Source organism: Pseudomonas sp. AC083 (genome assembly GCF_979253165.1).
This window is the reverse complement of sequence record NZ_CEEDDH010000006.1, coordinates 115,344-173,014: the sequence shown is the minus strand read 5'-3', so window position 1 is coordinate 173,014 and position 57,671 is coordinate 115,344. Positions and strand designations below refer to the sequence as shown.

The 57,671-nt window shown below is 60.0% G+C and carries 47 protein-coding genes and 1 pseudogene (2 of these 48 cut by a window edge); 24 read left to right on the top strand and 24 right to left on the bottom strand.

From position 1 onward, the window contains the following. On the top strand, nt 1-743 hold the 3' portion of the coding sequence (locus AC0IXA_RS12230) for an SDR family oxidoreductase (protein WP_471813218.1). 169 nt of this gene lie to the left of the window's left edge; 743 of the gene's 912 nt are visible here — the last part of the coding sequence; its start codon lies beyond the left edge, outside the window; the stop codon is at nt 741-743. Between the two features lie 43 nt (nt 744-786). On the opposite strand, the gene AC0IXA_RS12225 is transcribed toward AC0IXA_RS12230, so the two are convergent. Continuing rightward, entirely contained in the window at nt 787-1,047 is a 261-nt protein-coding gene (locus AC0IXA_RS12225) for a hypothetical protein (RefSeq protein WP_016771644.1), read from the bottom strand. Beyond that, nucleotides 1,044-3,041 carry an S-type pyocin domain-containing protein gene (locus AC0IXA_RS12220; RefSeq protein ID WP_016771643.1) on the bottom strand — a complete coding sequence of 666 codons (1,998 nt, stop codon included), beginning with the start codon at nt 3,039-3,041 and terminating at the stop codon, nt 1,044-1,046. Before AC0IXA_RS12220 ends, AC0IXA_RS12225 begins: the two co-directional genes overlap by 4 nt. A 797-nt stretch (nt 3,042-3,838) precedes the next feature. Between AC0IXA_RS12220 and AC0IXA_RS12215 the strand changes: the two genes are divergently transcribed. The 4 genes from AC0IXA_RS12215 (at nt 3,839) to AC0IXA_RS12200 (ending at nt 13,333) form a co-directional block, all read left to right on the top strand. Continuing rightward, entirely contained in the window at nt 3,839-5,632 is a 1,794-nt protein-coding gene (locus AC0IXA_RS12215; protein ID WP_038860649.1) for a DUF1302 domain-containing protein, read from the top strand. A gap of 23 nt (nt 5,633-5,655) precedes the next feature. Continuing rightward, the gene (locus tag AC0IXA_RS12210; RefSeq protein ID WP_039759308.1) at nt 5,656-7,023 is read left to right on the top strand and encodes a DUF1329 domain-containing protein; all 1,368 of its coding nucleotides are present in this window, start codon (nt 5,656-5,658) and stop codon (nt 7,021-7,023) included. 138 nt (nt 7,024-7,161) lie between these two features. Further along, complete coding sequence (locus tag AC0IXA_RS12205) at nt 7,162-9,717, top strand: LuxR C-terminal-related transcriptional regulator (protein WP_471813215.1); 2,556 nt, start codon at nt 7,162-7,164, stop codon at nt 9,715-9,717. Nucleotides 9,718-9,868: 151 nt separating this feature from the next. After that, a complete protein-coding gene (locus AC0IXA_RS12200; protein ID WP_471813213.1) occupies nt 9,869-13,333 on the top strand; it encodes a dermonecrotic toxin domain-containing protein in 3,465 nt (1,154 codons plus the stop codon). Between the two features lie 27 nt (nt 13,334-13,360). On the opposite strand, the gene AC0IXA_RS12195 is transcribed toward AC0IXA_RS12200, so the two are convergent. Further along, entirely contained in the window at nt 13,361-14,140 is a 780-nt protein-coding gene (locus AC0IXA_RS12195) for an IclR family transcriptional regulator (RefSeq protein WP_471813211.1), read from the bottom strand. A gap of 163 nt (nt 14,141-14,303) precedes the next feature. On the opposite strand from AC0IXA_RS12195, the gene hmgA reads away from it, so the two are divergent. The 3 genes from hmgA to maiA are packed head-to-tail and all read left to right on the top strand — an operon-like array spanning nt 14,304 to nt 17,564. Beyond that, the gene (gene hmgA / locus AC0IXA_RS12190; RefSeq protein WP_471813209.1) at nt 14,304-15,608 is read left to right on the top strand and encodes a homogentisate 1,2-dioxygenase; all 1,305 of its coding nucleotides are present in this window, start codon (nt 14,304-14,306) and stop codon (nt 15,606-15,608) included. Between the two features lie 3 nt (nt 15,609-15,611). Then, entirely contained in the window at nt 15,612-16,916 is a 1,305-nt protein-coding gene (gene fahA, locus AC0IXA_RS12185; protein WP_471813207.1) for a fumarylacetoacetase, read from the top strand. 12 nt (nt 16,917-16,928) lie between these two features. Further along, a complete protein-coding gene (gene maiA / locus AC0IXA_RS12180) occupies nt 16,929-17,564 on the top strand; it encodes a maleylacetoacetate isomerase (protein ID WP_471813205.1) in 636 nt (211 codons plus the stop codon). A gap of 141 nt (nt 17,565-17,705) precedes the next feature. On the opposite strand, the gene AC0IXA_RS12175 is transcribed toward maiA, so the two are convergent. Next, nucleotides 17,706-18,509, bottom strand: a complete 804-nt coding sequence (locus AC0IXA_RS12175) for a SirB1 family protein (RefSeq protein WP_471813203.1) — start codon at nt 18,507-18,509, stop codon at nt 17,706-17,708. Nucleotides 18,510-18,693: 184 nt separating this feature from the next. Here AC0IXA_RS12175 and AC0IXA_RS12170 point away from each other — a divergent pair, with 184 nt between their 5' ends. Beyond that, nucleotides 18,694-19,713 (top strand): Glu/Leu/Phe/Val dehydrogenase family protein, encoded by a 1,020-nt coding sequence (locus AC0IXA_RS12170; protein ID WP_016771635.1) that lies wholly within the window; start codon nt 18,694-18,696, stop codon nt 19,711-19,713. A gap of 171 nt (nt 19,714-19,884) precedes the next feature. On the opposite strand, the pseudogene AC0IXA_RS12165 reads toward AC0IXA_RS12170, so the two are convergent. Further along, a pseudogene (locus tag AC0IXA_RS12165) lies at nt 19,885-20,139 on the bottom strand (YebG family protein); the annotation flags it as partial. Nucleotides 20,140-20,475: 336 nt separating this feature from the next. Here AC0IXA_RS12165 and AC0IXA_RS12160 point away from each other — a divergent pair. Then, complete coding sequence (locus AC0IXA_RS12160) at nt 20,476-20,976, top strand: phosphate-starvation-inducible protein PsiE (RefSeq protein WP_016771633.1); 501 nt, start codon at nt 20,476-20,478, stop codon at nt 20,974-20,976. On the opposite strand, the gene AC0IXA_RS12155 is transcribed toward AC0IXA_RS12160, so the two are convergent. Then, nucleotides 20,973-21,290: a DUF3509 domain-containing protein gene (locus AC0IXA_RS12155; RefSeq protein WP_341639115.1), complete on the bottom strand. Its 318-nt coding sequence runs from the start codon at nt 21,288-21,290 to the stop codon at nt 20,973-20,975. The genes AC0IXA_RS12160 and AC0IXA_RS12155 overlap by 4 nt on opposite strands. 263 nt (nt 21,291-21,553) lie before the next feature. After that, nucleotides 21,554-22,930 (bottom strand): L-serine ammonia-lyase, encoded by a 1,377-nt coding sequence (locus tag AC0IXA_RS12150; protein WP_471813201.1) that lies wholly within the window; start codon nt 22,928-22,930, stop codon nt 21,554-21,556. Between the two features lie 135 nt (nt 22,931-23,065). On the opposite strand from AC0IXA_RS12150, the gene AC0IXA_RS12145 reads away from it, so the two are divergent. Both AC0IXA_RS12145 and AC0IXA_RS12140 read left to right on the top strand, forming a co-directional pair. Beyond that, nucleotides 23,066-24,013 (top strand): LysR substrate-binding domain-containing protein, encoded by a 948-nt coding sequence (locus AC0IXA_RS12145; RefSeq protein ID WP_123443455.1) that lies wholly within the window; start codon nt 23,066-23,068, stop codon nt 24,011-24,013. Between the two features lie 200 nt (nt 24,014-24,213). Further along, nucleotides 24,214-24,621 carry an HPF/RaiA family ribosome-associated protein gene (locus tag AC0IXA_RS12140; RefSeq protein ID WP_016771629.1) on the top strand — a complete coding sequence of 136 codons (408 nt, stop codon included), beginning with the start codon at nt 24,214-24,216 and terminating at the stop codon, nt 24,619-24,621. A gap of 313 nt (nt 24,622-24,934) precedes the next feature. Here the strand turns inward: AC0IXA_RS12140 and fecA are convergent, their stop codons facing one another. The 3 genes from fecA to AC0IXA_RS12125 form a co-directional block, all read right to left on the bottom strand. Then, nucleotides 24,935-27,268, bottom strand: a complete 2,334-nt coding sequence (fecA, locus tag AC0IXA_RS12135) for a TonB-dependent Fe(3+) dicitrate receptor FecA (protein ID WP_471813199.1) — start codon at nt 27,266-27,268, stop codon at nt 24,935-24,937. Nucleotides 27,269-27,357: 89 nt separating this feature from the next. Continuing rightward, nucleotides 27,358-28,290 carry a DUF4880 domain-containing protein gene (locus AC0IXA_RS12130; protein WP_471813197.1) on the bottom strand — a complete coding sequence of 311 codons (933 nt, stop codon included), beginning with the start codon at nt 28,288-28,290 and terminating at the stop codon, nt 27,358-27,360. Continuing rightward, complete coding sequence (locus tag AC0IXA_RS12125; RefSeq protein ID WP_471813195.1) at nt 28,287-28,817, bottom strand: sigma-70 family RNA polymerase sigma factor; 531 nt, start codon at nt 28,815-28,817, stop codon at nt 28,287-28,289. Before AC0IXA_RS12125 ends, AC0IXA_RS12130 begins: the two co-directional genes overlap by 4 nt. A gap of 146 nt (nt 28,818-28,963) precedes the next feature. On the opposite strand from AC0IXA_RS12125, the gene AC0IXA_RS12120 reads away from it, so the two are divergent. The 6 genes from AC0IXA_RS12120 to AC0IXA_RS12095 all read left to right on the top strand — a co-directional run bounded on the left by AC0IXA_RS12120 (nt 28,964) and on the right by AC0IXA_RS12095 (nt 35,371). Then, nucleotides 28,964-29,269 carry a DUF3649 domain-containing protein gene (locus AC0IXA_RS12120; RefSeq protein ID WP_041479671.1) on the top strand — a complete coding sequence of 102 codons (306 nt, stop codon included), beginning with the start codon at nt 28,964-28,966 and terminating at the stop codon, nt 29,267-29,269. After that, on the top strand, nt 29,266-30,849 hold the full coding sequence (locus AC0IXA_RS12115) for a PepSY-associated TM helix domain-containing protein (protein ID WP_471813193.1): 1,584 nt from the start codon (nt 29,266-29,268) through the stop codon (nt 30,847-30,849). Before AC0IXA_RS12120 ends, AC0IXA_RS12115 begins: the two co-directional genes overlap by 4 nt. Further along, on the top strand, nt 30,849-31,175 hold the full coding sequence (locus tag AC0IXA_RS12110; RefSeq protein WP_122610800.1) for a DUF3325 domain-containing protein: 327 nt from the start codon (nt 30,849-30,851) through the stop codon (nt 31,173-31,175). The genes AC0IXA_RS12115 and AC0IXA_RS12110 overlap by 1 nt, the downstream gene beginning before the upstream one ends. A 1-nt stretch (nt 31,176) precedes the next feature. Then, complete coding sequence (locus AC0IXA_RS12105) at nt 31,177-31,743, top strand: RNA polymerase sigma factor (RefSeq protein ID WP_071174434.1); 567 nt, start codon at nt 31,177-31,179, stop codon at nt 31,741-31,743. Beyond that, entirely contained in the window at nt 31,740-32,729 is a 990-nt protein-coding gene (locus AC0IXA_RS12100) for a FecR family protein (protein WP_471813191.1), read from the top strand. Before AC0IXA_RS12105 ends, AC0IXA_RS12100 begins: the two co-directional genes overlap by 4 nt. A gap of 212 nt (nt 32,730-32,941) precedes the next feature. Next, entirely contained in the window at nt 32,942-35,371 is a 2,430-nt protein-coding gene (locus tag AC0IXA_RS12095) for a TonB-dependent siderophore receptor (RefSeq protein ID WP_471813189.1), read from the top strand. 93 nt (nt 35,372-35,464) lie between these two features. On the opposite strand, the gene AC0IXA_RS12090 is transcribed toward AC0IXA_RS12095, so the two are convergent. Next, nucleotides 35,465-36,340 carry a helix-turn-helix domain-containing protein gene (locus AC0IXA_RS12090; protein ID WP_471813187.1) on the bottom strand — a complete coding sequence of 292 codons (876 nt, stop codon included), beginning with the start codon at nt 36,338-36,340 and terminating at the stop codon, nt 35,465-35,467. Nucleotides 36,341-36,480: 140 nt separating this feature from the next. Here AC0IXA_RS12090 and AC0IXA_RS12085 point away from each other — a divergent pair, with 140 nt between their 5' ends. Further along, complete coding sequence (locus AC0IXA_RS12085; RefSeq protein ID WP_471813185.1) at nt 36,481-37,383, top strand: DMT family transporter; 903 nt, start codon at nt 36,481-36,483, stop codon at nt 37,381-37,383. An 18-nt stretch (nt 37,384-37,401) separates the two neighbouring features. On the opposite strand, the gene AC0IXA_RS12080 is transcribed toward AC0IXA_RS12085, so the two are convergent. From AC0IXA_RS12080 to AC0IXA_RS12065, 4 genes are all read right to left on the bottom strand, one after another. Then, nucleotides 37,402-37,911: a DUF2165 family protein gene (locus tag AC0IXA_RS12080; RefSeq protein WP_471813183.1), complete on the bottom strand. Its 510-nt coding sequence runs from the start codon at nt 37,909-37,911 to the stop codon at nt 37,402-37,404. 140 nt (nt 37,912-38,051) lie between these two features. After that, complete coding sequence (locus tag AC0IXA_RS12075; RefSeq protein WP_471813181.1) at nt 38,052-39,026, bottom strand: 2-hydroxyacid dehydrogenase; 975 nt, start codon at nt 39,024-39,026, stop codon at nt 38,052-38,054. Nucleotides 39,027-40,214: 1,188 nt separating this feature from the next. Further along, nucleotides 40,215-40,589: a DUF6124 family protein gene (locus tag AC0IXA_RS12070; protein WP_471813179.1), complete on the bottom strand. Its 375-nt coding sequence runs from the start codon at nt 40,587-40,589 to the stop codon at nt 40,215-40,217. Nucleotides 40,590-40,978: 389 nt separating this feature from the next. Next, nucleotides 40,979-41,947 carry a LysR family transcriptional regulator gene (locus AC0IXA_RS12065; RefSeq protein ID WP_024011667.1) on the bottom strand — a complete coding sequence of 323 codons (969 nt, stop codon included), beginning with the start codon at nt 41,945-41,947 and terminating at the stop codon, nt 40,979-40,981. Between the two features lie 275 nt (nt 41,948-42,222). On the opposite strand from AC0IXA_RS12065, the gene AC0IXA_RS12060 reads away from it, so the two are divergent. The 5 genes from AC0IXA_RS12060 to AC0IXA_RS12040 all read left to right on the top strand — a co-directional run bounded on the left by AC0IXA_RS12060 (nt 42,223) and on the right by AC0IXA_RS12040 (nt 48,194). Next, nucleotides 42,223-43,722, top strand: a complete 1,500-nt coding sequence (locus AC0IXA_RS12060; RefSeq protein WP_471813177.1) for an efflux transporter outer membrane subunit — start codon at nt 42,223-42,225, stop codon at nt 43,720-43,722. A 238-nt stretch (nt 43,723-43,960) separates the two neighbouring features. Further along, complete coding sequence (locus tag AC0IXA_RS12055) at nt 43,961-46,153, top strand: FUSC family protein (RefSeq protein WP_471813175.1); 2,193 nt, start codon at nt 43,961-43,963, stop codon at nt 46,151-46,153. After that, nucleotides 46,143-46,343, top strand: coding sequence for a DUF1656 domain-containing protein (locus AC0IXA_RS12050; protein ID WP_016771611.1), 201 nt, complete (start codon nt 46,143-46,145; stop codon nt 46,341-46,343). The genes AC0IXA_RS12055 and AC0IXA_RS12050 overlap by 11 nt, the downstream gene beginning before the upstream one ends. Before the next feature lie 10 nt (nt 46,344-46,353). After that, complete coding sequence (locus tag AC0IXA_RS12045) at nt 46,354-47,211, top strand: efflux RND transporter periplasmic adaptor subunit (protein WP_016771610.1); 858 nt, start codon at nt 46,354-46,356, stop codon at nt 47,209-47,211. Nucleotides 47,212-47,456: 245 nt separating this feature from the next. Continuing rightward, a complete protein-coding gene (locus AC0IXA_RS12040) occupies nt 47,457-48,194 on the top strand; it encodes a hypothetical protein (RefSeq protein WP_016771609.1) in 738 nt (245 codons plus the stop codon). A 62-nt stretch (nt 48,195-48,256) separates the two neighbouring features. Here the strand turns inward: AC0IXA_RS12040 and AC0IXA_RS12035 are convergent, their stop codons facing one another. The 9 genes from AC0IXA_RS12035 to algG all read right to left on the bottom strand — a co-directional run. Further along, the gene (locus AC0IXA_RS12035) at nt 48,257-49,081 is read right to left on the bottom strand and encodes an SDR family oxidoreductase (RefSeq protein ID WP_341639131.1); all 825 of its coding nucleotides are present in this window, start codon (nt 49,079-49,081) and stop codon (nt 48,257-48,259) included. Nucleotides 49,082-49,117: 36 nt separating this feature from the next. Continuing rightward, nucleotides 49,118-49,582, bottom strand: a complete 465-nt coding sequence (locus AC0IXA_RS12030; protein ID WP_471813173.1) for a multidrug transporter — start codon at nt 49,580-49,582, stop codon at nt 49,118-49,120. A gap of 263 nt (nt 49,583-49,845) precedes the next feature. Then, nucleotides 49,846-51,297, bottom strand: a complete 1,452-nt coding sequence (locus AC0IXA_RS12025; RefSeq protein ID WP_341639132.1) for a mannose-1-phosphate guanylyltransferase/mannose-6-phosphate isomerase — start codon at nt 51,295-51,297, stop codon at nt 49,846-49,848. Between the two features lie 102 nt (nt 51,298-51,399). Continuing rightward, nucleotides 51,400-52,056: an alginate O-acetyltransferase AlgF gene (locus tag AC0IXA_RS12020; protein WP_016771605.1), complete on the bottom strand. Its 657-nt coding sequence runs from the start codon at nt 52,054-52,056 to the stop codon at nt 51,400-51,402. 14 nt (nt 52,057-52,070) lie between these two features. Next, nucleotides 52,071-53,243, bottom strand: coding sequence for an alginate O-acetyltransferase (locus AC0IXA_RS12015; RefSeq protein ID WP_016771604.1), 1,173 nt, complete (start codon nt 53,241-53,243; stop codon nt 52,071-52,073). 10 nt (nt 53,244-53,253) lie between these two features. Next, nucleotides 53,254-54,819, bottom strand: coding sequence for an MBOAT family O-acyltransferase (locus AC0IXA_RS12010; RefSeq protein ID WP_024011674.1), 1,566 nt, complete (start codon nt 54,817-54,819; stop codon nt 53,254-53,256). Nucleotides 54,820-55,030: 211 nt separating this feature from the next. Then, entirely contained in the window at nt 55,031-56,155 is a 1,125-nt protein-coding gene (locus tag AC0IXA_RS12005) for a mannuronate-specific alginate lyase (RefSeq protein WP_122601884.1), read from the bottom strand. An 8-nt stretch (nt 56,156-56,163) separates the two neighbouring features. Next, complete coding sequence (locus tag AC0IXA_RS12000; RefSeq protein ID WP_471813170.1) at nt 56,164-57,630, bottom strand: alginate O-acetyltransferase; 1,467 nt, start codon at nt 57,628-57,630, stop codon at nt 56,164-56,166. An 11-nt stretch (nt 57,631-57,641) separates the two neighbouring features. Beyond that, nucleotides 57,642-57,671: the final stretch of a mannuronan 5-epimerase AlgG gene (gene algG, locus AC0IXA_RS11995; protein ID WP_471813168.1), read on the bottom strand. 1,542 nt of this gene lie beyond the right edge of the window; the window shows 30 of its 1,572 coding nt (coding positions 1,543-1,572); the start codon falls outside the window, past its right edge; its stop codon occupies nt 57,642-57,644.

Sequence of the window (57,671 nt, the reverse complement as noted above, 5' to 3'; positions counted from 1 at the left end):
GCGTAGTGGCGGAAATCCGTGAGGCCGGCGGTATTGCCGAAGCCAACCACGACTCGGTGACTGACGGCGACAAACTGGTACACAACGCCCTCGATGCCTTCGGCCGCGTCGACGTCGTGGTGAACAACGCCGGGATCCTGCGCGACAAGTCATTTCACAAGATGGACGACGCCGATTGGGATCTGGTCTATCGCGTCCATGTTGAAGGCGCCTACAAAGTTACCCGTGCTGCCTGGCCGCATTTGCGCGAGCAAAACTACGGTCGCGTGATTTTCACTGCGTCGACTTCTGGCATTTACGGCAATTTCGGTCAGTCCAACTACGGCATGGCCAAACTCGGGCTTTACGGGTTGACCCGAACGCTGGCGATCGAAGGGCGCAAGAACAACATTCTGGTCAACGCCATCGCCCCGACCGGCGGCACGCGCATGACCGAGGGCCTGATCCCGCCGCAAGTATTCGAGCAATTGAAGCCGGAACTGGTCAGCCCGCTGGTGGTGTATCTGGCCAGCGAGCAATGTCAGGAAACGTCCGGCCTGTTCGAAGTCGGCGGCGGCTGGATGGGCAAGGTGCGCTGGGAACGCAGCCTCGGTGCCGGCTTCGATCCGCGCGAGGGGTTCTCGCCGGAAGACGTCGCGGCGCACTGGCAGCAGATTTGTGATTTCGAAGGGGCGGCGCACCCGAAGGACAATATTGAAGCGTTGAAGGAAATGATGGCGAATTTGCAGAAGTATTCGATTTGAAGTTAACGGAGCCACCAACCCTCGCGGCGGGTGGCTCCAGTTTTCAAATGTATCTTTTTTCTGTCATGAACTTGGGCGGCTTCCAGTTAGGTCCTTTGATAGCTAGGCCCTTTTCTCCCTCCAGTAAAATCCCGGCAGCGAAGAGCCGAGCGTACGATGCTTCCAGGGTCCCATACTCGTCGATCAGGTCTCGATTGTGGCGTCTGATCATCATGTCCAGATGTGGCGTTGCCTGAAGTAACGCGAACACCGTAACTATGTCATCCAGAGGTTCATTTTTAACGATCATCTCAACGGTGCTCATTGCCACATCTCCTTCAGCAATTTCTGGTAATCACGTTCTTCCTGCTCCGTTGCAGCAGCCAGTGCTTCGGGCGTGTAGAGAAGTGCGGGATCGTCTTTCAACTGGAAATCTTCCAACGTTGCCGTATGCACGTTATTCCAGATCGGTGACCCGATCTCTGGCATCTCGGTATCACCAAAGCCTAAAGCTCTGAATCTTTCGAACTCCCTTATCTCGTGAGTGTAGAAACGTTTGTCAGTGTCGGAAGCTTCGAGTTCTCCACGAGCGATTCGCTCCAGGCGATCAAGCATTACGTCATTGGCAGCTGATTGCGGAAACTTTGAAATGTGTAACTTCACGATGTCCGTTCCTTCCGATGAAACAGCGGCTGTTGCCCACTGCAAATCTGATATTTCATCTCCAATCTCGTCAGGGTTGAAACTACGCCCGCTGTGCTTCCCCTCTTCGGTCGCCCCTTCATAAGGATTACTGAACACCACATAAAGCGGCTCAATCCCCGAATCAGCCGGAAACACGATGATGAATCGATCCCAGCCTTCAATCAGGATCGGGTTCAGATCCAGCCGCCCTTCAACCGCAACAACGGAAGCGCCGGAATAGGCGGGCGAACCGGTATCCACTATTGGCAAAGCGGTCGATTGGTCGCTCGGCGAGATTGCCGGCGTCCAGGTCAGGAAGTCGGTAGGCGAGTCCGATAGTGCGACCTCGTATACGTCGTTGAGCAAATCGTATGCGGCATTGAGGACCAGCACACTTGAGCGAATATGGAAGTCATCACTCGTAGCGATGAACACTTGCGTGCCAGCCCCGAGTCGCCTGACGCCTAGCCCGACCTGCATCTCCAAAGTGCCCTGCCGGTATGCGATTTCACGCAGCGTCTCGGCCGGCTCGGACGACAACTCGGCCAGTGGAACGCTCATCGCAAAGCGTTCGCCGTTGCCCAGAGGTGACGGCATCAATAGCGCTGCGAACCCCATCAGTACTGGACTGCCGAACAGCGCCGTGCCCGTCGCTGTCAGGGTCGCTTTTGCCGTACGTAGTGCATTGAGTATTCCCACCGAGATAGCCGGGCTGAGCGGGACGGCTGTCGAAACGAAAGAAACGGCCGGGCCGTTGCTGGCCATTGCTCCAGAGGACGGAAAGACATGCTTCCGTTCCTCCTGTAACCGAGCCTGTTCTGCCGCATTGGCCAGCGCCGTTGCTTCAGCTTTGGCTTGTGCCTCGGCCTGGGCGATTTTCAACTTAGCCAGCCGCTCTTTCTCCCGAGCTTCAGCCTCAGCATTCAGGCGCGCGGTCTCAGCCGCCAATCGAGCCTGTTCGGCATCCCGACGCTGTTGCTCCGCCAACGCGGCCAGACGCGCCTGTTCGCGTGCGCGAATTTCTTCCTGCTCCCGGCGCATCGCTTCGGCAATGTCACGCTGGCGCTGTTGCTCAGCGGCAATGCGGGCACGTTCTGCAGCTTGGCGTTGCGCCTCTGCCGCTGCCGCCTGGGCCTGATCCTGGGCTTGTACGGTGGCCAGCCAATTGAGTACGCCAGCCTGTTGCTGGTTGAGCAGCGCCAATGTCTGGCCCAGCAGCCGCGCTTCGTGGGCGGCCCGAAAGGACTCGCTCCACAACGCTCTGCTGCGGACCGCTGCGCCCTGCGCGCGCCGATTGGCCGATGCCTGATTCAGGTAATCCTTGAAGGTTTTTCCCAGTGGATCGCTGCCATAAAAGCGGTTGGCGATGGCAGTCTGCCGTTGAAACTCGGCGCTCTTGCGTTGAATCAAGGTGTTCCTGACGCCCACTTCGCGGGCCAGTGCTGCGGCCGGTGGCAGAGGATTGGTCGGTCCTTCCAGCCTGGTTGCCGCCAGTTCGACCTCAATGGTTTGGGGAATCGAGGCGGTTCTTGCGTTGAATTCCTGTTCCACGGCGACTTGCGTTTCATGCATCAATTCACGCGTCTGCGGATTGGCGCCGGCAGGGCCGAACATGCCGCTGTAGGAGTAATTCATGTCGCGTTCTTTGAATGGTTCGAAGTCATCAGGACCGAATTCCCTGATATGTACTGGATCCAGTTCTAAAGGTGGAGGCTTTGGCATATTCATGTCCTTTTGAATGTGCGTTTTCACTCGCTCGAAAAGTGCGCACGGGTGGCGATGACGTCCGTGTCACCAGCGAATGGTTGAGGTGTTTCAAGTTACCTCAGAGTGGCGGTAATCAAATCCGAGAAGCCCGTCAGTAACAGGGCGTTATGTCGAAAGGGTTTTCACGGGTTTTTATCGATGCAGAGGGTATTCATCCGAGCTTCGAAGAAATGTCTGACGCGCTGATCGGAAGCGTTACCGAACCGCTATCCAGCCTTTTTAAACGCCCATAAAAAAGGCCGCTGCAAACGCAGCGGCCAAGGTAAGACGTTGGATCAAGGAGCTACAAATCAACGTCAGTGAACAGCGGGGCGGTAAACCGAAAACATCGATTTATCCAGAATCTGTAGCCAGTCGCTCGCGATTCAGCGTGGCGAGCTTGGCGCTTTGCGGCATGTGCCGGGGAAGCGCGCTCAGAATAAGGTCTCAAGCCTGTAGGAAAAATACCGATTCCAGACATGCACTGTTACGGGGCGCGCAACAGTGGCGTGCGCATGGATGGCGCTGATGACGCGCTATCCAGCCAGTCCATGAACCGCCCCAGGCCCCGCCGTGCAAGGTCATTCATCCTTTCGAGCGACAACGCAAATACCTCCTTGGTGCGCTTATCGACCGCAGCGACCGGCAGTAGGGTGGGGCCTTCTGTCACTCACCGGGGAAGACGCATGACAAAAACAACAATGCGCGCCATCTTCACACCGCAGGCGCTGGCCGCTGCGGTGGCTCTGGGTTGCGGCGCCCAGGCGCACGCGGTCGCCTTCAATATCGGCGAAATCGAAGGCACCTTCGACTCGTCACTTTCGGTCGGCGCGAGCTGGGGCCTGCGCGATGCCGACAGTTCGCTGGTCGGCACGGTCAATGGCGGCAGCGGACAATCGTCCACCGGTGATGACGGGCGCCTGAATTTCAAGAAGGGCGAAACCTTCTCGAAAATCTTCAAGGGCATCCATGACCTCGAACTGAAGTACGGCGATACCGGCGTGTTCGTGCGGGGCAAATACTGGTACGACTTCGAACTCAAGGACGAAGACCGCGAGTTCAAACAGATCAGCGACAGCGGCCGCAAGGAAGGCGCCAAGTCTTCCGGCGCGCAGATCCTCGATGCCTTCGTTTATCACAACTACGCCATCGCTGATTTGCCCGGCACTGTGCGGGCCGGCAAGCAGGTGGTGAGCTGGGGCGAAAGTACCTTCATCGGCAACTCGATCAACAGCATCAACCCGGTCGACGTCTCGGCATTCCGCCGTCCCGGTGCCGAGATCAAGGAAGGCCTGATTCCGGTGAACATGCTGTTTGGTTCGCAGAGCCTGACCGACAAACTTTCGGTCGAAGGCTTCTACCAACTGGAGTGGGACCAGACCGTTCTCGACAACTGCGGCACGTTCTTTGGCGTCGACGTCGCGGCGGACGGTTGCAACAACGGCTACACCGTCGGCAGCCCAGCGGTGGCGCCACTGGTGCCGCTGACCACCGCGTTCGGCCAAGGCATCCAGGTGACCCGCGAGGGCGTGGTGATCCCCCGTGGCGGCGATCGTGATGCGCGCGATTCCGGGCAGTGGGGCACGGCGCTGCGCTGGCTCGGCGAAGACACCGAATACGGCCTCTACTTCATGAACTACCACAGTCGTACGCCGACGGTCGGCACCACCACGGCGGGGTTGTCGACACTGGCGGCGTTGCCAGGCATGGTCGGTATCGCCAACGGTCTCGCGCCTGGCAGCGGTGCGGGGCTGGCGCAGAGCGTGATGCTCGGGCGCGGTCAGTACTACCTCGAATACCCGGAAGACATTCGCCTGTACGGCGCCAGTTTCTCCACCACGCTGCCCACCGGCACCGCGTGGACCGGCGAGGTCAGCTACCGGCCGAATGCGCCGGTGCAAGTCAACACCAACGATCTCACCCTGGCGCTGGTCAATCCGATTGCCGGCGGCACCGCATCGCCACTCGCGACTTCGCCGGGTGCGGACAACAAAGGCTACCGGCGCAAGGAAGTTACGCAGATCCAGAGCACCCTCACGCACTTCTTCGATCAGGTGCTCGGCGCCGAACGTTTGACTGTGGTCGGCGAAGCGGCGGTGGTGCATGTCGGTGGTCTGGAGTCACGCAGTGAGCTGCGTTACGGCCGTGATTCGGTCTACGGCCAATACGGTTTCGGCGGCGATACCGACGGCTTCGTCACTTCGACATCGTGGGGCTATCGCGCCCGGGCGATTCTCGATTACGCCAACGTCATCGGCGGGATCAACCTCAAGCCCAACCTGTCGTGGTCCCATGACGTCGCCGGTTACGGCCCCAACGGTCTGTTCAACGAAGGTGCGAAAGCCATCAGCTTCGGCGTCGATGCCGACTACCGCAACACCTACACCGCAAGCCTGAGTTACACCGACTTTTTCGGTGGCGATTACAACGTCCTCGAAGACCGTGACTTCGTGGCCCTGAGCTTCGGCGTGAACTTCTGATCTGCCCGAGAAGGATGACTGCAATGCGCAAAACGATTCTGCAATGTGGCGTGCTGGCCTTGAGTCTGCTGGCCGCCAACGTGATGGCGGCGGTGTCGCCGGATGAGGCGAACAAACTCGGCACCAGCCTGACCCCGCTCGGCGCCGAGAAGGCCGGCAATGCGGACGGTTCGATTCCGGCCTGGACCGGCGGCATCCCGAAAAACGCCGGCGCGGTGGACAGCAAGGGCTTCCTCGCCGACCCGTTTGCCAACGAAAAACCGCTGTTCACCATCACCGCCGCCAACGTCGAGCAGTACAAAAGCAAGCTCTCCGATGGCCAGGTGGCGATGTTCAAACGCTACCCGGAAACCTACAAGATCCCGGTCTACCCGACCCACCGCACCGTGGGGGCGCCAGCGGAAATCTATGAGTCGGCCAAGCGCAGCGCGCTGAACGTCAACGCGATCAACGACGGCAACGGCCTGGCCAATTTCACCGGCAACCGCTACTACGCCTTCCCGATCCCGAAGAACGGCGTCGAGGTGCTGTGGAACCACATCACCCGTTATCACGGTGGCAATCTGCGGCGGATCATTACCCAGGTCACGCCGCAGACCAACGGCAGCTACACGCCGATCCGCTTCGAAGAAGAGATCGCCGTGCCGCAACTGATGAAAGACATCGACCCGGAAAAAGCCGCCAACGTGCTGACCTTCTTCAAGCAATCGGTGACCGCCCCGGCGCGGTTGGCCGGTAACGTGCTGCTGGTGCACGAAACCCTCGATCAGGTGAAGGAGCCGCGTCTGGCGTGGATCTACAACGCCGGTCAACGCCGGGTCCGGCGCGCACCGCAAGTGGCCTATGACGGCCCGGGTACAGCGGCCGATGGCCTGAGGACTTCGGACAACTTCGACATGTTCTCCGGCGCGCCGGATCGCTATGACTGGAAACTGGTCGGCAAGAAGGAAATGTATATTCCCTACAACAGCTACAAACTCGACTCGCCGAAGCTCAAGTACGACGACATCGTCAAGGCCGGGCACATCAATCAGGACCTGACCCGTTACGAACTGCACCGCGTCTGGGAAGTGATCGGCACGGTGAAACCGAACGAGCGGCACATCTACGCCAAGCGCCACATGTACATCGACGAGGACAGCTGGCAAGTGGCACTGGCCGATCACTACGACGGTCGCGGGCAACTGTGGCGCGTCGCCGAAGGTCACGCGCAGTACTACTACGATCATCAGGCCCAGGCTTACACGCTGGAAGCGCTCTACGACATCATTGCCGGCCGCTACATTGCGTTGGGCATGAAGAACGAAGAAAAGCACAGCTTCGAATTCGGCTTTGAAGCCAAGGCCGCCGATTACACCCCGTCGGCTCTGCGCGCCGAGGGCGTACGCTAACGGCTCCGCTATACCGCTGGACAAAAGGCGACCGCACGGTCGCCTTTTTTATGGCCATCAATCAGCGTGCTGAATACTCGTCAACAAGGGCGCGGGAGAGGGCTAGGGTGAGCGCACAACGATAAGAAGGTTCACCCGATGACCGCCATGACCCCGTGCCTGGATCGACCCGGATTTTTGCCCAGGCTTTCTTCGCATCATCAACCTCGCAGCCGTTTGAGCGCACCTTTGCTGGCATCCAGCGCGCGGGTGAAGCTGTTGTGCGCGCCCGCGGGCAGTGGCAAAACCGCACTGCTCACCGAATGTCTTCTTCAGGTGCGTGCAGAATGCAAGGCCATCTGGCTGCCGCTGGCGGGAGCGGCGCTCAGCACCGAAGAATTGTGCCTGCGTCTGACGCGGGCGCTCGGGCTGGTCGAAGGCCTTGACGATACGCAACTGATGGCGGAGCTGGCCCATTGGTCGAGGCCGACTTCGCTGTTCATCGATGATTACAGTCGTCTGCCGGATCCGGCTGTGGATGCGCTGCTGGATCGCCTGCTGGCGGTCAGCAGCCCGGCGCTCACCTGGTGGATCAGCACTCGGCGCCGGCCGCAGTGCAACTGGCCGCGCCTGTTGCTTGATGACGAACTCTACGAATTCGAGAGCGCCAGCCTGGCGCTGACTCACGATGAAGTGGTATCGGTGTTGCACCATTTGCCGTCAGACCAGGCCGAGCGTGTCGCTGACCGTATCATCCAGCGTACCGGCGGTTGGTGCGCGGGGGCGCGCATGGCGCTCCTGCAAAAGTGCGACTGGTCGCAAAACCTGCAACCGCAGCAGCGTGTCGACGCTCTGCTCGATTATCTGCAGCATGAACTGTTCAGCAACCTGACGCCGGAACAGGACGAGGCATGGCGTGTGCTGGCTCACCTGCCACGGTTCAACGCGCCGTTATGCGAGCATTTGTTCGGCCCTGGCGAAGGCGCTCAGCTGCTGCGTGATCTGCAAGTGCTGGGCTGCTTCATCGAGCCTTGGCAAGCGTCCGCTGACTGGCTCCAGGTGTTCCGCCCGCTGTCGCGAATCATCCAGGAGTCGCACTGGCCGTGTGCGCGTTCCTGGCACCGGCGCGCCTGTCAGTGGTTCAGCGCGACGCAGGATTGGCGAGCGGCGTTCGAGCAAGCGTTGTTGGCCGAGGAATACGAAACTGCCGTCAGCCTGTTGCAGCATTTGAGCTTCGAGGATCTGTTCGAAGACCAGACCGTCGTCCTGCTGTTGCGTTTGCACGAGCAGCAAAGCCAGCAGCTGACCCTGATGACACCGCAGCTGATCGGGCTGGTTACCGGAGCCTTGCTGTTTGCCGGTCGGTTCGAACAGGCCGGGCAATGTCTGGCTCATCTCGGCCGCTTCATGCCGCAACCGAGAGCGCAGCTGGAGCAGCAACTGCTGGCCCGCTGGCAGGCGCAACAGGGGTGGCTTTTTCACCTGCAAGGGCAAATGGAGCCGGCACGCGCCTGCTTTCAGGAGGCGTTGTCCGCACTGGCTGACGATGCCTGGCAGGCCCGTGTGATGTGCCTGTCGGGACTGACCCAGCAGGCGTTGCTGTGCGGTGAGCTCGATCAGGCCCATGCCCTCAACCGCGAGGCGCTGTGCCTGGCGCGGGCTCACGGCTCCTTGCTGTTCGAAGGCTTGCTTGAGCTTGACCATGCGCAATCGCTCGAGCAGCGAGGCGCGCCTTTGCGTGCGGAAAGCCTGCTGGTGGAGATCGAGCACTTGCTGCGTCAGCGCAGCATGGTGCCCACGCCGCTGCTCGGCCGTATCGCCCTGCGACGCGGACGACTGGCGCTGTGCATGGGCCTTGAAGAGCAGGCTGCGCAGTTGTTCAGCCAGGGCCTTGAAGATTGCCTGCGCAGTGCAGACAAACGAGTCTTGTACGGCTACCTCGGGCAGGCGCAACTGGCCGGCAATCGCGGTGATTATGCCTGCGCTTTCGAGCGCCTGCGCGAGGCCGAAAGGGTCATGCAGCAGCGACAGATTCCCGATACGGTCTATCGCGGTGTTGTGTTGCAGGTCAGCAGCCAGTTCTGGTTGCAGCAGGGTCGACCGCATCTTGTGCAAGAAGCGTTGAGCCGACTGTTACGGCATTACCGGGGACCTTCTGCGTTGCAGGCGCCACCCGCGACGTTCGAACTGATTATTCGCATCGAATACCTGCTGGCCTGCGCGAATGCGCAATCGGTCCCTGACGAAACCGCTCTGTCCACCATTGAACGATTGCTGAAACGCGCTCAGGCCAAAGGCATGTTGGCGGCGGAAACGGAGTTGCTGCTGGCCTTCGCCCAGTTGGCCGAATCGAATGGTGATGCGGTGGCGGCGCAGCAAGCTTTCCAGCGAGCCGCAATGCTGGCGGAGCGCTGCCGGTTGCAGCAAGCCATGCGCGAGTGGGAACTACGCCGAGGCAGCGTCGGCACGGCGTCTGGCAAGCAGATTCCTGTCTGGCTGAGCGAAAACGCTGATCATGCCCCGGGCCTCAGTCGACGCGAGCGCGAAGTGCTGACATTGATTGCTCAGGGTGCTTCGAATCAGCAGGTTGCCGAACAACTGTTTATTTCATTGCATACAGTAAAAACCCATGCGCGACGTATTAACGGAAAGTTGGGTGTGGAGCGCAGAACTCAAGCGGTGGCAAAAGCAAAGTTGATGGGGATACTGATTTAGGTTTTGAAGTTTTGCAGTACAAAAGATTGCATGTGTTTGTTGGCATGTTTTGTAAATTGTTCGCCCTTCAAGTTGGCTGGAAAAGAAACTACCTTGCAACTATCTACAGCGGCTGTGTTCGCAGCTCTGGATAGTCAAGTAAGGAAAAAATGTGGTCAAGTTATATAAAAGTCTGATGCGTGGTTCTTTGGGTGAGCAAGTTGCCTGGTCTGAAGAGTGGGAAAAGGCAATCCAGGCAAAAGAAGATCTTTTCAAGATCGTCGATGCCATGCCGAGCGTGCTGGGTATTCTTCGTAGCATGCTTGGTAGTGAATTGAAGCGTTTGGGCAAGACAATCGATATTGACAAGGTTTATATCAATACAGACTCGGCTTTTCCCGATAATGGAAGTCGTCCTTCTGGCACTCTTTGGGAAGTGACTGTTCATTGTCTTGATAATAATGTCAGCCCCGCTTACATAATGGGCGGTGATGGGGTTTATTCTCTGCCGGACACCCGGGATGAGCAGTTCAAAGTCAGTGCTCTCAATGTCCTTATTGTCGAGGATCTGATTGCTGCGATGATCACCGGGTTGCAAAAGACATTGCAAGCCGAGATCGCAAAATTCTGGGCGGCACCAGCCAGGTCCATGCGACCGGACACGGCACCGTTGTCCAATAAGCAGGCTCTCATCGAAGCCTGCGCCGTGGTCACCAGTGCAGAGCTTTCGCTGTCGGTCATGGCCAACAATTTTGACGCCTGGTTGGGCGAGCGATTCGCTCATCTACTTGACGCAGATGGCGGTCGCGCAGCGTTTGAAGTCAGGCTGCAACCTGAACAGGATTACCTGCTGTCGCTTCAGCCTTGTTTCGTTCTGGACAACGCCGAGCGTGCGGATGCAGAAATGCCGCTGGTGAATGAGTCAACCTCTTATCTCCTGCATACGCCGGAAAACGGCTTTGAATTTTTTGAAAAAAATATCGATCTGCATAGCAAACTTCAGCAGCGACTGTCCCTGGGTGGAGACCAGATCAAGTATCTGAAAGCTGCGCAAAGTCCTCATGCGTTTTGTGTCGAGGCTCACCTCAAAGGTCAGCTTGAAAGTGTTTCACTCTTGATCGGTGGCCAGGAACAACTGGCAAAACCGCTGACTTCCATGCTGCAGGACAATCAAGGCCTGCATGTGCTGCGTTACGGCATCGAAACCCGCTTTTATCTGCTTTGGGCTGCATTGAAACGCACCGATTGGCCGCTATGGCTGCATGCCGCGGGTAGCGATATGCAACAGCGCTATAGCGAGCTTGAAGAGTCGCGGGATCAATACCAAGCTGTCTATTCAAACACCTTCGATGCATGTTTTTCATTCAAGGATTATGTAGTGCGCACATTCGCCGAATGGGCGAATAGGGTACTTGGTGAACAACTGGATCCGGAATCGATAAATGTCCATAGTTCGTACAGTCTGCAAATTGCCGGGCGTACTATCGAACAGGAAGAAACCCGGACGCTGACGGAGTTTATTGTTTTCGGGCTGCACGACACTGGTTATAAAGCGGCTCTGACTATCATCGGCGCTCCCGCCGGAAGTCGGCTGACGGCAGTAGCGCTTGAGCAGTGGCTGGAAAATCGTAACCTGCGACTGGAATTTACCGGCAGTCTTGCATACTCGCCCTCGGTGGCTTACCAAGAGGCTTATTGCAACTATCTCTTCAGTCAGATGGAGTTCGCGGCTTTTGTTGCTCGCCACTCCGGGAAACTGGATTCCACTGATGCCAATATCATCGCACGGGCCATGGCCAATGATCCCGCGGTGACGGTTCAGGGAATGCGAATCCGATCCCAGGTGCCGGCGTTGAAAGAGGTCCTGATCATTTCGGCCCGAGAATATGTACCGTCGCTGATGTTGATCAAAACGCCTGCCGGTGAATTCGAACTGCATAAATTTGCCGATATCTACGCGGCAAACCGCTGGCTCGAGTCGGCGTTGTCCGCCGATCGTGAATACGCTGCATTGCTGATCCATCCGGACTATCTGCACGAAGCGGGTGAGTTGCTCGGCAGCGCTCGCACACAACTGAGCTATCGCTATACGCTCGATAGCCGACCGGTTGATCTCGGCCTCAATCCCAAAGCACAGCTGGCTGATTACGCAAATGCCGCTTACCGCGCCGAAGTTGCCCTGCACAAGGCCATTGCACCGGCCGGTTATCGGGCGCTTGGCTTCGAGGGCCGCAAGCGCTATTCGCGTCTGAGCACCGAATTCAAGGCACTGTCCATGGTTGATGCGCGAGACAATGGTTTTCCGACATTCGAGCAATTCACTTATGACTCGGTGAAAGCTCAGATCGAAGACATTTTGCGTTCGCGTGGCAGTTACGTTTCGGTCAATCCCGACCAGATCATTGTGCAAACCGAAGAATTTCGTAAGAGCGTTACCGACGTTTTGCTTGAAGGACTCGCTTTTGAAGCGGCGCATCCGGCCTACGAAACGAAATTCAGCCCGAAATACTATTTGGTCAACGGCCATCCCGTCGTTGAAAAACTGGATATCCGCGACCTTTCCTCGCTGTCGAAAACATTCCGACCCGGCGACAGATATACCGCGATGCTGAAAGAGCAATATCAGAACAAGGCGCATCCTGAGTACTCATTCAAACGTGCTGTACACGCCCGGAAAATCCGCTGTGAGATGTGCCGCAATGCATTTGCCGACTTTACTAACGGCAGATTAACCACTGAGTCTTTCTCTGCTATCCAACGGGTTATCGATAATCTGAAAGAAAGCGGCGGCTATCAATCAATCGTCAATAGCGTCTCCGAAGGGGATGTCGGGCTGTATAAATTCAACATCGGCACGCTGGGTCTGACAGCTGCCACGGACCGTACAGTGGGTGGCGTTTATATTTTTCGACTGAAGTTATCGTCAGGTTTCTTCGACTTGCTCTATACGCCTGACGCGCCGGATCAAGTCAGCTTCCGGCCGATCGCTGAGTTCATTCCTTCGATTCGTTTTCGGAAAGGCCCGTTCAGGACCTACTACAGCGAGCGGATACTGCTGGTTGACCAGAAAGTGATCAATGACTACTTCGATAATCTGGTCGCAACGGTTGATGCCCGACCGGTCATTCGCACGCAGCAGCGTTCGCTACTGCCTGATCTGTTCACTTTCCATGACGAGCGAGTGCGCCGTGTATTGAGTGACATCGACGAACGGACCACCAGTCTCAATGAAATAATCGCCGGTGTGGTTTATGAAAACCTGTTGAAGGCGGCAAACATTGTCAGCCTGCTGGTGCCCCCCGTAGGCACTGTGGTGGTGGCTGTGCAGGTGATGAAAAGCATCTACGACGCGTCGCAGTCGCACCGACGGGGTGATTATTCCGCCGCGCTGGGGCATGTGCAGGATGTATTGAGCGGACTGCTGACATTGGGCCAGGCTGCAGCGGCGGGGGCGCCGGTCAAAGAACTTACCCGTGCGCAACGCTCGTTTCTAAGTCTGTTTGAAGACGCCCGCACGGTCGCGGAACTCGTAACGTATTACACCGGCCATGAAGACCCCGCCGATGAGCTGATCGGGTTCTTCAAGTCACTGATGCAAGAGGGTGACAGCGCATTGAGCAAGACCACGGTGCGTTGAGTCGGTTCGAGCGCACATAAGCATTACCTAACTTTCGTAACCCATGCGCCAACTCACGGCCCGCGTCGCAGCCAACAACCGCTGCGCCGCCGGGCCGTTTTCGTCGGCGTGGAACAGCGAGGTCGGGCCGACGATGGTCAGCACCGCAGCGATCTGCCCGACCGCGTTGAACACTGGCGCAGAAAGCGCATCCACACCGGGCATCAACAAACCATGCACGTGATGCAGACCGCGTTCGCGGATCTGTTCACACAGCGCTGCATAGGCTGTTTCATCCTTGAGCGGATGCTCCGCGACAGCGATTTCCTGCTCGCGCAATTCATCGGTTTCCCGGTGCGGCAGGTAAGCGCTGAACACCAGCCCGGTGGACGAGCTGAGCAGCGGCAGCACCGAACCCAATTGCGTCACCACCGTCACCGCGCGCACCGCCGGTTCGATATGCACCACGGTTGCGCCCTGATTGCCCCACACCGCGAGGAAGCAGGTTTCGTTGAGTTCATCGCGCAACTCGGACAGCGGCAGGGCAGTGACCTTAAGCACGTCCATGCTGTTGAGTGCGGCCAGGCCCACCCGCAGCGCTTCGCGACCGAGGCCGTAATGGTTGGTGGCGGCGTTCTGTTCGGCAAATCCCGAAGCAATCAACGCCTGCAGATAGCGATGTACCTTGCTCGCCGGCATCTGCACGTGTTCGGCCAGACGCGACAGCGAAGTCGACGGTGACAACTCGGCCAAAGCCTTGAGGATGTCGGTGCCGACCTCGGCGGAGCGGACTTTCTGTTTGCCGTTGCTGTCGCTGGTTTTTTCCATGGGGCTGGCGGTTCCGGTTCGAATGGGCGTCTTTATAGCTTGACGCTGGATAGCGAGCAAATTACGTTATGCGTAATCAGATTACGATAATAACAACCCCGGCGTGCCGAGACCTCTGAGCCAGAGCGATGGGCCATTGCCGACTCCCTGTTCAGGAGGCTCCATGAACCTCGATTCAACCGCGCAGGACCTGGTTTACCAGTCCGGCTTCGGCAACGAATTCAGCACTGAAGCGTTGCCCGGCGCGCTGCCCGTTGGCCAGAATTCCCCGCAAAAAGCCCCGTACGGCCTGTATACCGAATTGTTCTCCGGCACCGCCTTCACCATGCCGCGCAGCGAAGCGCGCCGCACCTGGATGTACCGGATTCAGCCATCGGCCAACCACCCGGCGTTCGTCAAACTGGAACGGCAACTGGCCGGCGGACCGTTGGGTGAAGTGACGCCCAATCGCCTGCGCTGGAATCCACTGGAGCTGCCGACCGAACCGACGGATTTCATCGATGGCCTGATCAGCATGGCGGCCAACGCCGGCGCCGAGAAACCGTCCGGCATCAGCATTTATAACTACACCGCCAACCGTTCGATGGAGCGGGTGTTCTTCAACGCTGACGGTGAAATGCTGCTGGTGCCGCAACTCGGTCGCCTGCGTATCGCCACCGAACTGGGCGTACTCGAAGTGGCGCCGCTGGAAATCGTCGTGCTGCCGCGTGGCCTGAAATTCCGCGTCGAATTGCTCGACCCGCAGGCACGCGGCTACCTCGCCGAGAACCATGGCGCGCCGCTGCGCTTGCCGGATCTAGGACCGATCGGCAGCAACGGTCTGGCCAATCCACGGGATTTCCTCACCCCGGTCGCCGCCTACGAAAACCTCCAGCAACCGACCACCCTGGTGCAGAAATTCCTTGGCCAGTTGTGGGCCACCGAACTCAATCACTCACCGCTGAATGTGGTCGCCTGGCACGGCAATAACGTGCCGTACAAATACGACCTGCGCCGTTTCAACACCATCGGCACAGTGAGTTTCGATCATCCCGATCCTTCGATTTTCACCGTACTGACCTCGCCAACCAGCGTGCACGGTCTGGCCAACCTCGATTTCGTGATCTTCCCGCCGCGCTGGATGGTCGCCGAAAAGACCTTCCGGCCGCCGTGGTTCCATCGCAACCTGATGAACGAATTCATGGGCCTGATCCAGGGCGAATACGACGCCAAGGCTGAAGGCTTCGTGCCCGGCGGCGCGTCGCTGCACAGCTGCATGAGCGCCCACGGCCCCGACGGCGAGACCTGCACCAGGGCGATCAACGCCGAGCTTGCACCTGCAAAAATCGATAACACCATGGCCTTCATGTTCGAGACCAGCCAGGTGCTGCGCCCAAGCCGTTTCGCCCTCGACTGCCCTCAATTGCAATCCAGTTATGACGCTTGCTGGGCCTCGCTGCCCGCCACGTTCGACCCGACCCGGAGATAACCCATGACACAGAATCCCATCCCCCGCAGTTGGGTCGCTTCGGCCAACGGTCACAGCGATTTCCCCTTGCAGAATCTGCCGCTGGGCGTGTTCAGCCTCGAGGGTTCTGCGCCGCGCGCAGGCGTGGCGATCGGCGAGCACATCTTCGATTTGCAGGTGGCGCTTGAGGCTGGTCTGTTCGACGGCGTCGCACGCAGTGCGGTGGAAGCCATGCACGGCGGGCAGTTGAACGCGTTCTTTGAAATTGGCCGTGAGGCGCGGGTTGCCCTGCGCGAACGCCTGATCGAACTGTTCAGTGAAGGCAGCACCCTGCGCGGCAGCATCGAAGCGCAAGGCGCGAAAGTCTTGCCACTGGCTGCCGATTGCCAGATGCACCTGCCGGCGCGGATCAGCGATTACACCGACTTCTACGTCGGCATCGAGCACGCGCAGAACGTCGGCAAACTGTTCCGTCCGGATAACCCGCTGTTGCCGAACTACAAGCACGTGCCGATCGGTTACCACGGTCGCGCTTCCACAGTGCGAGCGTCCGGCACCGACGTGCGCCGGCCGAAAGGCCAGACGCTGCCGGCCGGGCAGACCGATCCGGTATTCGGTCCATGCGCGCGTCTGGATTACGAACTTGAACTGGGCATCTGGATCGGCCAGGGCAATGAGATGGGCGAGCCGATTGCCATCGGTGACGCTGCCGAGCACATCGCCGGTTTCTGCCTGCTCAACGACTGGTCGGCGCGGGATATCCAGGCTTGGGAATACCAGCCACTCGGGCCGTTTCTGTCGAAGAGTTTCATCACCAGTGTTTCGCCCTGGGTGGTGACGGCCGAAGCGCTTGAGCCGTTCCGCACGGCACAACCGGCGCGCCCCGACGGTGATCCGCAGCCGCTGCCGTATCTGCTCGACAAGCGTGATCAGGACGGCGGCGCCTTCGACATCGAACTGGAAGTGCTGCTGCGTACCGAAGCCATGCGCGAGCAGAACCTGCCGGCCCATCGCCTGACCCTGAGCAACACCCGCTACATGTACTGGACCGTCGCGCAAATGGTCGCGCACCACAGCGTCAACGGCTGCCAGTTGCAGGCCGGTGACCTGTTTGGTTCGGGCACTTTGTCCGGCCCGGAAAACGGCCAGTTTGGGAGCTTGCTGGAGATCACTGAGGGCGGTAAGAAACCGATCGAACTGGCTTCCGGCGAAGTGCGCAAGTTCCTTGAGGACGGTGACGAAATCATCCTGCGCGCCCGCTGTGCCCGCGAAGGTTTTGCCTCGATCGGCTTCGGCGAATGTCGCGGCACCGTGATCGCTGCGCGCTGACAGGAGCGGCTTATGGATCTCTATGGCTATTACCGTTCCACTTCGTCGTACCGGGTGCGCATTGCGCTGGCGTTGAAGGGCCTCGATTACCAGGCGCTGCCGGTCAACCTGATCGCACCGTCGGGTGGTGAACATCGGCAAGCGGCGTATCTGGCGCTCAATCCCCAGGGCCGGGTGCCGGCCTTGCGCACTGATGACGGCGCGCTGCTGATTCAGTCGCCGGCGATCATCGAGTATCTGGAGGAGCGTTATCCACAGGTGCCGTTGCTGCCGGATGATCTGCTGGCGCGCGCGCAGGTGCGCGGCGTTGCGGCGGTAATCGGCTGCGACGTGCACCCGCTGCACAACGTCAGCGTGCTCAATCGCCTGCGCCAGGCGGGGCAGGATGAAACGCAGGTGGTGGAGTGGATCAGCCATTGGATCAGCCAAGGGCTGGCAACGGTGGAGCAGTTGATCGGCGACAGCGGTTTCTGTTTTGGCGAATGGCCGTGCGTGGCAGATGTGTATTTGATTCCGCAGTTGTATGCGGCAGAACGCTTCAATGTTTCGCTGGAGGCTTACCCGAAAATCCGCCGCGTTGCTGCGCTCGCTTTGGAACATCCAGCGTTCATCAAGGCCCATCCCGCCAATCAACCAGATACCCCTTAATGATCGTTCCCACGCTTTGCGTGGGAATGCATCTCGTGACGCTCTGCGTCACATTGGACGCAGAGCGTCCGGGGCGGCATTCCCACGCGGAGCGTGGGAACGATCAACAATCGCGAGCAGGCTCACTCCTACAAAATCTGGTCAATGCACGACGGAGTTGGGCGGCAGATGGCCGAGGCGTTCGGTCAGGCGCAGGCGCTGGATCGGGTCTTCACTGAGCATCAGCGCGTGCTCAAGGTCGAAGCGCTCGGCGTTCGGGCAGTCCAGCCGTTGATACAGACTGGCCCGGGCCATGTAATCGGAGGCCTTCGCATCGCCCAGTTCGAGCACTCGTTCTGCGTCGATCAGCGCGGCGATGTGATCGTCGTGGGTCAGGTGCAATTGGCGCAGGTTGCGTGACAGACGTTGCAGCATCTGCACCGGCGTTGCGCTCAGCAGATGCTCGGCGCTGAGCTGCATGTTCGGCCCGTATTGGCGTTGCAACAGTTCGCGACAGTCGTTGGGATACAAGCGTCGCCCGCCGCAAGGGTCGAGCAAGTGGTCGGCGCCGGGTACCCGCAACAGGAAATGCCCGGGGAAGTTGACCCCGACCAAAGGAATTTCGAGGCCATGCGCCAGTTCCAGTGCAATCAACGCCAACGCCAGCGGCTGACCGCGCTGGGTGTGCAACACACGATGCAGCAGCGCCGCCTGCGGGCGCAGCGGCAGGAAATCATCCTGCGCGAAACCGAGATCGACCATGCGCCGCAACAGCGGTTGCGCCAGTTCGCTGACCGGCAGCATCGGCAGGCCATAGCTGACGCGTAGTTGCAGATCCTTGAAGGTGCGCAACCATGCCTCGGGCTCGAGGGTTTTGTCGTGCTCGGCACTTATCCACAGCGCAGCTTCCAGCAGGGCCGGCGGTGAACGATGCAGGCATTCGAAAAAGCGTTGGCGCGCACTCATCTGAATCTCCCTCCAATGCCTCGTTTTAGCCCCGTCCGGGTTGTTCGTCCAGTGCCGGGCGCGTTGAGCGCGAGTTATAGCGGCGCAACATTGTCCGCTCGGCGGCTCATGCCGGTGCGCGCCAGCAATTTTCAGGGGCAAGCCTATACTGGCGTTCTACAAGAAGTGATTCGGGAGCCTGTCGATGTTCGCTCTCATGCAAAGCACTCGCCTGGAATCGCTGCACTTGAGCGTGGACCCGGTCACCGGGTTGAAGGCGGTCATTGCCATTCATGACAGTCGCCTGGGGCCAGCCCTGGGCGGCTGCCGTTACCTTGCCTATCCCAACGACGAATCTGCGGTCGAGGACGCCATTCGCCTGGCGCAAAACATGAGCTACAAAGCGGCGCTCGCCGGCCTCGCGCAGGGCGGCGGGGTGGCGGTGATCGTGCGCCCGGCCCATGTCGAGAATCGCGCCGCGTTGTTCGAGGCTTTCGGCCGTTGCATCGAGCAGCTCGACGGCCGCTACATCACCGCCATCGACAGCGGTACTTCAGTGGCGGACATGGACTGCATTGCCCAACAGACGCGGCATGTCACCAGCACCACCTCGGCAGGCGACCCGGCACCGCATGCGGCCATGGGCGTGTTCACCGGCATTCGCGCCACGGCGATGGCGCGTCTGGGCAGCGACAACCTCGAAGGCCTGCGCATCGCGATTCAGGGGCTTGGCAACGTCGGTTATGCACTGGCCGAGCAACTGCACGCAGCCGGCGCCGAGTTGCTGGTCAGTGACATCGACCACGGCAAGGTGCAACTGGCGATGGAGCAGCTCAATGCTCACCCGATCGCCAACGACGCATTGCTCAGCACGCCGTGCGACATTCTCGCGCCTTGTGGGTTGGGCGGTGTGCTCAACAGCCACTCGGTGTCGCAACTGCGCTGTTCCGCTGTGGCCGGTTCGGCGAACAATCAACTTTCCCATCTGGATGTGGCGGACCAACTGGAACGGCGCGGGATTCTTTACGCGCCGGATTATGTGATCAACGCTGGCGGGCTTATTTACGTTTCGCTGAAACATCGCGGGGAGGAGTTGCCGACGATTACGGCGCATCTGTCGAAGATCAGTTCGCGGCTCACGGAGGTCTTCGCCCATGCTCAGGCGGAAAAACGTTCGCCGGCGCGGGTGGCGGATGAGTTGGCCGAAAAGGTTTTGTATCGCTGAAACAGCAAAAGATCGCAGCCTTCGGCAGCTCCTGCACTCGGAATGCAGGAGCTGCCGAAGGCTCGGGCCGCGATCGGACGATCTTTCTGATTACTTCGGCGCTTTCGCTGCTTTGGCTGGCTTCGCCGGCGCCTCGTCAGGTTCTGCCGCTTCAGCTTTTTCGACAGGCTCGGCCGGCGCATTGATCAGCTCCGACAGCGCATCGGGCTGGCTCTTGAATGCCCGGGCGAACACATCACGATTCTTCGCCATGTAGATCCCGGCTTCTTCCACTTGCTGTTCGGTCAGGGACGGAACGGCTTTTTGCAGCACATCGGCCAGATATTCGGCCAGTTCGAGCATTTTGTCATGACGATCAGCTTCGGCTTTATCCATGAACAAGCGCTCCAGATCTCGGCTGCTGCGGTATACCACTTCGACGGCCATTCACCACCTCACATGCCTTCACGTTAAGTTGTCTTGACGACTACTGTATCCATATACAGCGAAAAGGATAAGCGAATCCCTGCGTCATGGGTAGTGGCTTTTCAATGTAGACCGGATTTGGCGTTTGTCAGGGGACGGGGTGGCTGCTATTCGCGAGCAGGCTCGCTCCCACAGAAACTCCAGCGGTGCGACCAAACGCCACGGCGCGGGATTTGCGGCGGATCGCCATGATGCGTGGCCCTGAACCTGCATGAAAACCGTTGCAACAAGGCGCGCGCGCAAAACCGTCACGTGCGATACGCATCATCCGCCCGAAACGGGCTAAGGAAACTCATCGTGAAAATAAACTGGGCCGAGAAATTGCGGCGTAACGTGCATCAACTGGCCGAGTCCCTGGGCAACCTGTTTGTCGAAACCTTCCACTATCTGGCGCTGTTCGCCATCGGTGCGGTGACGGCGTGGGCGGCGGTGATGGAGTTTCTCGGCATGCTCGAAGTCGGGCACATCAAGATCGATGACATTCTGTTGCTGTTCATCTATCTGGAACTGGGCGCGATGGTCGGGATTTATTTCAAGACCAACCACATGCCGGTGCGCTTTCTGATTTACGTTGCGATCACTGCACTGACGCGCTTGCTGATTTCCAACGTCTCGCACCACAACCCGCCGGACATGGGCATCATCTACCTGTGCGGCGGCATTCTGCTGCTGGCGTTTGCGATCCTGGTGGTGCGTTACGCCTCGTCGCAATTCCCTTCGGTGAAGATCGAGAACCCGCAGCGCAAGATCGGCACGGGTTCCAGCGAACATCCTGAAGTGGAGAAGGGCGAGCTCTAAAGGCCCGCCGCCTGGCCCGGCTGGCCTTCGACCCGTGGCGGTGGCGGGGTCAGCCCGGCGCCGCTAGTCATGGCCTCGAGAATCGACATGGCGCTGTGGCCCTGTTCGATGGCGATGCCAAACTGGATGCTTTGTACCAGCCGTTTCAAACGCTCGGGATCGTTGCGCTGTTCGGCGCTGATCATGCGCTTGGCCACGATGCGGCCGGCATTGGACAGGGTCAGCATGATGCTGCCGTCCAGGCCCTGAATGCTCAGATTGATCTGATAGTCCGGCGCGAAAGCATCGGTAATGATTTGAAATGGGTTGTCCATGATGCGTCACCGCCTGATTGAACGTGCAGTTGTTGACCGGCCATGATCCGATTTGGTTCGCAACACCAGACCACTGGCATCTCGTTCGCTGAGGTTTGCAATGTCCGTTTGCCTCAAGGGTGATATAGCAAGGGGCATGCCGGAAAAATTGTCGAACAATAAACACGGCGAAAAAAACGGCGAACCTCGGGGCTCGCCGTTTTTTGTGGCGCGTTTTCAGGGCAGGAATGAGCCGATGATCGCTGACAGTGCAGTCAGGCCGATCAGCACTCCACCCAGTTCACCGCCAGCCCGCCCCGCGAGGTTTCCTTGTATTTGTCGTGCATGTCGGCGCCAGTGTCGCGCATGGTGCGAATCACCCGGTCGAGGGAAATAAAGTGATTGCCGTCGCCGCGCAGAGCCATCTGCGTGGCGTTGATCGCCTTCACCGCCGCGATGGCATTGCGCTCGATGCACGGCACTTGCACCAGGCCACCGACCGGATCGCAGGTCAGGCCGAGGTTGTGTTCCAGGCCGATTTCGGCAGCGTTCTCCAGTTGCTCCGGTGTCGCGCCGAGGACGTCGGCCAGGCCGGCGGCGGCCATTGCGCAAGCCGAGCCGACTTCGCCCTGACAGCCGACCTCGGCGCCGGAGATGGAGGCGTTTTTCTTGCACAGAATGCCGACGGCGGCTGCAGCGAGAAAGAACGCGATGACATCATTGTCAGACGCATCCGGATTGAATTTCATGTAGTAGTGCAGAACCGCAGGAATGATCCCGGCGGCACCATTGGTCGGCGCGGTGACCATGCGCCCACCGGCCGCGTTTTCTTCGTTGACGGCGAGGGCGAACAGGTTGACCCATTCCATCGCCGACAGGGTCGAACTGATCACATTCGGTTTGCCGATTTCCAACAGGCTGCGGTGCAGTTTCGCTGCGCGGCGCGGTACTTTCAGACCGCCGGGCAGGATGCCTTCGTGGCGCAAACCTTGTTCGACGCACTCGCGCATTACTGACCAGATGTGCAACAGGCCCTGACGGATTTCGGTATCGCTGCGCCAGGCGCGCTCGTTGGCCATCATCAGTTCGGACACGCGCAGATTGTGTTGTTTGCACAGGGCGAGCAGTTCAGCGGCGCTGGAAAAATCATAGGGCAACACCACGTCGCTGGTTGGCGCCACGCCAGATTCGGCTTCAGCCGCTTCGACGATGAAGCCGCCGCCGACCGAGTAATAGGTTTGCGCGAACAGCTCGGCGCTTTCGCCAAAGGCGCTCAGCGACATGGCGTTGGGGTGGTAGGGCAGGCTCTCGTCGAGCAGCAGCAGATCGCTCTGCCAGTCAAAAGCAATCGAACGTTGACCGGCGAGGGACAGTTGCCCGGTTTCGCGCAGTTGCTGGATGCGTGGATCGATGGTCGAAGGATCGATGCTGTCCGGCCATTCGCCCATCAGGCCCATGACCGTTGCGCGGTCAGTGGCGTGGCCGACGCCGGTGGCCGAGAGCGAACCGTACAGGCGGATCTGCACGCGTCGCGCATCATTGAGCAGATGCTGATCGACCAGAGCCTGGGCAAAGGTCGCCGCTGCACGCATCGGACCGACGGTATGAGAGCTGGACGGGCCGATGCCCACTTTGAATAGATCGAAAACACTGATAGCCATGCTAAACCCTTACAAGCAATGGAGTAGGAATCGCTGCCATTTTTTGTCGGACAAGCGCAATGTCGGCGATACTGCCTGCCTCGGTTCGAGGTGACCAACGAAACCTCCTAAGACAGCCTTTAGCAGGACTAAACAATGAGTCGTCAATTGCATGCTCAGACCTATGTCTGGCTGCAGGTGTTTGCCTGTGCCGCGCGGCACCTGTCGTTCACCCGATGTGCCGAAGAGCTGCACATCACCCCGGGCGCGGTCAGCCAGCAGATTCGTCAATTGGAAGAGCGCCTGGGCTTTCGCCTGTTTCATCGGCGCGCGCGCGGCGTTGAGTTGAGTGCACAGGGGCAGCGGCTGGCGATTACCGTCAATGAAGCCTATGGCAGCATCGATGCGGAATTGCGCCGGCTGGACGCGGGGATGATCAGCGGGACTCTGCGGTTGCGCTCGATCCCGTCGTTTCTTGGCAAGTGGCTGACTCCGCGCCTGCCGCGCTTGCAGCAACGCTTTCCGGATATCCAGTTGCGCCTGGTGGCCGAGGACAGCAGCGTGCCACTGCATGAGGGCGATTTCGATCTGGCCATCGACCTCAACGATGGCAGCTACCCCGGATTGTTATCCACAGCCTTGCTCGACGAGCAGATATTTCCGGTGTGCGCGCCGAGCCTGCTGCGTGGGCGACCGCCGTTGCACGGGCCGGCCGATCTGATGCATTTCCCGTTGCTGCACGACATCACCGCCTGGCGTGGCAGTTACGAATATGCGGAATGGGAGTTCTACCTGAACGCGATCGGCTTCGAAGGCGCCGATGTGCGACGCGGCCACACGTTCAATCGCAATCACCTGACCATCGAAGCGGCGATCGCTGGCATGGGCGTGGCGATTGCCCGGCGCACGTTGCTCAACGATGAGCTGGAGCGCGGCACGTTGATCGTGCCGTTCGGCTTGTCGGTGCCTAACCATAAACGCTATGTGCTGCTGTATGCGCCGGGGGCGTTGAGCCATCCGGGCGTGCGCGCTGTGCATGACTGGCTGGTGGAGGAGGCGGGGATTTTTCGCAGTCTGCACCCGCTGAATGAGCAGCAGATGTGAGCAGATTTTTCTGCGGAGCGGGTCGACCCAACTCCCGACATTAACAGCGCCTCGCTCGGTTGTCCGGCTTTTTTTGCGAATGAATATTTTTCTTTTTTCAGGGGTTGAAATGTTCGGCAGTCGGGCCGATTGTTGTAACCAGGAGGTCAGGAAATTCACTTCAAGGCCTCCAGCGAGCTAGCTGAAATAAGGGATGAACTATGCAAATCCAAGTCAACAGCGATAACCATATTCAAAGCAGTAAGCGACTGGAGGAGTGGGTACGTACAACTATTGAGAGCACGCTCGACCGTTATGAAGAAGACCTGACCCGTGTCGAAGTCCACCTGAGCGACGAGAACGGCGAGAAACCAGGTCCCCATGACTTGCGCTGCCAACTGGAAGCGCGGCCAAAAGGCCACCAACCGATTTCCGTGACCCATAAAGCCGATTCGCTGGAACAGGCGATCGACGGTGCCGCCGAGAAACTCGAGCACAAACTGGATCATCTGTTCGGCAAACTGCGAGGTAAACCACGCGCCGCTGTAGTGCCATTTACCGGCAAGGCCAACGACAAGCTGTTGGCGGAAGAATTTGACGAGAATGAACAGGCAGCGATCAACAGTTGATGCGCTGATTTCACAAGTGGCTAAGGAGAACGGGCCTGCTGTTGCAGGCCCGTTTTTTTATTTGTGGTGTTGGTGATTGCTCGCAGGGTTTAAGACCGTAGCCCCTCATCGGAACGCCGCCCGCCCAGCCCTCTCCCGAGGGAGAGGGAGCCGACCGTGTCTGCAGAAGTACGTCGACCTGCAAGTCCGAGTCGATTATGGATTCCGTACGGCACTTTCCGGTCGGCGTATTTATCGAGCATCCCCCAATCAGTCCCCTCTCCCCCTGGGAGAGGGTTAGGGTGAGGGGCTTTTGATCTTCAATGGGCTGCGGTCAGAACGCCACCGACGTCTGCACATAAACCGTCCGCGGCTCTCCCACGTACTTGCCCTTGTTGTTGTCATCGAACGAGCGTGTGAAGTACTGCGTGTTGAAGATGTTCTTCACCCCCACCGCCACATTCAAATCCGACAGTTGCGGTCCGAAGTCATACCCGGCGCGGCTGCTGAACAGCATGTAGCCGGGGATCTTGCCGGTGCTGCCATCGGCGCTTTCCCTCGAAGTGTTGGCGTTGTCGGCGAACTGGTCGCTCTGGAAGCTGCTGTCCAGATTCAGCTTCCATGGCCCTTCGGTATAACCGACGCCAATCGTGCCTTTGTGCTTGGAGGAAAACGGCACGCGGTTGCCTTTGTTCGGCCCGTCCTCGCGGATGGTGGCGTCGACATAGGCGTAACTGGCGTAGACATCGAAACCGGCCAGCGCCGGGCTCAAGTCGTCGAGCGCGTAATTGACGCTGGTCTCGATGCCCTGATGGCGGGTTTCGCCGCGAGCGATCACCGAGTCGTTGGTCTGGTTGCTTTCGTACTGGTTGTCGAAGTTGATCAGGAATGCGCCGATCTCCGCGCGCAGGGCACCGTTGTCATAGCGCGTGCCGAGTTCCCAAGTGCGGGCCTTTTCCGGTTTCACTTCGCCGCTGCTCACGCGGTTGGGCATCTGGCTGTATTGCACGCTGCCGAACGAGCCTTCGGTGTTGGCATACAGGTTCCAGCTGTCGGTGAGGTGATAAAGCACGTTCAGCGCCGGCAGCGCAGTGTTGTAGTCGCCCTTGTATTTGACGTTGGTCAGGTTGTTGGTCTGTTGCGACTCGATCATCTCGTAGCGCACGCCCGGAGTGATGGTCCATTTGCCGATGTCGATGCGGTCATCGACGAAGAACGCATTGGCCTCGGTACCACCGCGAGTGTCGCGGTCGTTGCGGCTGCTGGTGGTCGGGTATTCGTTGGCGCTGATCGGCGTGCGATAACGCAGTTCGTGGCCGGCCTCGTTGATGTAGCGGTAGCCGACGCCGACTTCATGGCTGCTCGGGCCGAGGTCGAAACCTTGGGCGAAACGGGTTTCCAGACCACGTACCCAATACTCGCGCGGCGACAGCGAAAGGAATGTGCCCTGATCGAGATAACCGCTGCGCAGGGTTTTGGTGAAGAAGGTGTTGGCGGTGAATTCGCGACGATCTTCCTGATAGCGATAGCCGAAGTTGAACATCGTCCGGCGCCCCCAGAACTGGTCTTTCGGCCGCGTCGATTGATACGGATCGGCATCGTAATCGGCGACGTTGAGACCGCCGGGCATGTCGGCCTTGCCTTCGTAATACTGGGCCATGGCGTTGAAGCTGTTGGCCTCGTCGAGCTGATATTTGCCCTTGAGGATCAGGTCGTCGATCTCGGTATTGCTGTGTTCGCGCCAGTCACCGCCACGGGTGCCGGAGTACAACAGCGCACCACCGAGGCCGTTGGCGTTGGTGCCGCCGGCCAGCAGATTGGCGCTGGTCTTGAAACCGTCGTGGCTCGACGATGGGCTGGTTTCAGTCTGGAACCCACCCTTGACCGTTGGCTCGTCAGGAATCGCCCGGGTCACGAAGTTGACCACGCCGCCGACGTTCTGCGGGCCGTAACGTACCGCACCGCCGCCACGCACCACGTCCACCGCATCCATGTTGCCCATGCTGATCGGCGCGAACGACAACTGCGGCTGACCATACGGCGCGAACGGTACCGGGATGCCGTCCATCAATACTGTCGAGCGTGCGGCCAGGCGTGGATTCAAACCACGAATGCCGAAGTTCAGCGCCATGTCGTGGCTGCCGGTGCCGTTGTTCTCCGGCGCATTCACACCGGGGATGCGGTTGAGCACATCGCGGGCCTGGGTCGCGCCCTGGCGTTCGAATTCTTCGCGGCGGATCACATCACGCGCCCCGGGGTGTTCGAAGACATTGATCTGCGCCGCGTCGCCGAGCCAGTCGCCGACCACGGTCGAGGTGCCCAGCTCCAACGCCGCGTCAGCCAGCGGTTGCAGGCTGAAGGCATTGTCGCCTTCGGCGCGGGCTTGCAGGCCGGTGCCTTCGAGCAAGGCTTCGAGGCCTTGTTGCGTCGTGTAATTGCCCTCCAGACCCCGGCTCTGCACACCGCTGGTGACTTGCGAGCCAAAGGAAATCAGCACGCCGGCTTCACGGCCAAACTGGTTCAGCGCGGTTTCCAGCGACGCCGGGGCGATGTGATAAACCTTGGTCTCGGCGCCCAGCGCAGCGGGCAGGGCGGTGAAACTCAGGCTGGCGCCGAGCAGCAGATTGCGCAGGCTGCGGGCCAGTGGGGTAAGGCGGGTGGGCTGCATGTGGATGATCCTGAGAAGGTGGAATCAAGGGGGCTTTCCTTCTCTGTCACGCCAGATCTGAAAAACGGCTCATGGTTTTGGCGTTTTTTTTACACCCGCGCTTCGACGCTCACCCAATAACGGGTAAACCGCTTCACTTTGACCGGCAGACTGATCTGCAACAGGTCGAGAATCCGCTCGCTGTCATCCAGTGGATACGTCCCGGAAATCAGCAGATCGGCAACCTGGCTGTCGCACCGCAGCTGCCCGCGCCGGTAACGGCCAAGCTCTTCGAGGAAATCGCCGAGGCGCATATGGGCGGCGACCAGCATGCCGTCAGTCCACGCAATGCTGTTGGCGTCCAGGGGTTTGGGTTCGCTGACGGAGCTGGCAGTAAAACTCAACTGCCGCGCGACCGGCAGCAGCAGGGGTGCGCGCTGGCTGGCGATGAGTTCGACTCGTCCTTCGAACAGGGCGATCTGCGTGCGATCAACAAACTGCCGCACATTGAGGCGCGCACCTTGGCTTTTCAACACGCCGTGTGCCGTGCGTATCTCGAACGGATTTGCAGCGCTCAACAGCATTTCGCCCTCGAGCAGACGAATCCACCGCTGCGCACCGTCAACATCAACCGAGCTGGCGGTATTGAGCTGTAACGAATCGGCATCGCCCAAGGCAATCTTGCGCCGCTGGCCGACCGGCGTGCGGTAATCGGCGAGCAGCGACGGCAACGGCGTGTGCTCGCGCATGCCCCAGGTCGCCGCTGAGCCGGCACCGAGAATCAGCAACATTTTCAGCGCCTGACGGCGGCTGCCGGACTTCGGTCCGTTCAACGCGGCGTGGGCCAACGGCGACGACACGCCGCGTAGGCGCTGGTTGACCCGTTGCATGTGTTCCCACGCCCGGCGGTGTTCGCTGTGTGCATCCAGCCATTGTTGCCAGGCCTGTTGCTGGCGCGGGGTCGGCTTGCCCTGCTGCATTTCCAGCAGCCAGTGCACCGCCTGTTCGGCGACTTGCGCGGAGAAATCCGGCACCCGATTCACAGGGCGAAATAGCAGCGCATGGCCGCTTTGTTCAAATGGCGTTTGACCGTGGCCACCGAAATACCCAGTTCTGCGGCGATCTGTGGATAAGTCAGACCATCGACCTGAGCGAGCAGGAATGCGCGTTTGACCTGGCGCGGCAAACCGTCGAGCAGTTCATCGAGTTCGACCAGTGTCTGCAGGATGATCGCTTTGTGCTCTTCCGACGGCGCGACCATTTCCGGCATTTGCGCCAGCGTCTCGAAGTAGGCGCGTTCCACATCCTGGCGCCGGTAATGATTGAACAGCACGCGCTTGGCCAGGGTGGTGAGAAAGGCGCGCGGTTCGATGATCACCGGTGGCTCGCGAGCGGTCAGCACCTTGATGAACGTGTCCTGAGCCAGATCCGCCGCGCTGTCGGGGCAGCCGAGCTTGCGCCGCAACCAGCCGGTGAGCCAGCTGTGATGAGCGTGGTAGAGCGATTCGACGGGATGGGCGGGCGGCAACGAAATGACTCCGGACGCAAAACTAGCGTAGAGAACTTGCATTAGAGAACAAGAACGTTTCGCATTGTAGAGGCTGACGACAGTGTCCGGCAATCAGATGCTTTTGCGTATGAGAATATTTATCATTAATATTGCTCGCCTGTAGATTCGGCTTGTCGGCCGAACGTTTTTCGTTTCAGGGTCGAAACATGAAAGGCAAACTCGCCACTCTTCCCATGTCCTATCGTCTGGCCGTCACTTCGCGAGTGCTGGCGGCGATTTTCGGCGGCTATCTGGTGGCGGCGCTGGCCAGTGTCACCCTGACGTTGTGGCTGCCGCTGAACCGCGCCGAAGCGGTGGTCACTGGCATGACCGTGTCCTTTCTGGTCTATCTGGTCGCAGTGCTCTGGTGCTTTGCCTGCCGCAGCGCGTGGTCGGCGTGGGTCGGCCTGTTGGTGCCGAGCGTGATTCTCGCCACCGTTTCCGGTGCCGCGCGCGGTCTGGGGCTGGCATGAAAGAGGGCTTCCGGCAGGCGATGGCATGGCTGCACACCTGGACCGGGCTGGTGTTCGGCTGGTTGCTGTTCGCGATTTTTCTCACCGGCACGCTCGCTTATTTCAAAGATGAAATCAGCCACTGGATGCAGCCGGAAATCGCTGCACATTCGCTTGATAGCGAAGCGAGCCTGGCGCTGGCGCAAGATTATCTGCAACAACACGCCGCCGGCGCCTCGCGCTGGCTGATCGATTTGCCCGATGCCCGCGACCCCGGCCTGACGGTGCGCTGGCAACAGGCGCCGGGCAAACCCGGCGAGCGCGGCCGCTTCGAATCCCGAACTCTCGACGCTCAGACCGGGACCGAGGTGCAGGGCCGCGAAAGCATGGGCGGCGAGTTCTTTTACCGCTTTCACTTCCAGTTGCAGTTGCCTTATCCGTGGGGCCGCTGGCTGGCGACCCTCGCCGCAATGGTGATGTTCGTTGCGCTGATCAGCGGCATCATCACCCACAAGAAAATCTTCAAGGACTTCTTCACCTTCCGCCCGCGCAAGGGCCAGCGTTCCTGGCTCGACGGGCATAACGCCGTGGGCGTGCTGGTGCTGCCGTTTCACTTGATGATCACTTACAGCAGCCTGGTGATTTTCATGTCGATGGTCATGCCGGCCAGCATCGTTGCCTCTTACGGCAGCGACGTGCGCAAGTTCTACGACGAAGTCTTTCCCGCCTCGAAGACGCCCGAGCGCGCCGATGTCGCCGCACCGCTGACCGCCATGGCGCCGCTACTGGCCAAGGCCAGCGAGCAGTGGTCGGGCGGCCACACCGCGCGCCTGTCGGTGAGCAATCCGGGCGATGCCAGCGCTACGGTGGTGCTGTCCCGCGCGGGCGATCGGGTGGTGCATGATTTCGGCCGGGCGGTGACGTTCAACGGCGTCACCGGACAGCTTCTGAGCAGTACCCCCGATCAACCGATGGCGATGGCGGTGGGTGGCGCGTTTTATGGTTTGCACATGGGCCATTTCGCCGGGCCGCTGTTGCGCTGGCTGTATTTCATTTGCGGACTGGCTGGCACGGCGATGATTGGCACCGGGCTGGTGATCTGGCTCGGCAAGCGGCAGCTCAAGCACGTGAAAAGCGCGGCGCTGCCGTTCGAATTGCGCCTGGTCGAGGTGCTGAATATCGCCAGCATGGCCGGCTTGGTATCGGCGGTGGCGGTGTTCTTTTTGGCCAATCGACTGCTGCCGGTGAGTCTGGCAGGGCGGGCCGATTGGGAAGTGAATGCGTTCTTCATAGCCTGGAGTCTGAGCGTGGTGCACGCGGTGTTGCGTCCGGGGCGCAAGGCGTGGATCGAACAGCTGACGCTCGGCGCCGCGCTGTTTATCGCGGTGCCGCTGATCAATGCGCTGACCACGCCGTGGAATCTTGGCGCCAGCCTGATGCAACGCGACTGGGCACTGGCCGGATTTGATCTGACATGTCTGGCGACGGGGCTTTTTCTCGGCTGGGCTGCGCGCAAGATGCAGCGTACGGGCGACTCCGTCAGCGTTCGCAAAGCAAGTCCTTCGCCTCGCTCGATCACAGTCGAACAGGGGGCCAACTGATGCTGCTGGCCCTGTTGCTTACTTACGCCGGCTTCACCGCGTTGTGCCTGTCGATGCCACGTCATCACGCCGAATTGCTCGGCGCCAAACCGTCGACGCGCCGCCGTCAGGGTCTGGCGTTGGCGGGATGGCTGTTGCTGGCGCTTTCGCTGTGGGCAGCGGTCGCGGCCAGTGGCTGGAGTTTCGGTCTGGTCGACTGGTTCGCGGTGCTGATGCTCAGCGCTTTGGCATTGGTGCTGTTGCTGCCGTATCGCCCGCGTCTGGCCATGGCACTGGCCGGGTTGAGCCTGCTGGCGAGCCCGGTCGCCGCATGGGCGCAGTGCTGAAGTGCTGATCGGTCTGCCACCGGAATCGCGTGACGATGAAGCGCGTGGCGCGCGTGCGCATTTTCTTCAGGTGTTTCTGTCCCAGCGTGCGCAAATGGAGGCGCTGGTGAATCGGCGAGTCGGTTGTCGGGCGACGGCGGCGGATCTGGTCCAGGATCTGTTTTTGCGCTTCTGGCGGCGGCCGCTGGTCCAGGTCGAAGAACTCAGCACTTATCTGCTGCGCTGCGCCGGCAACATCGCCATCGATCATTTGCGCAGCGAAGGCACGCGCACGCGGGTCAACGAAGGCTGGCAGCCGGACGAACCCGACAGCCATGGCAGTGAGCCCCAGGCTGCACTCGAAGCCGGCAATGATCTGCGCCACGTCGAAGCAGCGTTGCGCGCCTTGCCGGAGCGTACGCGGCAGATCTTTCTGCTCAATCGCATTCACGGGCGCAAGTACGCCGACATCGCTAAGGCCATGGGGCTTTCCCAAAGCGCCGTGGAAAAACATATGATGCGCGCCCTCGAGGCCTGCAAGGCCAGCCTACGCGACCCCGCGCCACGCCTGCCAGGGAAAGCACCGTGAAGCCATCCGATCCGATCACACCGACGCCGGCCCAGGAGCAGGCCGCGCTGGCCTGGCTGAGCCTGTTGCATGACCGCCCGAGCACTGGCGATCAACTCACCTTCAGCCAATGGCTGCGCGCCGACCCGGCCCATGCCCAAGCGTATGCGCAGGCGCAGGTGGTCTGGGAACTCAGTGAGGGCCCGGCGCGCACATTGGCCGATGAAGATGCGCTCGCGCTGCAAGGTTATCTGCAGGCGATGGACGCCCCGCGTCGTTCGCCGTTGTTGCGTTGGTCAGGCGCGCTGGCGCTGGCCGCGTGTCTACTGTTGATGGTCAGCCTCGGCACGGGGTGGCAGGCGCAGCGCTGGCTCGACGATCTGCGCGCTGATCATGTCTCGGCACCTGGGGAAATTCGCACGGTGACACTGGCCGATCAGTCGCAAGTGACGCTGGATGCCGACAGTGCGATTGCCGTGGATTTCAGTCACGGTCAGCGACGCGTGAAATTGATCAGAGGTGCTGCTTTCTTCAGCGTCACTCACACTGGCGATCCGTTTGTGGTGGCGGCGGAGCAGGGCGAAGCGCGGGTGCTCGGCACGCAGTTCGAAGTGCGCCGGCAACTCCACGGCGCGCAAGTGACGGTGTTGTCCGGACGTGTCGCGGTGACGGCGGACGAGCACGGTCAACAACAGATTCTCACTGCTGGTCAGCAAGTTGCTTATGCCGACGGCACTGCGGAAAAACTGCATGCCGTGGACAGTGAAGCGCAACTGGCCTGGCGTCAGGGTTGGCTGACTTACTACAAGACCACGCTGGCCGAAGTCGTCGAGGATCTGCGCCGCTATTACCCGGGGCGGATTGTGCTGCTCAACGATAAGCTGGCGGCGCGCAAGGTCAGCGGCAGCTTTCCGAGCAAGGACCCGCAGGCGGTGCTCAATTCGCTGCAGGGGGTATTGGGATTTGAGCAGCATCGGGTGATGGGGCAGCTGATTATTCTGCGCTGAGGCTGTCGGCCTCTTCGCGAGCAGGCTCGCTCCCACAGGGAACGCATTCCAAAGGTGGGAGCGAGCCTGCTCGCGAAGGCGTCAGCCCAGGCAACAAATTCCCCGAAAAATATTTTCAAATTAAAGGTGAGGTAACCCCGAGCCCCATCCGTGTAGTGACTGAAACTGCGAGCCATTCGCATCCGTTGCGGTTCTACACAGGTCATTGAGCAATGAAGTCCAGGGCAAAATCCGGTTCGGTCAAACAGTGGTTGGGCATGTCGGCGTTGAGTTTTTCCGCGTTGGCGTTGCTGCCGATGAATATCGCGCTGGCGGCAGAAGCGGTGAGCAATCAGGCGCAACAGCAATTCAATTTTGCCCTCGCCGCCAAACCGTTGCCGCAGGCCCTGAGCGACTTCAGCCGTGTGACCGGACAAAGCGTGGTCTATACCGACGAAGCGCCGTACGGCCTCAATGCTCCGGCAGTCAACGGCCAGATGAGCGCCGAGCAGGCCCTGCAACGCCTGCTCGGCAACTCCGGCCTGAGCTTTCGCCGCACCGACAGTCACACGTTGGCGCTGGAGCCGATGCCGACCGCAGGCGCACTCAATCTCGGCGCCACCACCATCACGTCCACGCGCGACGAATCGATGAGTTATCAGCCACCGGAAACCAGTTCGGTGATGCGCTCATCGGCGTCGCTGCAAGAAACTCCGCAGACGGTCAATGTCATCCCGGCGCAGGTCATTCGCGATCAGGCGCCGCGCAATCTCGACGACGCGCTGGCCAATGTCAGCGGCATCACCCAGGGCAACACCTTGGGCAGTACCCAGGACTCGGTGATGACGCGCGGCTTCGGCGACAACCGCAACGGCTCGATCATGCGCGACGGCATGCCGCTGGTGCAGGGCCGTGGCATGAACGCGACCGTGGATCGCGTCGAAGTGCTCAAGGGCCCGGCCTCGTTGCTCTACGGGATTCAGGATCCGGGTGGTGTGGTCAACCTGGTCAGCAAGAAGCCGGAACTGACCCAGTACAACGCCGTGACCGTGCGCGGTTCGAGCTACGGTGACGGCAAGAACGGCAGCGGCGGCGCCTTCGACAGCACCGGGGCGCTGGGCGACTCCGGCTTCGCCTATCGCATGGTCGTCGATCATGAAGACGAAGATTACTGGCGCAACTTCGGCACCCATCGCGAGATGCTGATCGCACCGTCGCTGGCTTGGTACGGCGAGCGCACCAAGCTGCTGTTCGCCTACGAGCACCGCGAGTTTCTCACCCCCTTCGACCGTGGCACGCTGATCGATCCGCGCACCAACCATCCGCTGGATATCTCGCGCAAGCAGCGTCTCGATGAGCCGTTCAACGACATGGAAGGGCGCTCGGATCTGTACCATTTCGAAGCCGACCACGAACTGAACGACGACTGGAAAGCCCACTTCGGCTACAGCTGGAACCGTGAAACCTACGACGCCAGCCAGGTGCGCGTGACGGCGATCGACACCAACAAAGGCACACTGACCCGCAGCATGGACGGCACCCAGAATGCGATCAGCACCGATCGTTTCACCACCGCCAGCCTCGAAGGCAAGGTGAATGTACTGGGCATGCAGCATGATCTGGTGTTCGGCGTCGACGACGAATATCGCAAGATCTACCGCGAGGATCTGATCCGGCAGAAAAGCCTGACCACGTTCAGCTATCTCAACCCTGTGTATGGCCGCGAAGTGATGGGCACTACGGTGAGTGCGCCCGACAGCGCGCAGACCGACAAACTGCGCAGCGATTCGCTGTTCCTGCAGGATTCGATTCACCTCAACGAGCAGTGGATTCTGGTCGCTGGCGGACGTTTTCAGGAGTACGACCAGTACGCCGGCAAAGGCGTGCCGTTCAAGGCCAACACCGACAGTAATGGGCAGAAGTGGGTCCCGCGCGCCGGTCTTGTGTATCGCTACACCGACGCGCTGTCGTTCTACGGCAGCTACACCGAATCGTTCAAACCCAACTCGACCATCGCCCCGCTGAGCGGCAGCAGTACCGTGCTCGACGGTAGCATCGCGCCGGAGGAAGCCAAGTCGTGGGAGCTGGGTGCGCGGCTGGATATGCCCGGCAGCATCACCGGCAATATCGCGTTGTTCGACATCAAGAAACGCAACGTACTGGTGGCCAATTCCGAAGGCCCGACAACGATTTACAGTGCGGCAGGCGAGGTGCGTTCACGCGGGCTGGAAGTTGACCTGAGCGGGCAGCTCAGCGAGCACTGGAACCTGATCGGCAGCTATGCCTACACCGATGCCGAAGTCACCGAAGACCCGGCATACAAAGGCAAGCGCCTGCAGAACGTAGCGAAGAATTCCGGCTCGCTGTCGGCGGTGTATGACTTCGGCAATGTGTTTGGCGGCGATCAGTTGCGTGTCGGGGCAGGGGCGCGGTACGTCGGCGAACGCGCAGGCAATGCGGTGAATGATTTCGATCTGCCGAGCTACACCGTGGCGGATGCGTTTGCCACTTACGACACCATGGTTGAAGGGCAGAAGGTCAAGTTTCAGTTGAACGTGAAGAACCTGTTTGATCGCACTTATTACACCTCTTCGGCGAGCCGCTTCTTTGTGTCGATGGGGGATTCGCGGCAGGTTTCGCTTTCCAGCACGCTGGAGTTTTGAGTCAACGTCAAAAGATCGCAGCCTTCGGCAGCTCCTACATTTGGAATGCGTTTCCCCTGTAGGAGCTGCCGAAGGCTGCGATCTTTTGACCTTCTAACGCAAAAAAGCCTGCCGATACTCGCCCGGCGTCCCACCCAAAACCTGCCTGAACCGATTAGTGAAATGGCTGGCACTGGCAAACCCGCACGCCAGTGCAATCTCCCCCAAGGGCAGCGCCGTGCCGCGCAACAATTCCCGCGCCCGGCTCAAGCGCCGCGCCAGCACATATTGATGCGGCGGCAGGCCGAAGCTCAGGCGAAACATCCGCGCAAAGTGATACTCCGACAGCGCACACAGCCCGGCCAGTTGCCCGAGGCTGATGGCTTCGCTCAACTGGTTGTCGATGAACTCCACCAGTTGTCGGCGCTGATGCGGTGCCAGCCCGCCCTTGAGGCGCAAGCCCTGACGCGCACCGACATGGCTGAGCAGCGTGTGGCTGATCAATTCGTGGGCGAGGCTGCTGGTCAGCAAGCGCTCGGCCGGCTCTTGCCAGTTCAGATTCAGCAATTGCCGGAAGCGTTGCGCCTGCTGCGGATCTTCGAAAAAGGTCTGCTCGCGCAACTGCATCTCGCGCGGCTCGCGATCGAGCAAAGTCACGCAACCGAGGGCGAATTGTTCGGCGCTGAAATACAGGTGCGCCAGACGAATATCGCCATTGATTACCCAGCCCGATTCATGATCGGCCGGCAGGATGCACAGTTTGTCCGGCCCGCCCTTGCGGCCCGGCTGGCCACGACGGAATGTGCCGGTGCCGCCGGCGACGTAGCACGACAGCGTGTGATGACTTGGCGCTTCGTATTCCTGGGCATCGTGGTGGTTGGTCCACAAGGCCGCAGACATGCCGTCACCGAGCTCGGCGCTGTGCACAAGGCGTGCATTCGGCGAGCGGTTGAGGGCTTGAAAGACTTGCAGGGTATCGATAGCGGCCATGTTCGGTTCTCTCCAACGCCTTGCATCCTACTCCGTAGACGCCGCCCTGCCAGCCTGCCGCCAGACAAAAGCGCAAGATTGTGCAAGCGTCGAAGGCTGCCCGAGGCAGACACTCAAGGCCTGTTTAAGGAGTGTCTGCCATGAACCTGTCGTTGTACCTGCTGACTGTGCTGATCTGGGGCACCACCTGGATTGCCTTGAAATGGCAATTGGGCGTGGTCGAAATCCCGGTGTCGATTGTCTATCGCTTCGGCCTCGCCGCGCTGGTGTTGTTTGCGTTATTGCTGCTCAGCCGGCGCCTGCAACCGATGAACCGCCGTGGGCATTTGATTTGTGTGGCTCAAGGGTTATGTCTGTTCTGCGTGAACTTCATGTGTTTTCTGACCGCCAGTCAGTGGATTCCAAGCGGTCTGGTGGCGGTGGTGTTTTCTACGGCAACGTTGTGGAACGCGCTGAATGCGCGGGTGTTTTTCGGCCAGCGCATTGCACGCAATGTGCTGATGGGCGGTGCGCTGGGGCTGTCAGGTCTGGGGCTGTTGTTCTGGCCGGAGCTGGCCGGGCATCAGGCCAGCCCGCAAACCCTGCTCGGCCTTGGATTGGCGTTATGCGGCACCTTGTGTTTTTCAGCCGGCAATATGCTCTCGAGTCTGCAACAGAAAGCGGGATTGCGACCGCTGACCACCAACGCCTGGGGCATGGCTTACGGCGCAGCGATGCTGACGGTGTGGTGTCTGATCAAGGGCATACCCTTCGACATGGATTGGTCGCCGCGTTATGTCGGTGCGCTGTTGTATCTGGTGATTCCCGGCTCGGTGATCGGCTTCACTGCGTACCTGACGCTGGTCGGGCGCATGGGCCCGGAGCGAGCGGCTTATTGCACGGTGCTGTTCCCGGTGGTGGCGTTGAACGTGTCGGCGTTTGCCGAAGGATATCAATGGACAACACCGGCGTTGGTCGGGCTGGTGTTGGTGATGCTGGGCAACGTGCTGGTGTTTCGTAAACCGAAAGTGCTGTTGTCTACGGCTGAGGGTAAATTGGCTTGATAAAACGAGCGCTGGGTTTCAGCGCTCGACTTTCAGGGTGATATAGATCATCACCGGGAAGATGATGTCGACAATATGCCTTGCCCAGTCCTTGGCATTCCAGGATTGCGAAGTGTCCATGTCGAACCATTCGACACCTACAGTTTGCAGACACACGTAATAAATGAAGATGGCAACCAATATGCCCATGATCGAAAATTTCTTGGCTTCATGGAATGCCGCTGGCGATGCATCGATGTAGCGATACAACTGACAAGTGCCGATCAGGCAAAGCACGGTATAGGTGACTTCCATGGTGATGATGAACCAGTAGATCCGGTGATGGATCATCGGCGAATCGATCGCGCGGTACATGATGTTTTCACTGGCGTTGGTAGTGTCCATGCTCAGGATATGTGCAACGTAAGTGTAGTTGGACTCATAGTCAGTGAAGTTATGAATCATCACCAGCAGGCCAAAGAAACTTATATAAGCCATCAGGATGACTTTGCTGTAACGAATCAGTTTGTCGGTGGTCAGGGTGTTCACGGGATCAGCTCTCCATAGCAAATAATCAATAAGTTGATAAGTTGCGAGAGCTTATATGGCAGTTACTGGGTCTGGCGTTCTTGTTCGGTTGCAAGTTATGTAAGGTGAGGGCCAGCGCAATGTTGCGCTGGCCCTTATTTTCAACCGCGCCAGACTTGCGGGTTGACCAGATCCTGCGGCCGTTCGCCGAGGAGGGCGCTGCGCAGGTTGGCCAGGGCGCGGTTGGCCATGGCTTCGCGGGTCTCGGTGGTGGCCGAGCCGATGTGCGGCAGGGTCACGGCGTTCTTCAATTGGAACAGCGGCGATTCGGCCAGCGGTTCTTTTTCATAGACGTCCAGCCCGGCGCCACGGATGCGGTTGTTTTGCAGGGCTTCGATCAGTGCCGGTTCGTCGACCACCGGGCCGCGCGAGATGTTGACCAGGATCGCGCTCGGCTTCATCAGCGCCAGTTCGCGATGGCTGATCAGGTGACGGGTCTTGTCGCTCAACGGCACCACCAGGCAGACAAAATCGGCTTCGGCCAGCAGCTCATCGAGGCTGCGGAACTGCGCGCCGAGTTCCGCTTCCAGTTCGGTCTTGCGGCTGTTGCCGCTGTAGATGATCGGCATGTTGAAGCCGAAGCGACCACGGCGGGCAACGGCGGCGCCGATGTTGCCCATGCCGACGATGCCGAGGGTCTTGCCGTGCACATCAGTGCCGAACAGCGGGGCGCCGACGCTGGCCTGCCATTGCCCGGCCTTGGTCCAGGCGTCGAGTTCGGCGACGCGGCGGGCGCTGCTCATGATCAGGGCGAAGGCGAGGTCGGCGGTGCTTTCGGTGAGCACGTCGGGGGTGTTGGTGAGCATGATCCCGCGTTCGTTGAAGTAGTCGAGGTCGTAGTTGTCGTAGCCGACCGAGACGCTCGAAACCACTTCGAGTTTTGTCGCGGTTTGCAGTTGTGCGCGGCCGAGTTTGCGGCCGACGCCGATGAGGCCGTGGGCGTGGGGCAGGGCTTCGTTGAACTGGGCGTTGATGTCACCGGTCTTGGGGTTGGGGACGATGACGTCGAATTCTTCTTGCAGGCGTTCGATCATGGGCGGGGTGATGCGGCTGAAGGCCAGGACTGTTTTTTTCATTGGGGTTGGGCTCGTCGGGGCTTGATTGCAAGCACGCTAACATTTTCTTGCTCGGGTTGTCTTGGCGGCCTCTGGGCCGACCAGGTTCTTGGGGTTTTGGGTGAATATCCGTTTCTTCGGGTGTTGCTGATTACGGTTCCGCCCTTACGGCGGGTCACCTTTTTCAAACGCCAAAAAGGTAACCCAAAAGGCTTGCTCCTACGTTCGGCCCTCGCAGGCTCGGGTTCCTTCGCTGCGGGACTGATCCGGGCGCAGCGGCTCCGGTTTGCTTCGCTGCACCTCCTTCCGCTGTGTTCGACTTCGTCGAACGGTCGCTGCGCTCCCACCCCCGGATCAATCCCTCCACTCAGCCTTCCGACGTCGCCGGTGGATCAAGATCAAAAGCACTCGAGCTTGCGCTCATTGTTGAGTGGGGCGGCTTCGCCGCGGGCAGCTGCGCTGCTTTGCCTTTGCTTTTGTAGGAGTGAGCCTGCTCGCGATGGCGGCCTGACAGCCGACCTATTTCTCGCTGATGTACACGATCCAGAATTGTGGGAGCGAGCCTGCTCGCGAAAGTGTCTCCACTGCCAACCTCTGTCTGCCAGATTCACCCCGTCCCTGTGGGAGCTGGCTTGCCAGCGAAGGCGGCCTGACAGCCAACTCACATCTTGCTGATGCACACGATCCAGAATTGTGGGAGCGAGCCTGCTCGCGAAAGCGTCTCCACTGCCAACCTCTCTCTGCCAGATTCACCCCGTCCCTGTGGGAGCTGGCTTGCCAGCGAAGGCGGCCTGACAGCCGACCTGTTTCTCGCTGACGTACTCGATTCAAACTGTGGGAGCGAGCCTGCTTGCGAAAGCGTCTCCACTGCCAACCCTCTCTGCCAGATTCACCCCGTCCCTGTGGGAGCTGGCTTGCCAGCGAAGGCGGCCTGACAGCCGACTCATATCTCGCTGATGTACGCGATCCAGAATTGTGGGAGCGAGCCTGCTCGCGAAAGCGTCTCCACTGCCAACCTCTCTCTGCCAGATTCACCCCGTCCCTGTGGGAGCTGGCTTGCCAGCGAAGGCGGCCTGACAGCCGACTCATATCTCGCTGATGTACACGATCCAGAATTGTGGGAGCGAGCCTGCTCGCGAAGGCGGTTTATCTGACACCTCGAATGTTGAATGTGCCGAAGCCCTCGCGGTCGGGCTCGCTCCGGGAAGATCAGCTGCGTGACGGGGGCTGGTGGATTTCGTAATTATCCAGCACGCGGTTCACCGCCAGTTCCGCCAGCATGATCACCTGCTGGATGGCCAGTATGGTGTGCCGCTGTGGGCTGTCGACGTGGGCGGCGATGTCGCTGCTCATGATGCTCGCCGAGGCGAGGGATTCGCAGGCGTGGGCCAGCAGGCTTTCGTTGTCCTGGTCCGGGGCGACCTGGAACATGGTGCTGGGTTTGTGGCTTTGCTGTGCGGTGGTGGGCGGTTTGAGGTAGTGATCCAGCGCACGCTCGGCGGCGTCGTGGAGTTTCGTTGAGTCGGGGGATTGGTAGGGTGAGGTGCTTTCGGATTCGGGGGGATTGGGTGTGGGTTTGAACATGGTGAAACTCCATTCTGGAAGTGGAGTTCGCCACTGACTGCGACCAAGCAATCGGGTGGCGAACCGTACGCGGGTTGGTCGACCAGGGAATGGAAACCCGGCAGGGCCGAGGCCCTCCCACGCACAGCTCGCCATTAAGCATGCTTGAAAATGTGCGCCATTCTAAACCCGGACGACCAAGTCCGGTCGCTGATTCGTCAGCAACCACCAGATCCTAGCCAGCGTACGTCCGACGGACAACCTGCAAAACCTGTCGGAAACTTCCTTGAAAACACCGCGATGTAGGAGCTGCCGTAGGCTGCGATCCGTTGATTTTTAAACAGCAAGATCAAAAGATCGCAGCCTCGTTGCACTCGTCAGCTCCTACACGAAGTCAGCGGTGTTTAAAGTCAGGTGGCGACGCGCGCGCCAGCCAGACTCCCGCTCAACTCATACGCAACCAGTTCCGCCTGATGCGCCGCCAATATTTCCGGCAACGATCCACGCAAATACTCCACCCAGGTTTTGATCTTGGCATCCAGGTACTGCCGCGACGGATAGATCGCGTAGAGGTTGAGTTCCTGCGAGCGGTAGTTCGGCATCACGCGCACCAGGGTGCCGTTGCGCAGGCCTTCGATGGCGGCGTAGACCGGCAGCACGCCGACGCCCATGCCGCTGGTGATGGCGGTTTTCATGGCGTCGGCGGAGTTCACCAGAAATGGCGAGCTGTTGATGGTCACTGTTTCCTGGCCGTCCGGGCCGTCGAAGGCCCATTTTTCCAAGGGGATCACCGGGCTGACCAGGCGCAGGCAGGCGTGGTTGAGCAGGTCGCTGGGTTTCTGCGCGGCGCCGTTGGCTTTCACGTACGCCGGCGAGGCGCAGACGATGCTGTAGGTGATGCCCAGGCGTTGCGAGACGAAGCCGGAATCGGGCAGTTCGCTGGCCAGCACGATGGACACGTCGTAGCCCTCGTCGAGCAGGTCCGGCACGCGGTTGGCCAGGGTCAGGTCGAAGGTCACGTCGGGGTGGGTCTTGCGGTAGCGGGCGATGGCGTCGATGACGAAGTGCTGACCGATGCCGGTCATGGTGTGCACTTTCAGTTGTCCGGCCGGGCGTGCATGGGCGTCGCTGGCTTCCGCTTCGGCCTCTTCGACATAGGCGAGGATCTGTTCGCAGCGCAGCAGGTAGCGTTTTCCGGCCTCGGTCAGGGCGATGCGCCGGGTCGTGCGATTGAGCAGGCGGGTTTGCAGGTGGGCTTCCAGGTTGGAGACCGCGCGCGAGACGTTGGCGGTGGTGGTGTCCAGTTGCACGGCGGCGGCGGTGAAGCTGCCCGCTTCGGCAACACAACTGAAGGCGCGCATGTTTTGCAAAGTGTCCATGGGGTGCTCTCAAGGGAGATGGCAAATTGTGACACGAAGTTTCAGGGGCTGAGACCCCCGACCAAGGGATTATCTCGTTAACCGTAACAAAGATTCACAGAAATCCCAGCTTATCGCCGCAGAGGCAGCTCCATAGAATTGCGCCGATCCTGTGCCGGCGCTGCCGAAGGCTGCGGTCTTTTGATTTTGTTTTAAGGGAAGCAAGATCAAAAATCGCAGCCTGCGGCAGCTCCTGCATGGTCCTCGATCTATCCCTCTCTCAGGAATTCGCAGCTGTGCCGCGTCGCATCAACAGAGCGCTTTTGCCGCTCAGTGTTCTGGCTTTAACCCTGGCTCTCGGCGGCTGCATCTCTACCCAAGGCATTGCCCCTCACGGCGAGGCACTCGCGGCCGATTCACTGGCCACCGACGCTGCCATTGCCGAGGCCGCCAAAGACGCCCACTGGCCCAGCGCCCAATGGTGGCAGGCGTTTGGTGACGCGCAACTTGATCGCTGGATCGACCTCGCCGTGCAAGGCAGCCCGAGCATGGCCATGGCCGCTGCGCGGGTGCGTCAGGCCAAGGCTATGGCCGGTGTTGCCGAAGCGGCCGAGGCGTTGCAGATCAATGCCGAGTCGACCCTCAAGCGCCACAACTGGCCGACCGATCAGTTCTACGGCCCCGGAGATCTGGCCAACACCACCACGTGGGACAACAACGCCGCGCTCGGCTTCAGTTACGCCGTCGACCTCTGGGGCCGCGAGCGCAATGCCAGTGAACGCGCGGTGGATCTGGCCCATGTGAGCGTGGCCGAGGCGCGCCTGGCGCAACTGGAACTGCAGAACAACATCGTCCGCGCCTACATCGAGTTGTCGCTGCATTACGCCCAACGCGACATCGTCGCCGCGACGCTCAAACAGCAACAGCAGATTCTCGATCTGGCGCAGAAACGCCTGAGCGGCGGGATCGGCACGCACTTCGAAGTCAGCCAGGCCGAAACGCCGTTGCCGGAAACCCATCGCCAACTCGATGCGCTGGACGAGGAAATTGCCCTGAGCCGCAACCAGATTGCTGCGCTGGCCGGTAAAGGCCCGGGCGCCGCCGCGCAACTGCAACGGCCGACGCTGTCCCTCGCGGCGCCGTTGAAGTTGCCCTCGGCATTGCCTGCCGAACTGCTTGGCCAGCGTCCGGACGTGGTCGCCAGTCGCTGGCAAGTGGCGGCGCAGGCGCGCGGCATCGATGTCGCCCACGGCGGTTTCTACCCCAACGTCGATCTGGTCGGCAGCCTCGGCTACATGGCCACGGGCGGCGGCGCGCTGGAGTTTCTGACCGGCAAGAAACTCAACTACAACGTCGGCCCGGCGATCTCGTTGCCGATCTTCGACGGCGGTCGCCTGCGTGGCGAATTGGGCGAAGCGGCGGCCGGTTATGACATCGCCGTGGCGCACTACAACCAGACCCTGATCAACGCGCTGAAGAACATTTCCGATCAGTTGATCCGCCGCGAGTCGATGGACAAGCAGCAGGACTTCGCGGCCGAATCCGTGGCTGCCGCGCAGAAGACTTACGACATCGCGATGATCGCCTACCAACGCGGCCTCACCGATTACCTCAATGTGCTGAATGCGCAGACCTTGCTGTTCAAACAGCAGCAAGTGCAACAGCAGATCCAGGCGGCGCGGTTGAGTGCGCATGCCGAGCTGGTGACTGCCTTGGGGGGCGGCCTCGGTGCCGGTGATGACGTGCCGACAGCCGAGCAGACCCAAGCCCCGAAAACCCCGGCGCTGCTGCGTTGAACTCTAAATCTCTACTGGGAATTTCCTCCTTTGGAGTTGACCCCAAACTCTGTGGCGAGGGGATTTATCCCCGTTCGGCGGCGCAGCCGTCGCAAAGCCAGTGCACGCGGTGTGACTGTGGGAATCGGGTCGTAGTTTTTGGGGCCGCTTCGCAGCCCAACGGGGATAAATCCCCTCACCACAGGTTTTGCAGTGACCACGGAAAACTCTTCAGTTCTCGAACATTGAGCAGGATTTAATGACTCCCTTGCCCGCCCCTCTACGCTGGCTCCACACCCTGGAATGGCGCCGCGGTTTTTTCGACTGGGCACGCAGCGATGGCGTGACCTGGGTGTATATCTTCAAGGTGTTGCTCGCCGCGTTTCTCACCCTGTGGCTGGCGATGCGTCTGGAACTTCCGCAACCGCGTACGGCGATGATCACGGTGTTTATCGTCATGCAGCCGCAAAGCGGTCAGGTGTTCGCCAAGAGTTTCTATCGCTTGCTCGGCACGCTGGCCGGGTCGGCGATGATGGTCACGCTGATCGCTTTGTTCGCGCAAAACACAGAGCTGTTTCTCGGCTCGCTGGCGATCTGGGTCGGCATCTGCTCGGCCGGTGCCGCGCGTTGCCGCAATTTTCGCGCGTATGGCTTTGTTCTCGCCGGTTACACCGCAGCGATGGTCGGATTACCGGCGCTGGCTCACCCGGACGGCGCCTTTATGGCGGCGGTATGGCGGGTTCTGGAAATCTCGCTGGGGATTCTCTGCTCAACCCTGATCAGCGCGGCGATTCTGCCGCAGACCGCCAGTGCGGCGATGCGCAACGCCTTGTATCAGCGCTTCGGCGTGTTCGCGCTGTTCGTCACTGACGGCTTGCGCGGGCGCAGTAAAGCCGAGGCGTTCGAAGCCAGCAACGTGCGCTTCATTGCCGAAGCCGTGGGCCTGGAAGGCTTGCGCAGCGTGACCGTGTTCGAAGACCCGCACATGCGCCGGCGCAACGGTCGTCTGAGTCGTTTGAACAGCGAGTTCATGGGCATCACCACGCGCTTCAACGCCTTGCATCAATTGCTTGAACGCCTGCGCGGCAATGGCGAAGAGCATGTCGTGGCAGCGATCAAACCGGGGTTGCAGGACCTCGCCGAAGTGCTCGACAGCTTCAGCGGTCGCGCGCTGACCAGCCCCGATGCGGCACGTTTGGCGACCGCGTTGGCCACCTACAAGGAAGGTCTGCCGGCACGTGTCCGAACCCTGCGCGGGATCTTTCAGGACACTGCTCCGAGCGAAGCCGAACAACTTGATTTCCACACCGCCTACGAATTGCTCTACCGCTTCGTCGATGACCTGCACAGCTATGCGCAGACCCACGCGTCCCTGGCTGAGCACCGCCACGAACGCGAGCGCTGGGACGAGCCCTTCACCCCGCAAACCAACTGGTGGGCCGCAGCCGCGTCGGGAATTCGTGCCTCGTTCATCCTGATTGTGTTGGGCAGTTATTGGGTCGCCACCGCGTGGCCGAGCGGGGCGACCATGACCCTGATCGCCGCCGCCACCGTCGGCCTTTCCGCCGCGACACCGAACCCCAAACGCATGGCTTTTCAAATGGCCTGCGGGACTTTTCTCGGTGCGCTGATCGGCTTCGTCGAGATGTTTTTCATCTTCCCGTTGATCGACGGTTTCCCCTTGCTGTGCGTGATGCTCGCGCCGGTGATCGTGCTCGGTTCGTTCCTCGCCTCGCGACCGCAGTACGCCGGTGTCGGATTGGGCCTGCTGATCTTTTTCAGCACCGGTTCGGTGCCGGATAACCTGACCATCTACAACCCTTACACCTTCATCAACGACTACATCGCCATGGTCATGGGCATGCTCGTGTGTGCGGCGGCGGGGGCGATTATTCTGCCGCCGAACAGTCGCTGGCTCTGGCAGCGCCTGGAGCAGGACTTGCGCGGGCAAGTGGTCTACGCGATCAGCGGCAAACTCAAAGGTCTGGCGTCGAGTTTCGAGAGCCGCACCCGCGATCTGCTGCATCAGGCCTATGGCCTTGCGGCAGGGCAACCGAAGGTGCAGAAAAGTCTGCTGCGCTGGATGTTCGTAGTGCTGGAAGTCGGCCACGCGATCATCGAGTTGCGCAAGGAACAGGCGATCCTGCCAGTGCACCCGGCGTATGCCGAATCGCAGCCGTGGCGCCAGGCAATTCGCGTGATGGGTCGGGCGTTGGTGCGGCTGTTTCTGCAACCCAACTCCAGCAATCTTGAACGCGCACTGGTCGCTGTCGATCACGCAATCAGCCGTGTCGCCGCCACCGATGAGCCGTTCGCGCCGCACTTCGATACCTCGGCGTTGCGGCGGGTGAAAAGCTACCTGCACTTCATCCGCACCTCGCTGCTCGACCCGCAATCACCCCTCGCCCAATTCCCTTCTGCCCGGCCCGAAGGACTCGCCCATGCCTCGTGAAATCGCCTTCCACGGCGTGTACATGCCGACCATGACCCTGATGTTTTTCATTGCTGCGGGACTGGCCTGGGCAGTTGACCGCTTCCTCTCGGGGTTCGACCTGTACCGTTTTTTCTGGCACCCGGCGCTGCTGCGTCTGAGCCTGTTTACCTGTCTGTTCGGCGCCATGGCGCTGACTGTCTACCGTTGAGAACATCTTGATGAAAAAGTTTTTCAGCCTGCTCGCGACCCTGCTGGTGTTGGCCCTGGCGCTGTGGATCGGCCGCACGTTGTGGGAGCACTACATGAACACGCCGTGGACCCGCGATGGTCGCGTGCGTGCCGACATCATCAACGTCGCCGCCGACGTCACCGGCGAAGTGGTCGAAGTGCCGGTGCGCGACAACCAGTTGGTGAAGAAGGGCGATCTGCTGATGCGCATCGACCCCGAGCACTACCGCATCGCGGTCAAGCAGGCGCAGTCACTGGTGGCTTCGCGCAAGTCGACCTGGGAAATGCGCAAGGTCAACGCGCACCGCCGCGCCGACCTCGACAATCTGGTGATCTCCAAGGAAAACCGCGACGACGCCAGCAACATCGCCGACGCCGCGCTGGCCGATTACCAACACGCCCAGGCGCAATTGGAAGCCGCCGAACTCAACCTCAAACGCACCGAAGTGCGTGCGGCGGTGGACGGCTACGTGACCAACCTCAATGTGCATCGCGGTGATTACGCGCGCATCGGCGAGGCGAAAATGGCCGTGGTCGACATGAACTCGTTCTGGGTTTACGGATTTTTCGAAGAGACCAAACTGCCGCACGTCAAAGTGGGTGACAAAGCCGATATGCAGTTGATGAGCGGCGAAGTGCTCAAGGGCCATGTCGAGAGCATTTCGCGCGGCATCTACGACCGCGACAACCCGGAAAGCCGCGAGCTGATTGCGGATGTGAATCCGACGTTCAACTGGGTGCGGTTGGCTCAGCGGGTGCCGGTAAGGATTCACATTGATGAGGTGCCGGCGGGGGTGTTGCTGGCGGCGGGGATTACTTGCACGGTCATAGTTGACGGCCTGAACTAACAGTATTTCGCGAGAAAGTCAGGGTTCTCGCGATTTTTACTCCTCGACTATGTTTTGTTTGTTTGGTTTTTTCTTTTTTGAAGGTTTGGTTAATTGTAAGTTGCTGTTGTGCTTCGATTTCTTAACTCATTATTGTGTTAGTGTTTTCCTGTCGCCATGAATATGGCACGACCCATTGATATAAGTTTTTGCCGATTGCATTCAGGCCTCGGCATATATTTGCTTTTAAAAAGGAATGTTAAGTTATGGAACTGATTAGTATCAGAATGGACGATCGCGTCAGTCATATAATCAGCGGTGAACCGGTGACTTTAAGTTTTACAATGTTGACCGATGGTACGCCACCTCCCGTAGGCTCGCGTATGCAGTTTCGGGCTCGCGACGGTGCGGCTTTCCTGCACGCTTCGATGCCTTCCAGCGGTGCGCAGATGAGCTATTCAGAAGATTTGAAGATCAGTACTTTGACCATTACCGAAGATCAATTTGAAGGGTGGAATCCGCGGCGCACGCTGACGTTTACAACACCTGTAAACATGGACTCTTCAAAGATTTCCGAGATATTCGGCATAGTTTATTATCAGCCCAGTTATGAGGAAGGATACTTTCCTGTACTCGTCCAGCCAGATGGAAAGCAGGCGATTTCGACCCGTCAGGTATTCGCTGCAAAATGGCAGGATACTGTGACCGGCGGCTGGATCTACAGTTATGACGTTATGGTTAAAGCCAGTGATCAATCGATTGCCCAATGGAAGTTTTCAAGTGCGGGTTTACCGACGGGAACGAGCATTTATGCCAATCCGTGGCTTGATGTAGTGCATGATGCAAAAGAAGGGATTGTCGAATTGGCTACGCCACCGGGTGACCGGTATGTGTTAATCCCGGGCGAGGAAGTCGCAGTCTCCATCCAGTTGTTATACCCCGCGGCAAAGGGACAATCTCCAGCGTTTGAATCCCTGCCCAATCTGACGGCCGTTCCGCGTTGATGCTCCGCAGTTACTAGGTCGTGATTGTTTGAGCTCGCCGCTGGCGAGCTCAAACTTCTGGATCAGAATTTCAGGTGCAACCCGAAGCGCTTCATCAACGTCGATTCCAGCAAACCCTTCGGCAACACCGCCGCCAACAACGGCAACGCCCGACTGCCGTTGCCGATGCGAACCAGCCGTGGCGGCTTGCTCTGCTGCACCGCTTTCAACAGCTCGGCAGCAAACTCACTGGCCGGGGTGGGTTTGTCCTGCGATGCCTTGGCCCGTGCCCGAATGCCTTCCCGCAATGGAAACCACGGCGACTGCTCGTTGATCAATAGCTCGGCTTCATGTCCGGCATTCTTCGCAAAGCTCGATTCGATGGCGCCGGGCTGGACTTCCATCACACGGATGCCAAACGGTCCCAGCTCCATGCGCAAGGCATCGCTAAGCGCATGCACCGCCGCTTTCGACGCGCAGTAGGCGCCGGCAAACGGCGTGACCAAAACACCCGACACACTGCCGATATTCACCACCAGCCCCTTGGCCCGACGCAGCAGCGGAAACAACGCGCGGGTGACGCCGACAATCGAAAATACATTGGTTTCGAACTGGCGCTGCATCGCCTGCACGCCGCCGTCGAGCAGCGGCCCCATCGCGCCGTAACCGGCGTTGTTGATCAACACATCGAGGCCGCCGTGTTGCTGGTTCAGACGCTCGGCGAGTTGCTCAAGCGCGGCGCCATCATTGACGTCCAGCTGAATCGCGGTGAAACCGGCGGCGCTGAGCGCAGCGACGTCTTCAGTCTTGCGCGCACTGGCCCAGACTTCGTAGCCGGCCGCTTTGAACGCGTCGGCCAAGGCGCGGCCGATGCCGCTGGAACAACCGGTAATCAACGCAACGGGCATGGCGCATTCCTTGTGCAAAAAAGTCGGGGGAGGGGATCAGTCGGCAAAACTACCCTGCAAATGCTCGGCGCGAAACTCCAGGGTTTGCGGGCGATAGCCGGGACGCAGCGGCGGCAAGGGCAAGCAATCTTCCCAGGTCGCGCCGGCCTGCAGTTCGCCGGGGCCGCGATAGCGCGGGGCGGTGTATTGATTGTCGGCCAGATTGACCGTATCGCCCGGCGCATGCGCGGCGATGCGCCAACGCAGTTCGGTCAGCGGCACATCGTTACCGTTGTTCATTTTCAATTGCAGCGGCCGGTCGGCCGGGCAATGCTCGGGAGCATAGGCAATACGCAGTTCCAGACGCGCCAGTTGCTTGATCTCGCGGTTGTCCAGCCACACCACCCACATCGCCACGAAGCCGAGGCCGATGGCAGCGGCCACCGACACCGGCAAGGCCTTGGCCGGATAGCGCAGCAGCAGGATCAGCCAGGTGATGACCAGCAGGATGCCGATGAACATGTCGGATAACCTCGCAGAGACAGAGAGGCATCCTACCTAAGCGTGGGGGAGGTTGGCGATGGGCATCGGGACTTGCGGCGTCTGACCGGCTCTTCGCGAGCAGGCTCGTTCCCACAGATATGCATTTGAATTGTGGGAGCGAGCCTGCTCGCGAAGAGGCCATTGCAGGCGACACAGAATCAGGACAAAAAAAGCCCCCGCCCAGCCCGCTGCGGATAGGGAACGCAACGGGCTGGACGAGGGCTTCTCGTTTTAGTGATCGATTACTGCGCGATGGTCTTCACCGACACGCCGCGTTCGATCGGGGTGGAGCGGCCGTAGATATCTTCGAAACGTTCGATATCGTCTTCACCCAAGTACGAACCCGACTGCACTTCGATGATTTCCAGCGGGATCTTGCCCGGGTTGCGCAGGCGATGCACCGAGGCGATCGGGATGTAGGTCGACTGGTTTTCGGTGAGCAGGAACACGTTCTCGTCGCAGGTCACTTCGGCGGTGCCGCTGACCACGATCCAGTGTTCGGCGCGGTGGTGGTGCATCTGCAGCGACAGGCACGCGCCCGGCTTGACCGAGATGTGCTTGACCTGGAAACGCCCGCCCATGTCCACCGAGTCGTACGAGCCCCACGGACGATACACTTCGCAGTGGTTCTGGGTTTCGCTGCGGCCCTGGGCATCGAGGGTGTTGACCATCTGCTTGACGCCCTGGACCTTGTCCTTGTGGGCAATCATCATCGCGTCCTTGGTTTCGACCACGACGATGTTTTCCAGGCCGATTACCGAGACCAGTTTGCCGTTGCCGTGGATCATGCAGTTCTTGCTGTCCTGGATGACCACATCGCCTTTGCTGACGTTGCCGTTGGCGTCTTTCTCGTTGACTTCCCACAGCGACGACCAGCAGCCGACATCGCTCCAGCCGGCGGTCAGCGGCACCACGCAGGCGCGCTGGGTTTTTTCCATCACCGAGTAGTCGATGGAGTTGTCCGGGCAGCAGGCGAAGGTGGCTTCGTCGAAGGTGATGGTGTCGGCGTCCTGCTGGCTGCGCTCAAGGGTCAGGAGGCAGGTGTCGTAGATGTCCGGATCGTGCTTTTTCAGTTCTTCGAGGAAGCGGCTGGCGCGGAACAGGAACATGCCGCTGTTCCAGTAGTAGCCGCCGGATTCGACGTACTCGGTGGCGCGCTTGACGTCCGGTTTTTCGACGAAGTGCGAGACGCGGCTTACGCCTTCCGGCAGCAGCGAATCAGCAGTGGATTTGATGTAGCCATAACCGGTTTCCGGTTTGGTCGCCGGCACACCGAACAGGACCATTTCGCCGTTCTCGGCAGCGACGGTGGCCAGGGCCAGCGCACGTTGCAGGGCTTTCTGGTCTTCCAGCACGTGGTCGGCCGGCAGCACCAGCATCAGTTCGTCACGGCCTTCATTGACCAGCATCATCGCGGTCAGCGCCACGGCCGGCGAAGTGTTGCGGCCGAACGGTTCCATCAGGATGCGCTGGCATTCCAGATTGCGTGCGGCCAGTTGCTCGTTGACGATGAAACGGTGTTCCTTGTTGCAGACCACGATCGGCGTGTCCATGCCTTCGAACACCAGGCGCTCGAGGGTTTGCTGGAACAGTGTGTGTTCGCCGGTCAGGGCGAGGAATTGCTTGGGGAATTGCTTGCGCGAAAGAGGCCACAGACGCGAACCGCTACCACCTGACAAGATCACCGGAATCATAATGTTTACTCCATAAAATGCAGTTGAGAGCTGCAAGCTGCAAGTGGTGAGTTAGAAGCACTTCACTTGCAGCTTGAAGCTAGTAGCTGATAGCTCGAGCGATTAGCGAGTCGACACCGGGCGTTTCACCCAGACTGGCGACAAGTTGCTGCCGTTGCCGGTGACGTACAGCACGGCTGCCTCACCACGCTCCAGAGCGACCGGTTTCACGTCGCCGACTTTCTTGTCGCCTTCGTACAGTGCCAGGCTGACTTTCACCGGGTTGATTTCACGTTCGCCACGACCCTTGGCTGCCACGTTCGGCACCACTTCGGTCTTGCCGTCGGCGGTCTTCAGGGTCAGCGGTTTGTCGCTGAGGTTCTGTACACGAACCAGGGATTTCTGCTTGTTCTTGAACGGCGGCTCTTCGATCAGTTGTGGCGCGCCGGAAGCGTTGTTGACCAGGGTGTAGTAGTGGTCACCGGCGAGTTTCACCGGCAGGGTCTGGCTGCCGACCTTGGCGCTGTAGTCGCCGCCTGGCATGAAGCTGAAGTCGCTGCTGGCCAGTGGCGCGATGTCGCTCAGGTTGGTGCTGCCGACAGTCGCGCTGACTTCAGCGTTGCTGGCGTTGTAGACACGCACGAAGGTCGAGCCTTTCGGTGCGGTCGGGCCGTACAGCGCGGCGTCGCCGCCGGCAAAGGCTGGGACGGAAAGTACGCTGAGGCCAGCAACCAGTGCGAAGCTTTTAGCGAGACGACGAGGAGTTGTAGTGAAAGTCATGGTGTACCTCTCTTTCAGTTTTGCGCCCGATCGGGCGTCTCGGATTTAGTGTTGATGGCTACGTTTTGTTGGCGGGCGCCGGCTTGTTTGAGCTCTGCGACCCACTGCGGGTCGGCGTCGCCGATTTCGTTGTTCACAGGCAGATATCGTTCAGGAAACTCCCAGATCAGCACTTGTGGCGGGCTGTTCTTGAAGTCATCGCTTTTCAGGTAGCTGAGCATCGGCAGAATCGGGCCATGGCCGTCTTCGGCGTAGTTGACGACGTCGCTGTGCAGCGCTTGTTTGAGCGCACCGACGAAGTTCCAGTTGGGGTTGGCGCTGTAGCTGGTGCCGATCAGCGCGACCGGTACTTCGCTGTTGGCGAACAGGGCGTCGTCACCGGCAGGTTGCTCGGCGGCAACGGTGTTGCGTTTGAGCAGTGGCTCAGGCGCCGGCATCATGTTTTCGAACAGCGGATCGAGCGGCAGGAACAGACGCAGATCGCCCTTGTGCGTGACCTTCTCTGCTGGCGTGGTGACGAAGCGCTGTGGCTCGCCGCTCAGCGGGAATTTCTCGGCAATGGTCTTCGCCAGCGTGTTGGCGGCGATCTCGGCGCCTTCCGGCGTCCAGTGGGTGTCGGTGCGCAGGAACACTTGCTGACCGTTCTGCTTGGCCTGTTGCAGCGGGCCGAGCAGGTCAGGGGCGAGGATCTTGTCGGCCGCGACACGGGCGTGGAAATCCTGATACAGGTTCTGGTGAATGCTCGAAGGCTTCACTTCATCCAGATGCTCCGGATACAGACGCACCTTGGCCGGGACGATCGCCATCACCAGTTTCACGCCTTTCTCTTTCAGGGTCTGGCGCACGCCTTCGACCAGCGCGTAGTTGCCTTGCAGGTTTTGCTGTTCGTTGACGATCGGGTTGAATTCTTCATCGCTGTACAACCACTGGTCGCGGCCGAGCACGACGCCCGGACGACCTTCGTTGAACAGTTTGAAATCCAGCGCGGCCCAGAGATTGGTGCCCAGACGCTTGATCGGGAATTCATCGTCGTAGTGGGTTTCCACCGCCTTGGTCCAGCGGCCATTGAGCACCGTCGCGTCGGCGTTGGTGCTGAAGCCGAAGAAGCTGCGAATCGACCACAGACCGAGGACCAACAGCGTCACCAGGAACAGGGCGATGTAGAAGATGCGTAATGAGCGGGTCATGTCAGATCCCTCAGAACTGGAAGTAAAGGAACGGCGAGAAGCTTTGCGCCGAGAGTTTGAGAATCGAGGCGATGAACAGCAGCAGGATCAGCCCGCGCATCACGTAGCGCGACCAGTCAGCGGTCCAGTAGGCCGGTTGCACCTGGGCTTCGACGCCAACGGTGTAGCCAGGTTCGTGGATGCTCGCCGGATTTTCGCCAGGTGCTGCCTTGATCATTCCCGGAGTCGCAGTGGCAGGGCCATCGGCCTCGACGTTGACTTCAGGTTTGGTCTTGGCTGGCGGCTGATTGGTGTACAGATCACGCAGGCCGAAGAACGCCAGGGTCACGTAAGCCACCACCAGGGTTGCCACTTGCAGGCCGGTGAGGCTGGCCTGATTGAGTTCCGACAGCGACCAGTCGCCGAAGCTGAACATTGCGCCGTACATGCGCCCGGCAACGTGCAGGTTCTCGGCACGGAAGATCACCCAGCCCATTACTACCAGCAGGAAAGTCAGTGCCCAGCGGATCGGGTTGAGGCTGCGCGGCGAAGTGTTCAGGCCGAGCATTTTTTCGATCGCCAGCCACATGCCGTGCCAGGCGCCCCAGATGATGTAAGTGATGTTCGCGCCGTGCCACAGACCACCCAGGAGCATGGTCAGGAACAGGTTGCGATAGGTCATCAGCGTGCCTTTACGGTTACCGCCGAGGGTGATGTACAGGTAGTCACGCAGCCAGGTGGAGAGGCTGATGTGCCAGCGGCGCCAGAACTCGGTGATCGACTGGCTGATGTACGGCTGTTTGAAGTTTTCCATGAAGCGGAAACCCATCATCAAGCCCAGGCCGATGGCCATGTCGCTGTAGCCGGAGAAGTCGAAGTACAGCTGCGCGGTGTACGCCAGCGCACCGAGCCAGGCATCACCCGTGGTCGGGTTCTGCAGGGCGAAGCAATGGTCGGCGACCACGGCGAGGGTGTCGGCAATAAAGACTTTCTTGATGAAACCCTGCATGAACCGCGTGCAGCCCTCGGAGAATTTGTCGAGGGTGTGCGTGCGGTTGTTGAACTGATCGGCGAGGTCGCGAAAACGCAGGACCGGGCCGGCAATCAGGTGCGGGAAGATCGCCACGAATGCTGCGAAGTCGATCAGGTTACGCGTGGCCGGAGTGTCGCCACGGTACACGTCGATGATGTAGCTGATCGATTCGAAGATGTAGAACGAAATACCGATCGGCAGCAGCACGTGGGTGAGGATGAACGGCTCGAGACCGAACGAAGTCATGATCTCGTTGATGCTGTCGACACCGAAGTTGGCGTACTTGAAGTAGCCCAGAATGCACAGGTCGACGGCCACGCCGAGCAGCAGCCAGCGCTGCGCCGGTTTGGTTCGCACGCCGGCAGCACCGACCTTGAGGCCGATCCAGTAGTTCCACAGCGTGACCGCTGCGAACAGCGCGAGGAAGTCCACCCGCCACCAGGCGTAGAACACGTAGCTGGCGATCAGCAGCAGCAGGTTGCGATAGCGTTGCCCGCTCAGGTAGTACAAGCCGAGAAAGATCGGCAAGAACAGAAACAGGAACACGTTGGATGAAAATACCATCCCGATCTCTCCATGTTTGAACCAACAGTCAAGGGCCAAAGCCCCCCCAAACCCCCCGTGGTAGTGGAGGGGTGAAACAGTCCTGCGATCGTTCCCACGCTCTGCGTGGGAATGCCTCAATGGACGCTCTGCGTCCGCTTCGGCATGGGACGCGGAGCGTCCCGGGCTGCATTCCCACGCGGAGCGTGGGAACGATCAGCCATCAGTGTTTTCAGGAACCCTTGTTGCCCTTTTCATGCGACGGGTCGTAGACCTTGGTCAGGTCGCCGCCAAGACGGAAGGTCTTGAACGGTTGCATGTCGCGCTTCTTCTCGATCACATCCGGCGCACAGGTGTAGAGCGTGCAGAACGGTTCGAGCCAGGCGAATTTCATGTCCTCTTTCAGGTCGGTCATGTCCTGCTTTTTGCCGTTCTTTTCCTCGAACTCATCAGGGTCCTTGACGCCGGCCAACACGCGATCACCGAGACGCTTCAGTGCGCCGTTGTTTTCCTGACGCAGATCGACACCGTTTACCTGGGCGAAACTGGCGATCATTGCCAGCGGCGGCAGGGCGTAGTTGTGATAGGCGAGGGCGCGTTGCTGGCGCTTGAGTTCGTTGGGCAGGAAGCCATCGGCATCGACTTGATTGACGCCGACCTTGTATTCCTTCACCGCCCAATCAAACAAGTCGCGGCGGTTGGTGGCGACGGCGGTGGCCATCACCGACCAGGCGGCCCAGTACGAGTGGTTGTTGGTTTTCTCCAGCGGCAGGTTGTCCCAGTCGCTGACCACCTGATCAGCCATTTTGCTGAACCAGGCTTCGATCACCTGCGCTTCCTGTTGGTGCTGGGCCAGTGGATGCGAGTCGGAAAATTTCAGGCGAATGTACGACGAGGCCATGCTGCCCAGCGCCCATTTGCGCATCGACTTGCCGGTGTGGTTGAAGTCTTTGGACATCAACGCGTCAGCCTTGGCCCACGCGGTCAGCCAGTTGAGCGTGCATTCGAGCTGCTCCGGGCGACCGTCACGCATGAACTGCATGACGCGCTTGGCGGTGCCGCGCTCCAGCGTAGTGATGTCTTTGGTGGTGTCGCGAAAGGCTTTTTCCGACTGCACGTTCAGCGTCGCGCGGGCCTTGTCCGAACCTTCGTACTTGCTGCGAAATTGCAGCGGACCGGTGTACGGCGCCGGCATCGCGTCGCAGCCATCGCTCTTGTCGCCGGTCTTGAATTTATCCACCGGGGCGAAGTAGCCCTGCGGTGGACGCAATGGCGCGGCGGCCTGAGTTGCCCCGGCGAACATTGCCAGGCTCAGGAGGGTCGGTGCCAACAGGTTTTTCAGTTTCGGATTTCGCATAGCAGACCTCATTGCCCGAGCTGCGCGGTCTGTTGACCAGCGCCCGGGAATACGTTGCGTTTGCAGATTTTCGCTTCGACTTTTTGTGGCGCGGCGTCAGGTCCGGCTTCAGGACCCTGGACTTCGACCGCCAGCAGGTTTTGCGAGGCCCAGTCTTCGTCCGTGCGCAGCTCAAAGGCGAAACGACCGTCGGTGTCGGAGGTTTCCGGTTTCTCGATCTTGATGTCCTCGTGGCGACCGTTCATGTACCAGAGGGTGGCTTGCAGGGTTTTCACCGACGTATCGGCGAAGCGGATGTCGACCTGATGGTTGGCGTTTTGCAGGTTCAGGTTCTTGCTGTTGACCAGCAGTTCTTGCTTGCTGCCCGGCTTCAGCGTGGCACTGGCGGACATCTGCGCGTCTTTGCCTTCGCAACCGTTATCGAGCAGCGCCATCATCTGGCGATAGATGGTTTCCTGGTCGAGGCGATACAGCGGCGAGAATTCCCAGATGAGAATCTTCGGCGGGGTCTTCTGGAATTCTTCGCTGCCGAGGTACTGCAGCATCGAACCTTCGAAGCCACCGCCGGGGAAGGCTACGTTGAGGATGTCGGCGCCGATGGCTTCTTCGAGGAAACCGGCGAAATTGTAGTTCTTGCCGCTGTGCGATGTACCGACCAGGGTGATCTGCGGATTGCCGGAATCGCCGAACAGGTCGCCGTCACCAGCCTCGCCTTTCGGCTCGGTGGTGAACTGGTCCATGTACTGGATCGCGTAGCTGGTGCCGCACAGTTGCCCGGCCATATTGTGCAGAGTGCCGGTCTTGCCCATGCGTCCGGAGCGCTTGGTCTCGAATTCACGCTTGGGAATGTCGGCGAAGGCCGGGATCTGCTTGACCTTTTCGGCGACGATTTTTGCCGTGCGCTGGGCACCGTAAGGTGTCCAGTGCTGGTCGCCACGGAAGTAGAAATCGTGGGCGGGCAGGGTGTCCGGCAGCGATTCGTTGGTCAGTGGCGACAGGTCCGGCACCACGTAGCCCATCTTGGCGAAACGGCCAAGCATGGTCTTGTAGTTGCCCAGCGCTTTCTCGTAATCGAACGCGGCTTTTTCCTGCGGGTTGAGCTTGTTGCGGTTCACCAGGCCACGGGTCGGCTGGTAAACGATCACCAGTTCTACGCCCTTGCTCTTGAACGCATCGTGCAACTGTTGCAGGCGCTTGTAGCCGGCCGGCGTGGTGTTGAACTCGGTGCGCAGGTCTTCCTGGGTACGGAACAGCCAGTCGCCCTGGGCCTGTACCAGGGTGGTGAAGTTCTGCTGATAACGCGTGGTGTAGTTCTTCGCGTCATGGGCGGCCGGGCACAGGTTGCAGCACGGCTCGGCGGTGAACTTCGGCGGCGTGGCGCTTGCGCCTTCAGCGTCGGCGCGGGCGTTGCCGGCAGCGAGAATGCCGAGGGTCAGGGCCGAGAGGCTGAGCAGTTTGATCATGTGTGGGTGCATAAAAATTATCCTCAGTCCTGCATTTCGGTCTGGCGTTCGAC

Coding starts and splice junctions, on each gene's coding strand:
- AC0IXA_RS12195 (WP_471813211.1), bottom strand. CDS start 14,140: ATGGAAAAAACCAGCGACAGCAACGGCAAACAGAAAGTCCGCTCCGCC.
- AC0IXA_RS12170 (WP_016771635.1), top strand. CDS start 18,694: ATGTTCGCTCTCATGCAAAGCACTCGCCTGGAATCGCTGCACTTGAGC.
- AC0IXA_RS12175 (WP_471813203.1), bottom strand. CDS start 18,509: ATGAGTGCGCGCCAACGCTTTTTCGAATGCCTGCATCGTTCACCGCCG.
- AC0IXA_RS12120 (WP_041479671.1), top strand. CDS start 28,964: ATGAAAGGCAAACTCGCCACTCTTCCCATGTCCTATCGTCTGGCCGTC.
- fahA (WP_471813207.1), top strand. CDS start 15,612: ATGACACAGAATCCCATCCCCCGCAGTTGGGTCGCTTCGGCCAACGGT.
- AC0IXA_RS12005 (WP_122601884.1), bottom strand. CDS start 56,155: ATGCGAAATCCGAAACTGAAAAACCTGTTGGCACCGACCCTCCTGAGC.
- AC0IXA_RS12000 (WP_471813170.1), bottom strand. CDS start 57,630: ATGCACCCACACATGATCAAACTGCTCAGCCTCTCGGCCCTGACCCTC.
- AC0IXA_RS12150 (WP_471813201.1), bottom strand. CDS start 22,930: ATGGCTATCAGTGTTTTCGATCTATTCAAAGTGGGCATCGGCCCGTCC.
- AC0IXA_RS12010 (WP_024011674.1), bottom strand. CDS start 54,819: ATGGTATTTTCATCCAACGTGTTCCTGTTTCTGTTCTTGCCGATCTTT.
- AC0IXA_RS12220 (WP_016771643.1), bottom strand. CDS start 3,041: ATGAATTACTCCTACAGCGGCATGTTCGGCCCTGCCGGCGCCAATCCG.
- fecA (WP_471813199.1), bottom strand. CDS start 27,268: ATGCAGCCCACCCGCCTTACCCCACTGGCCCGCAGCCTGCGCAATCTG.
- AC0IXA_RS12215 (WP_038860649.1), top strand. CDS start 3,839: ATGACAAAAACAACAATGCGCGCCATCTTCACACCGCAGGCGCTGGCC.
- AC0IXA_RS12085 (WP_471813185.1), top strand. CDS start 36,481: ATGAACCTGTCGTTGTACCTGCTGACTGTGCTGATCTGGGGCACCACC.
- AC0IXA_RS12115 (WP_471813193.1), top strand. CDS start 29,266: ATGAAAGAGGGCTTCCGGCAGGCGATGGCATGGCTGCACACCTGGACC.
- AC0IXA_RS12090 (WP_471813187.1), bottom strand. CDS start 36,340: ATGGCCGCTATCGATACCCTGCAAGTCTTTCAAGCCCTCAACCGCTCG.
- AC0IXA_RS12065 (WP_024011667.1), bottom strand. CDS start 41,947: ATGGACACTTTGCAAAACATGCGCGCCTTCAGTTGTGTTGCCGAAGCG.
- AC0IXA_RS12225 (WP_016771644.1), bottom strand. CDS start 1,047: ATGAGCACCGTTGAGATGATCGTTAAAAATGAACCTCTGGATGACATA.
- AC0IXA_RS12040 (WP_016771609.1), top strand. CDS start 47,457: ATGGAACTGATTAGTATCAGAATGGACGATCGCGTCAGTCATATAATC.
- AC0IXA_RS12210 (WP_039759308.1), top strand. CDS start 5,656: ATGCGCAAAACGATTCTGCAATGTGGCGTGCTGGCCTTGAGTCTGCTG.
- AC0IXA_RS12035 (WP_341639131.1), bottom strand. CDS start 49,081: ATGCCCGTTGCGTTGATTACCGGTTGTTCCAGCGGCATCGGCCGCGCC.
- AC0IXA_RS12055 (WP_471813175.1), top strand. CDS start 43,961: ATGACTCCCTTGCCCGCCCCTCTACGCTGGCTCCACACCCTGGAATGG.
- AC0IXA_RS12110 (WP_122610800.1), top strand. CDS start 30,849: ATGCTGCTGGCCCTGTTGCTTACTTACGCCGGCTTCACCGCGTTGTGC.
- AC0IXA_RS12140 (WP_016771629.1), top strand. CDS start 24,214: ATGCAAATCCAAGTCAACAGCGATAACCATATTCAAAGCAGTAAGCGA.
- maiA (WP_471813205.1), top strand. CDS start 16,929: ATGGATCTCTATGGCTATTACCGTTCCACTTCGTCGTACCGGGTGCGC.
- AC0IXA_RS12025 (WP_341639132.1), bottom strand. CDS start 51,297: ATGATTCCGGTGATCTTGTCAGGTGGTAGCGGTTCGCGTCTGTGGCCT.
- AC0IXA_RS12070 (WP_471813179.1), bottom strand. CDS start 40,589: ATGTTCAAACCCACACCCAATCCCCCCGAATCCGAAAGCACCTCACCC.
- AC0IXA_RS12050 (WP_016771611.1), top strand. CDS start 46,143: ATGCCTCGTGAAATCGCCTTCCACGGCGTGTACATGCCGACCATGACC.
- AC0IXA_RS12020 (WP_016771605.1), bottom strand. CDS start 52,056: ATGACTTTCACTACAACTCCTCGTCGTCTCGCTAAAAGCTTCGCACTG.
- AC0IXA_RS12155 (WP_341639115.1), bottom strand. CDS start 21,290: ATGGACAACCCATTTCAAATCATTACCGATGCTTTCGCGCCGGACTAT.
- AC0IXA_RS12145 (WP_123443455.1), top strand. CDS start 23,066: ATGAGTCGTCAATTGCATGCTCAGACCTATGTCTGGCTGCAGGTGTTT.
- AC0IXA_RS12015 (WP_016771604.1), bottom strand. CDS start 53,243: ATGACCCGCTCATTACGCATCTTCTACATCGCCCTGTTCCTGGTGACG.
- AC0IXA_RS12205 (WP_471813215.1), top strand. CDS start 7,162: ATGACCGCCATGACCCCGTGCCTGGATCGACCCGGATTTTTGCCCAGG.
- AC0IXA_RS12030 (WP_471813173.1), bottom strand. CDS start 49,582: ATGTTCATCGGCATCCTGCTGGTCATCACCTGGCTGATCCTGCTGCTG.
- AC0IXA_RS12045 (WP_016771610.1), top strand. CDS start 46,354: ATGAAAAAGTTTTTCAGCCTGCTCGCGACCCTGCTGGTGTTGGCCCTG.
- AC0IXA_RS12095 (WP_471813189.1), top strand. CDS start 32,942: ATGAAGTCCAGGGCAAAATCCGGTTCGGTCAAACAGTGGTTGGGCATG.
- AC0IXA_RS12125 (WP_471813195.1), bottom strand. CDS start 28,817: ATGCAAGTTCTCTACGCTAGTTTTGCGTCCGGAGTCATTTCGTTGCCG.
- hmgA (WP_471813209.1), top strand. CDS start 14,304: ATGAACCTCGATTCAACCGCGCAGGACCTGGTTTACCAGTCCGGCTTC.
- AC0IXA_RS12075 (WP_471813181.1), bottom strand. CDS start 39,026: ATGAAAAAAACAGTCCTGGCCTTCAGCCGCATCACCCCGCCCATGATC.